The sequence below is a fragment of the Pseudomonas arcuscaelestis genome, assembly GCF_016881005.1.
In the GTDB taxonomy this organism is placed as follows: domain Bacteria; phylum Pseudomonadota; class Gammaproteobacteria; order Pseudomonadales; family Pseudomonadaceae; genus Aquipseudomonas; species Aquipseudomonas arcuscaelestis.
This window is the reverse complement of record NZ_JACOPV010000008.1, coordinates 217,455-274,340: the sequence shown is the minus strand read 5'-3', so window position 1 is coordinate 274,340 and position 56,886 is coordinate 217,455. Positions and strand designations below refer to the sequence as shown.

The following is a 56,886-nucleotide window of genomic DNA, read 5'->3' as shown; positions in this document are numbered from 1 at the left end:
ATGGACGCACTCCAGCAACAAGCGATGAACGATGCGATCCGCAGTCGTGCACGGCATGAACGTGTCCGTCTCCAACTGGCCCTCAAGCGCTGGCACGAGGGCGACTATGGCTGGTGTAACCAATGCGGCGAGTTGATCGCCTCGGGCCGTCTGGAGTTCGATCCGGCCACGCCGTTGTGTATCACCTGTGCCAGCCGCGCCGAGTCGGGTTGAAACCATCACGGCTCGTGGCGTCAGTCTGATTTAACGAGGCTTCTAATGTATTTGATGGCTAAAAACTGGCTGGGCCGAACACGGAAAGTAAGTGTTTGGATGTGGGCGCTTGTATGCCTTGTGTTGCTCACCGTATTCCAAGTACGTACTCATCACCTTGATGATCGTCTGTACTTTTGGATCAAGACCCACTGGCACACAGACGATTGGCAGGAGCGCTCTGTGTGGCTGCCTGGCTATCGGGTTGAGCTGGATGCTAAGGCGGTTCCCGGTGTGGACAACAACCTTTCGGGCCTGACCTTCGATCCTGACCTAAATCTGCTGTGGGCGGTTACCAATGGCCCGAACGAGCTGCTGGCCCTCAGTCGTGACGGTGACGTGGAGCGACGTTACAGCCTGGATGGCTTCCACGACGTGGAAGCGGTGTCCTATGCCGGCAACGGTCAACTGGTCATTGCCGAAGAGCGGCGGCAGAGCCTGGTTATCGTGGATATCCCCATCGACGAATACGGTAAGCTTTCTCCTGATCGACCATTGAGCCTAGACCAGTATTCAGCGCTAACCTTGGCGCTTGGCAAGGAGGACAACAAAGGCCTTGAAGGGCTCGCCTACGACCTAAAAGGTGATCGTTTGTTTGTGACCAAGGAGCGTGACCCCCGGCAATTACTGGAAGTGAGCGGCCTTCGTGCCAGCCTGGAAGGAGGCGTTTCCCTGCACGTCCGCGACATGTCCAACCTAGTAAAAGACAAGGTGTTTGCCACTGACTTGTCTTCGGTTGTATTCGATCAACAGAGCGGCCATCTGATCCTGCTCAGCGACGAGTCGAAACTGCTGATTGAAATGACCGACGAGGGCAAGGTGGTGAGTTTCCGCTCCTTGGCGAGGGGGTTTGCTGGTTTGCTGAAAGGTATACCCCAAGCCGAAGGCGTAACCATCGACGATGAAGGGTATTTGTACGTGGTCAGCGAGCCGAACTTGTTCTATCGCTTTACCCGCGAGACAGATTGACCAGTCAACAAGCTACAGTCAGGCGTGGCCGGGACGCTTGAACTGTTAGCGTACGATTTTTTCCGAATTCTGCGGGCTCCCCTACTGGAACCTACATCTGGATCCCGAATGGCAGCATTCCGGCGAATCTCACACCGGGCGTGACGAGCAACGCTGTGGTCAGCCATGCCCCCGCAGCCTATCCGCCGGTACACATGGGGACATGTCTCCCTCGAGCAAACTCAGCTGGCAAGTCCGCACGAGCTTCTCGACTCGGTGCTCACGTTAACGGACAACGACCAGGCGGCATTCCAGGATTCGGACGGCCTGATCTCATTTGTGTACCTATCCAGCTCATTCGTTGCCAATAATCCGGAGTTCAAGACTGGTCGTGCTGTGTGCGACAAAGTCTCCAACTTCTTCGCCACGCTTCGCATCAAGGTCTTCCAGTACCTGAAAGCCAACCCTGCAAAAGTGCTCCCGGGCGACAGCGTACCAACGTCGCAATGGTCGGCATCGGTGACACACTACATGCAGTTCATGCTGGCGCAGTCCGGCGGGCTCACCAACTACCGCGTCACGACCGAGACCTACTCCGTCACGCAGGTGATTACGGAATTCAGCACGGCGTTCCTGAAGCTCATCTTCGACGCGGTCATCGTGCCGGAAGCGGTAGTCGCAGATGTCACGGCCTTCATCCAGGGAGTTGGCTCCAGTCTGCGCGCAAGCTGGGACGATCGCTCGCGCAACTACGAGACCGCGATTCTTGCGCAGTGCCATGAAGCAGTGCCTACGGACAGCACCGGCGAAACAACGGTCTACTTCCCAAAGATCAAGTACTACTACTTGTCGGTTGATTCGTCTCAGCAGGCGTTCACCTCGCCGTGCACCTCAGTTGAGAAGATCACCTTCAACTTCAAGTATGAGTACTACGTCACGGGCTTGAAGGCTTCGATTCTGGACCCGACCTCAGCTGACTATGCCAGCTTCGTTGCTTTCCTCGACAAGGCACAAGGCATCTCTTACAAGCAGGCGAACAACAATCTCGACGCTGTACTGGCAGACACGTCGTCGCCGGGCACCTCACAGACGCCTGGCGCGCTGCTCGAGCTCGATGCTGGGCAGTTGCTTGGCGTCAACCTCGTCGAGTATCCGCGCACAGTCGACACACCTCCACGTTCTATCGAGACCCTGTTGAACACGCGCCGAGCAGTGTAGGGCTACGGCCGGCCCCTTTCTGTTGAGGGGAAATGGCCAGGATTCGCCCTGGTAAACCAACCAGGGTACTCCTGGTCTTTCCTGTCTCAAGGTCTGCATGGGGCTGTTACTAAGCCGAAACACCCCGGCACGGCGAACGCGGCGAAAGATCACGCCATCGGCCAAGACGTACGCAACTGGGCTGGTGTGCTGGGGCTCGCACACCCACTTCAACCTGCAGTCGCTGAAAAGCGGTGTGATCCATGGCCAGGCCTGACCTGCGGCATAGCCGACCACCCGGGTGCGCTGTGGATTTGAGCCGAGCTTGTCTGCAGATGAGAAATCGTTATCCTAACCATGACAATTATCCTGCATTCGATCTCCGTCAAAGGTTTGGAGCAATATTCCATGGCAGTACACATCTACGAGGAATCATTGGCCAAAACCAAGATCAGCCTCGAAGCAGTCACCAAGCTGCTACGCGGTATTCGGCAAACTGCGAAAATCGCTTACCTATCGGATAAACTATCGGTCGCAGTGAGAATCAACAGTGATGAACCAGTACGTTTAGACTTCATGAGTGAGACTGGCTCCCCGCCCAATTCCGAAAATGCACACACCAAACGACTCCGGCGTTTCGAGAGGATGACCGAAGGTCTCGGACTAACATTAGTCCCAGGACCAAAGTACTGGGAGTTTTACTCTCCAGATAGCCCTGGAGCCCCTGTTGCGCGCGTGTTGCCAGGTTTTGATCGGGGTGATGGTAGCTTTCGCTGGATCAAGGCCGGCCAAGATGTTGAGTTCCCACTCCTAAAAGTGAAGCCCACCGCGTTAGAACGTGAAGCTATTCATGCTAAATTCGGCGGCTCATGCGCCTTCTGCGGAGAGGAACTGGGCGAACACTGGGGCCTTTCAGAGCAATCTTTTGCTAAACAGGAGCACTTCATATCAGTTGACTACTTTCCAAGTTGCTCTGCTTGCATCCGAAGTCGTGGGCGCAAGACCCTAGAGGGTTGGCGCAGTGACCTTGCTAAACTTACTGAGAAGCTCAATACGCACCCGTATTTCGTTACAGCGAAATCCTTCGGTTTGATTCAAGCGACAAATAATCCTGTTGCGTTCTATTTTGAACGCGTCAACGCTAATCTGCTCTCTGAGTAATCTTGGGTGGTGCTAAGCGCAGTTAGGATAAATAGCACTGTTGCGTGCTTGAGCGGTAACCATCTTGCCTTTCGTAGCCATCCCCATGCCCTGGGCCTCGCAGCCCACATCGAGACCACCTATCAGTTGAAACCTCCGCCGAAACGCAGCGGAGGTGTGCAGGTCATTACCTCGCCTTGCCAGGCTTCTTTGCTGCAGGCTTTGTAGCGGCCTTAGCCTTGGACTTGAGAGCAGGAACCAGGTGCGCAATGGATTTTGGGATCGCAAACGGCACTAACGTCGCTTCGACTGCGTTCCCCTTACCACCGTCCTTATCGATCACCTCATTCATTGCCTTGTAAAGGGCTGCCCCTGCATCCTTGATAGTTTTAGGTTCTTTGCCCACGCACGCGCCCACAAAGACAATCAGAGCAGTCACAACACGAATCGTCTTCGCAACCTTCTTGGTGTTGTGCACGAAGGTTTTAACGTCCTCGCTCAGTCTATTGATAAGGTCGATATCACCTTCTGTTTCTGCCGCGATAATTGCAATCGCGTCGTTCTGAAGGTCGCGAAACTTAAACACCAGTTCGCCCTGCTTCTTTTTCAACTGGTTGCGGGTTACTTCATCTTTTTCTTCACGAATGGCAAGCTGCAGATCTGAAATCTGGTCGAGAACCGTTTCCTTAAGTGCATACTGTGCGGCAAGCAGCTTACGCACAGATGAGTTTTTATCAGCCATAGAGCACCTATTCTATCTTGAGGATTGACTCACGCAGGTCTTTAGCCTTTTCGGCGAAATCCACCACTTCCTTCAACTGATCTTCCTTGGAGAGCGTGGCAAATTCTTTTTCCAGCTTCTCGTTAGCCGCTATCAGTGCTTCCCCTGTTTTAGAAAATTTATCAACTATATCTTTAGAACTCTCTAATTCCTTTTTTGCCGTAGTCATTCTATCAAGCAGGAATCGTGCTGCGACCACATCAACAACACCTTGCCCTTCTTTCGGTATTGTAGTGGCAGCTATGTCGTCATTCACCGCCTCATAAGCTGAATTCATGAGCTTAAGTTCTTGTTCGTATATGCTTTCAACATAACCGATCATTCCATTTATATTGTCACTCACAGCATTTTTGTGTGTACGGATTATTTCAACAGTTTTATCTTTAACCCTGGCGCTAACATATGCCTCTGTAAGAAGCTTTACCAAGCTCTCTGTCGCGTTGAGCTTATCGGCATCGACTTTTGGTTTCCCTTCTTCGGTTTTAAGCTCAGATAGGACTGTCTTCATCTTTGAAAGGTCATCGTTCAGATATTGAGGAGTGACGCCTATTGTAAGCACTAGAGCCTGAGCATAACCGTTGATGATGGAGTTGCTGACTAACGCCGACTTATTGCTCTTGTCGTAGTCATTACACTTATCAGTCCATTCTGCTACGGAAGACTGACCGACGTACTCCCCCTAGTAATAGCAAAATAGGTCTGGCTCTGCTTGCACCAACTACTCGCCTGTGCAACCACCTTGGAGTAGCTATCAGTGAACGTACTTGATGCACCTTCGAAGTTCTTGATCGTTTTAACGTTGTATCCGCACGCAGTGAGTAGTGCGAATACGCAAAGCATGCCGAGTCTGAGAATAACTCTCATAGCTGGTCCACCATGTAAGAGCGCCATCTGCTGAACCCGAACCCTTAACCAGGTTCAGGAGTCGGGCCAAAGCGGGTACCACCTCCTCCCAGGCCTATAGGCGGCTGAAGGCAACTGGCCACCTAACGACAGCAAAGACCACAGTTTGTTGCAGTGCAAGGCGGTTCAGACAGGAGATGCTTCATCCATGAGTTCCAGCGAGGTTTAGCTTGGGCTAGGAGGAGGCTTGCATCGCTAATTTCGAGGTCATGCTTAGGTTTGTTGAACGCCTGATCACGGGGTTAAATGGGTGCCCCCATCTTTAACCCAGGAGCCTCAATTGATCAGGTACCTCAAGCAACTGTACTTTGCCTCCCGCGACCTCAGCGTCCCTACCCGCTTAATTTTGATCGGGATTTGCGCTATGCCTAGCCTGGCGCTTGCACCATTGATTTTCCGTCTTGCCAGGCTTGCTAGCGTAACTGGGGCCGAAGTGGACATGTACCTGTTAGCGAAAGGTTCAATCTCCCCAGAGAAATTGCCTGAACTGAACCGCCTGACTGAGGTGATGTTTACTCAGTCGGTTGAGGTGCAGCCTCTGGTACTTACCGTGATCGGTGCGGCCTACGTGGGGGCTTTCTGCATGGCATTCCTGGCATTACCCGGGATAATAGCTGCTGTTCAAAAAATCCTGCGCTTCCGCGCTTAACGCAACATCTGTACCGCGATGCCCCCTGAGCATGCCTCGCGGTTTCTCTCATCTCCCTAACAACAGCGCAATTCTGGACGCCTATCGCACACTCCACATCGGCTGGCAATGCGTCCGTTGCTAGGAGGATCCCGGCTGACGCTCTTAACCAGCGGGCTCGATCGGAGAGCATCTAGCAGCGTAGACAACAGATGAATCTGGTTTCTGCTCCTAGCCGCCCTCACCTTGTCATTCCTCGCGGGTACACCGCTCTTTCACCGGGACATCGTGAGCAACAAGAACAAGCAAATTCCGCCGTGGTGTTTTGGTTTGGTGAGTGCCTGATCTAAGAGTCTAATGGATGCCCCGTTATCAGTCCCGGAGCTTCTGTTGATCAAGTACTTCAAGCAACTGTACATCGCCTCCCGCGACCTAACCGTCCCGGTCCGTTCAACAATGGTCGCTATTTGCGCCCTTCCGGGCCTGGCTATGCTGCCGCTGGTTCTGCACATCGCTTCCCTTGGGCCTGCAGCAAAGGCCAAAGTGGATTTGTTCTTTTTTGCAAGGGCCTCGCTTCCACAAGAGCAGCAGCCTGAGCTGGTTCGCCTGGCTGAGGTGGTTTTCTCTAACGCGGATGGTCTAAAGCCTCTTTTCTACACCATCATCGGCACGTCCTTCGTTGGGGCCGCAGCCATGACCTTTCTGATCCTCCCTGGGACCATTGCCTCAGTCCAAAAATTATTGCGCACCCGAGCGTGATGGCCATAACTGAGCCACGGTGCCCGCTCGGGTTCATCGTGGCTCCTTATCGAGGCAGCCTGACGTAGATTACGCCGGCGGCCGCTTCACAAGTCGTTGGTAGGGGCGTCACAGATCAGTTGAGCTGAATGGTCACTCGCCAACCTTCACCTCGAGCCAGCGTACTCCCATGCTGCTCTGGCGAGGCGTGATTGCACGCCGTCCGGTATTTATTGCAGTGCCCACGGGCAGCTCGTAAACCCGGTGCCCTGTCGCTACCAGTTCACTTATACACTCATCCGGTGGTGCACCGATAAAGCAGAACTCCTCCCCCCAAAACTCACGAAGGAGAATGCGAGAAACCATTTCTTGGGTAGGCTGATCAGCCATAGCGATGTAGAGCACATCATCAGGCCATGGTATGTCGGAAGCGTCTGTAACCTGTATTGGCTTGAGCCGATCTTCTTTGTGCATCTCCAGTTCGCGGTGTACAGCCATTGCAGCAACCAGCAGGTTGTCCAATGAGGACAACGTATTGCTTTGCTCCAACTCCCCGGCTGGGGGATGAAAAAGGCCGTCAGTCACGCCCTGGTCCAGAGCTGCCTTCAACACTTCAATTGAGTACTTGTGGGTCATTGTAGTGTCCTGCCCGATCGCCGGGCGAAAGTTTCTTCAGGCGAAGCCGGGTGTCCAGAAGAGTCGACGGGCATGAACGCGTGATCGATTCGGCCTGGGCTGCGCATACCGGCTCCTTTTGCATCGAGTCTCTTGGTCGGGGTTGTCGATCTGCGCCGCAATACCCTTCCCGCTTTCGTATTCTGCTAAGTGGTCGGCCCAGCTGCGGAACACTCCTCGTCATAAACCACGATGCTTGACGCCTCAATCCCCGCGTGAACACAGGGTGTTACCTCTGCGCCTCCGTACCAATTCAAATCGATGCTTACGGGGACGATCCCTGCTATTGAGGCTTTCAGTCGCCCCGCTTCACAGGTCCAGGTAGTCAATGGATCTTCATCACACGGCATGGTGACGATCTCAACCGCGACGTCCAGATCGCTGTCCGGCTGGTGAGTGCCACGGACCCGGCTCCCGAAGAGGTAGACCTTCCGAACAAGTGGTTGGGATGCAGCCCATTTCGCGATGGCTGCTGCCATTTCCTCCAGATCCAAGGTGCTTTACTCCGTTCTGTGCCGCGGACGCATTGCGTTTGGCGTCCCTAGTCTTGACGATGCTCAGCCTGTGAGCTGGTTGTAGGTAGGGGTGCTGCAGCCTGGCAGCGAGCAGCAGCCAGCTTTCCGACCAGTGAACCGATACGAGCAAGCGCCTCGATTTTAGAGGTTTCCGGCGCATTCAGAAGCCCCTTCCTAACCTCTCCGATCAGAATACGAGCTGCTGCATGTTCCTGTTGAGCGGTGATCATATTGCGGTCCTCTGAGAATGTACCTTGCAACATAACGGCCCGCCCGCCGTCGACCACCTTGATGGCGCTCCCCAGCATGCTAAGGGGTTATCAGGTGCCTGTGAGGTATCGCATTCCGCAGTCGCCCTGCAGGCCGTAAACGCTGGCTGTCATGAAAGCTCAAAGCCTGCCTGGATGTACCGCGCCATGTAGAAGGCATGACTGTACACTGGCCACCTACCCCCTCTTTCCTGGTACCGAGCAAGATCAAGTTGATGGCCAAGCGAAATTCCGATCTGAATGACCTCTTAAACATGGCGTCAAAGCTACCCTGGTGGATCAGCTTAGCCATTGCACTTGCCTCCGGCCTGTATCTTCACTCCCTGGCGACCGTACCGGAACCGCAGGCTGCCAGCGCTCCACAACTCCGTGTCATTGCGCTCGATAGCCTGGTCTACATCACCTCGCTGTATGGGCAATTTGTGGTGCCCGGGATTTTTGTCGTCGGTGCAATCGCTTCTGTCTTCCGCAAACGTAAGCGCCGGCAGTTGGTTGAATCGATCACTACACCGGCTGGCTCTCTGCTTAGCATTAGCTGGCAGGAGTTTGAGTTACTCGTAGGGGAAGCCTTGAGACGCCGCGGCTATTCGGTTCAAGAAACCGGCCAGCAAGGCCCGGACGGCGGATTCGATCTGGTGGCACGAAAAGATAACGAGGACTACCTCGTTCAGTGCAAGCACTGGCGGGCGAATCGTGTGGGTGTGCCGGTGGTACGCGAGCTGTACGGCGCGATGGCTGCGGAAGGGGCGGTTGGTGGATACGTTGTCACCAGCGGGACTTTCACACGTGAAGCACAGGACTTTGCGTCTGGCCGCAACCTGAAGCTGGTTGACGGAGTTGGGCTCAAGAAGTGGATTGACGAGGCACAGAAGCCTTCTGCCCGCGCTCCCAAGGCCGAACCGAGCAAGCGTACTGAAAAGCCGGTGCTCAAGCCGCCCAATGCAACCGGTGAGCCAAAGAACCTTGCAAAAGCATCGACGCCCTTGGGGGACGTGGTGGCGAATGCCCCAAACTGCCCGTTTTGCAGCACGACAATGATGAAGCGCGTGGCACGATCGGGTGCCAACGCCGGGGGGCACTTCTGGGGCTGTGCCAGTTACCCTAAGTGCCGCGGGATTCGACCGATATTTCCCCCGATGAACGTGCAGTAAGGCCCGTCCTGCAGCTTGTAGTCTCGCCCTCCTGATCTGCTAGCGCCAGCTCGAGAGGGCTGGCATGCAGCAAGAGCATGATCCTCCCCTACACCCTCCCGCCCCACCTTCATTAGCTGACGATTCAGCTGGATTTGATGGCCACCTGAGGAACACCCCCGAAATCAAGTCCCGCACCGTCATACTTGACCCAGGAGCCACGCTGGATTTCGGGCGGATGCTTTGGATTGTTGAATGTGAACGCAAGGAGTCTAATGTAGGCACCAGGTAGCACTCCTACCTTCAGTTGGTGTTGCGCCATAGGCCGTTATCCTGATCAGCAAACATAGGGATCAGGCATCACAACACCTGTGCTCTAGTTTTGCTTCACCATCACCCCGCCCCGCGCGGGTTTTTCATTGCCAGGGCGCGGGCTTCGCGTTCGAGAAGTTAGAAGGGTTTCGAGGATGAAGAGAAAAACTGCTTATGAGCTGGGCGTATTCGGGTTCGGGATGGTTGCCGTAGGGCTGATGGCCCCGGTTCTTCTGGGTGATGAGTCGTTGAGCAAATGGCAATTTGGTGGGCTCTCCTTGGCTGTGTTTTTGGCCATCTTTTGTGCCTGCAAATCCTTTCCCGAGAAGGAAGAATCGTCGAGCGAACAGAGCTGAAAGGATATCTGGCCAGCGCGATTGCTGATGTCTTGAGGAAGGCCTGCAGTGGCCTGGTGCTGGATCTCACCAGGCATAGAGCGATTGTGGCACGCATGGTTGCCACGCTTGCCTAGTAGAGAGCCAACACTCTATAGCTGGTCCACAGGCGCCAATAGAAATGGCGCTAAATCCTCCTCATCGTACTCCCCGTCCTCAACAGCAGTAACCACGGCCCAGCCATTTTCGGTCTCCATGGCTACAACGCTCCAGTCGTATGGATCTCCGTAATCTGAGTCGAAGCCGGACAGCAGCAATGCAATCTGTTTACACAGCTCATCGTTGCGCTCCGCTAGCCCAGACGCCCCCAGCAATCCTGGTTTCACCTTTTTATTCAACCGAATGAATTCAGTCACATCTTTACAGTTGCGGCTAATGAGTAAATCGAGCCACCGTCTTTCTTTACCCAGGTATGCCTTGCCTATAGAGCAATAGAACTTGCCGCTGGTCTCAAGTAGCTGTGGCCGGGATGAAAGCACAAGAAACCCCTGACAACCCATGAGATCCCAATCACTTACATAGTTGCCTAAGCATGCATACTGGGCGACTGCAACGGTAGGATCTTCAAAAATCCCGTCATCGAATGATGGTGACGGTAGGCAATGAACAAAATAGACGGGCATGTCTGCCCCGCCTGTTTTCGGGTCTATGAGCACGTACGAGGGAGTTCCAATCAGGCTGTCCTCATCCAGCGCTGTAGCTTGCCAGCCTAGATACCGGAAAACCTCTCCCCAAGCATGGGTATCGATCTCACTGGTAAGCGGGAACAACATACTTGAGTGTTCGGGCGAGTTTGGAGCTGCGAAAAGTTCCTCGATGTCGAATTCCTCTGGCTCCTCATAAACGTGCTGGACGTCTTCTGGCCTGAATCCAGAAAAAGGACAATTTGCAGAGGGCGAGAGTAGGTGCACTATCGCCGCTGCCAGATCAGGATGGATCTCGTACTCACCAACCAGTATTCGAAAGTACCGCTCAAGGCGCATTAGAAGCTGCTCTTGACTGAGTGACTCATCGCACTCAGAGGGTGGAAGACTACCAATGGCGAAAACCATGATGTCCCAAGAGCCGAATCCGCAGAGTGATGCCAGGATTGAGGCGCACCTATCTGATTCGTATCCACAGGACTTTTCGCATACTGCTACCCACTCTTGGGCCCGGGCGACGTCCCTCAATACGAACGGTTCAGTAGACATGGTGTGCCTCGATCATGGTTTGATTCCTAATCATAGGCACTCAAGAAGTGGCATACCAAAGAAAATGGTGAACATCTATCGGATCCTGAGTAAACGATACCTATAGTGTTCACGGGCTGGTACTGGAAGTGGGCATGACATCAGACGAAGGTGGCCGCGCGCAGCCGGGATTGTTCAAACGGACATCTAGCGCCAGCAAATGTCCGCCTGGCTGTGGGATGGTCAGCGTCAACAGACCAGAACGTACAGTTGAGTATTCCCGCTAGCGGATTTGCGGATGACACCCAGGCTTGCAGGTACAATGCCCGCAACCGCAAGCCGGGATGTTTCGTCATCAGGGTTCAAAGACAAGGCGCATAACTACGAACACTCAGTCCCCCGCTGAGGGGCTCAATGCTCATCTCAAGAACGATGTCTGCGAAGACCTCACTCAACAGCCACCAGGTGTGGCCGAACCCAGTGTGAGGTTCACTCTGTCGCCAGATGATCCATGGCGCGCCGGGTACCGGGTGATCTCAGCCGGTGAGTTCGAGCAAATGAAGGGCATCTTGGTCGGCGCGCCCGAGGAGCCATCACCATCTAACGAATGCCCAGCCTGCGTCTGAAGCGCAGCGTGAAAAGCACCCGTTCTATCTCCCATGAGTCAGTGAGCGCCGACGCAATCTCGCTCCATAGCCGCACTTCTGGCCAGGTCGATTGCATCAGAAACCTGTTCGCTCAAAGGACCTTGGCCGTCAAAGTCCACCCCGATACCGTCCCCATCGTAGAGTTCGACCGCTCCCCCATGAAGTTCAACAACAATTTCAATTCGCCATGCACCAGGCAGTTCGCCTGCAGCACGCTCGACCTGGGAGTACAACTCAGCGTTCGTGCGTAGGACCTCATTCTCGGCGAGGAGTCGGTTGCGTTCGATCGTCAGGGAATGGATGTCCATACGGGCTCCTGCTACCTCTTTCGCGCTTTCGCTGGCCTCTCCCATAGCACGCTCTGCGATCCGCTGAAGGCGATCCGCCTTCGACAGGCCAATACCCCTTCCAAGCCATACCCCTGCACCGGCGGCCAGCAAGCTGGCCACTGCCACGCCCATAATTTCAATCATCACTACCCTCCTTGTTCATGGTGGCTTCAGTCCTCACCTTACTCACCACTTCACTGGCTAAAGCGAACGCTGGGTCACCTACGCTAGTCGCTCGCATGATATTAGTAATGCCCATCAGCCGGTCCGTGTTCTCGGCTTTGAGCTGATCACGTTCGGCCATCAGCACCCGGCACTACTCTGCCAGGCTTTCTGCATCATTAACTGCCGAGATTGCGACCGCGTTGTTGATATGCAGCAATGAGGCTTCAAGCCGCTTGTTCTCCTCGAGGAGCGTTTGAACACCAGCCGCAAGGGTGCGGTGATATTCGTCCACGCAAAACCGGTGGTCTGTAAACACGCGCTCAGCCAGCTCCACTAGTTCAGTTCTATCGATGGCCATGTCAGCAGATCTCCTTCGGAACCAGAACGGTTTCCCCGAGCTTGGCGTGGACGACCGCACGCATAGAAGCCACGAGTTGGTTCGCATGCTCGAAATACACGCTTGCCCCATCGGACTGGGCCCGACGAAGCACGCACTTGCCTTGCCAGTCCCACGCGCTTGGCCCAATGGTCAATTCCTCCGCCTCGCTCACTGGCCCACCTAGCGCCCAGTCTTCTTGTGGGTTGTACCGTGCCGTGCGGTCGGTCACCTCAAAGGTGTACTTCACGAACACCCGCCAAGGGTTGCCGTAGATGGGCGGCACAAGCTGAAGGTCAAGGCCTAGCGCCTTACCAACAGCCCAGCCCAAGGGTTCGCCGACCAACTCGGCTGTATTCAATTCGATCATGGTTTCATCTGCTGGGTGTTGCACATAACGACGGAGTAACCTTCCGAGCTATCGTCACCCTCCAGGGCAGATACTGGTCCAAGCATCACCAGCGCCTTGATTGCTTCCGGTCGATTGGCTTCAACGGCTTTGGACTCCGCGGCCTTCCAGATGTCGAGGCCGGTACCTGAGCTGCCGTTATTGGAATAGTGGCTGCAAGATTCAGCCTCATCCTTGGCCGCTTCCAGGTAGTCATGAGTGCGGCAATGTGGGCACAGGTATGAGCAGTCCGTAGGATCGAAGCCCTCTCCATCACCTGCGTACCAAAGGTAGCCTCCCTCCCTACAACGCCAATCACCATCTTCGTAGCCACAGTCACCGAGCCTGTCGACCATCTCTTTGTCGTTGGTCACAGCAAATACCTCATCCTTTAGCCTTGGGTTTCCCGCGGTGGCGCCACCAGAGCGGCGCCGTCAGTTGCCGCAGTTAGGAGGCGGCGCGTTTGAGGGAGTCAACGAGCTGGGTTGGAAGATTCTTGATCATCAGAGTGCCGGCCTCTTCGTCATACTCAATCTTCGAACCCAGCAAATGCGCTTCAAAGCTGATGGACATGCCCTCGGCCCGCCCGGTGAAGCGACGGAATTGGTTGAGGGTGCGTTTGTCAGCCGGGATTTCTGGCGACAGCCCGTAGTCCTTGTTACGAATATGGTCATAGAAAGCCTTCGGACGGTCCTCATCGATGAGGCCCGAGAGCTCTTCCAGACTCACTGCGTCCCCTTTCTTGGTCTGACTGACCGCATAGTCCACCAGGGTCTGCGTTTTCTCCCTGGCGGCCTCATCAGGAAGATCCTCGCCTTCCACGAAGTCGCTGAAAGCCTTGAGCAACGTGCGGGTCTCGCCAGGGCCATCAACACCCTCCATGCAGCCGACAAAGTCACGGAAGTACTCGGAAACCTTGCGGCCATTCTTGCCCTTGATGAACGAGATGTACTGCTTCGAGTTCTTGTTGTTCTGCCACTCGGAGATGCAGATGCGAGCAGCCAGATGCAACTGCCCGACATCAAGGTGTCGAGAGGGTGCGAGCTCGAGTTCATCGGTGACCGTCACCCCATCACTGTGGTGAAGCAGCGCAATCGTCAAATAGTCGGTCATGCCCTGGGTATAGTGCGCGAAGATCACGTGCCCACCGGTGGAAAGGTTGGTCTCCTCCATGAGCTTGACTAAGTGGCAGACCGCTACCTTGGAGAACTCGAGGAACGTCATATCCTCCTTGAGGTACTCGTTTAGCCATCGACTCAACGGATGCGCGCCGGATTCTGAATGAAACAGCCCCCAGGCCTTGCCCTGCTTCGCGTTGTAGGCGTCGTTTAAATCTCCGAGGAGGGTTTCAATGGCCTGCGACTCATGAAGCTCACTGCCTGCTTCGTGAAGCACAGCTGGGGAACCGTCGGGCTTTTTGTCGATGTGGTGAATAACGGCATGGCGGATGGGCATATCAAATCCTTTGCGAGTATGTCGGTGCGCGGGCAGCATGCCCGGGCAATACAAAGTCGGAGTGAATTAGAAATTAATCAGGCAGGAAGGCCCGGCGGACGGCGTTTGCGAAATCAACGAGCTCCGGTTGCTGAGCCCAGGCCGCTGCCAACGTTGCAACCGAGGGTTCGCCTTGCTGAGCAACCTGCAGTCCAGAGTTAACTGCAGCGGTGCGCTGGGCCGGAGTGAGGTCAAAACCCGTTGCTGCCTCGACCAGCTCAAGCAGATCACCCGATTCGTGGTTAAAGCCTGCAAACGGGTTCAATGCACACGAGCTATGGTCGCCGGTGAACTGCACAGTGGATCCCAGAGGCTGTGGTTCGTTATGCGCGTCAATCATACGGTCGCTACTCCTGGTTCTAATGGCCACTATGATAACGGCAGCTTCGGTACCGCCCAGCTAGAAACCCTTCACGGAATTCAGGTGCTACCCGGTACCTGGCCAAAGCGCTGACTCAGCGCCCGCCCATGTCGTTAGCACGTTGCCTGGCAAAGAAGGCCGCAATCACGAGCGCACCCGCAATCACGAACAGCACCATCGGTAGAGTCACACCGAACACTTGAGCCTGCGATACCAACTCGATGATGTTCAAGTACGGTACGTCAGGTGATGGCACCTGGGCCGCCAGATAGCTACCCGTGAAGGCGAACCAAATTGCCCCCATCAGTAAGGCGGGTTGAAAGAGGGTGCAGATTGTTGAGCCGATCATTCCCAGAACCACACCGAACAGGATGTACGGCGCAAAGAAGACGAGCATCGCAAGAACCAGCAGGTCGAATAAGACAGGCATTTGTAGTCCTCAGGTCAGGACGGCGCCGGCCGGGCCAACAGGCCCGGGTTCGGTCGCCGCGGATTGGTGACCTAAAGCAACATAACGGCGCCTAGCTGATTGACCAGTCAGACACGTGCGTCCGACCTCAGTCGCCGAGCGACCCAAGCATCTGCATCACACTCCGAGGCTTGGCACGAGGCAGTTCAGCGCCTACGTAGAGATAGCCATGATCGAATGCCACACGGCGGCGTTCTGCGTCATGTTTCATTACGGCCTCAATACGGGCGATCCGCTCTTGCTGGGCCTTCAGCGCGGCAGCATAGCCCTCGAGCCCTGCAGCAGCCTCGTGTACGGCATCGAGATCAGTAACGCCAGCCAGCCATTGCGACACCGCGATTTTGGATGGTGCAGACTTGAAGAAACGGAACGCCCCACCCTGCTTGAAGCCAGCCTGCAGCATGACCAGGCCCACCAGCACGTCAGAGAGGGGCAACGTCTCAACGTAGAAGTCCGCAAATGGCTCACCTTGGCAGTGCACGCTGATTGCCGCATTCAGGGCGAGTGGGCCGTAGTGAGCCAGGACCGGATAACGGAGGATTATGTGCGCCGACACGCTCCTCGCTCGCTTGCCCAACTCAGCGCTATCAGACCCCGGCGACAGTTCAGCAAGCAGATCACCAGCCATCACCTCTACGCCCTCTGCCGGCAGTTCAACTTTACAAACGGCGAGGAACTCCCCGGTCTCTGCTGTTTCCTGCAGCCGTTCGCGTGCTGCCTTCTCCTTTCTGGCGAGAATGCTTGAGGCACGATCCTGGAAATCCAGTGCCTTGGGTGGAAGAAACACCTTATTCTGCACATCACGGGCAAAGGCGAACGTATCGCGGTCATCGACTGGTGGGCCGGGACGGAAGTCTGGAAACAGCGAGGGCATGTCAATCTCTGAAAGCCAGGCCGTGGATTCAAAGTACGTGCTCGTGACGCTTTGGCTGGCTGTTGCTTTTACTGCTTTGCCATCCAAGCCCCAGACCACTTGCTTCGTCCCAAGGCCAGGCCGAAGCATGGTGTGTGAACCCGCGTACAGATTGGGGGTCAGCTCAAGGTCTTCGATCGGTACACGCACTTCCTTTTGGGGGTTTGAGATCGCATCGGGCCGGCGAGCACCGGCCTTCAATGTGTAAACCAACTCGTCACCCTTGGGTGACCGAAGCATGGAGGGTAGTTGGGAGGAGCCCCCTTGGACATAAGCCCCACGGACAACAAAGTCCAAACCTTCTGCCACTTCCTCTTCGGTTAGGAACAACCGCGGCAGGAACCCCCCATGCGCCTTGTGACGAATGGCACGACCGATGTAAAGCCCTGACTCAACGAAAAGCCAAACTACTTCATGATCAAGGGTGACCAGGCCGTCCTGGATGTGCTGCGATACAGGGATCCATGACTGTGGAATCAGAGACTCGCTAAGGAACTTGTCGACCGCCTCCTCACTGCCGGCAGGAAACTGCTCAAGCGGATCTACGATCGAACGCTCAAAGCGGGAGCTACGAATGGCATCGTAGACAGCAGTGAACGCCTCCCAGTGAAACGCTCGCCCATCTGGACGCACACAAAGATCAAAGCTCGGTGCGCCATGCTTGAAGAAGCGAGCCTGATCGTCGTGCCAGTTGTTGGTGGCTGGGCGCTGGGCGGAAGTAATGGCGTCCTGGTCCCCTTTCAGACCACGCGCTTTGAATCGTTCTTCACGCTGGCGCTCAACCGTGACTTGGTCAATGCTCAGGCCACGCAGGCGGGCCCGGCCGGCGCGCTGCCACGCCTCAAGAAATGGGATTTCTGTATGGCGTTGAAACCCGTAGGCAACCAGTAGTTGAACGTCTGCCCGGGTGATTGAGCCAACGGTCGGATACGGAACCCGACCGATGCTGGAGCGGACTTCATGCATGTCGTTGTACAAGCAAGCCTTGGCCACGACTTCACGAGCCAGGTCGGCATTTTTCGTCACGGCGATGTTAAGCCCGCGGCATAGGCGTCTTGCGATCCCCACGAACTCACGGATGTCATCGGATTGGAAAGGGAGGCGTTTCAACAAGGCAGGGGTACGGTTCATCACATAGTCCTAAGAAGTTACACAGGCGGAATGCCCATGCATACGGGTATGCGCGGTGACTCGTGGTTGCTGGCTAACCTGGTCGGTGCGCACTAAACCGATTCTTCTCGGTGTGACATTTTCCCAGAGGTATGCGGATGTAGCGTTTGAAACAAAGGTCTTGAGATCACACGTATCAAGCCACGCCAGCGGCCCTTTTCAAGACGGCAAAAGGATAGGACATCCCAAAGCAGCCTTGCAAGTGGAAATCGAAGAAGCTGGTAGGCATTCCCAAAATGGAAGGCTCGGAGCGTACCGAGCAGGTCTGACGCCTGCCAGCACCTGGCCCTATTCGCGCTGGGCCAGGTTTGGTTGAGAGCTAGCTGGGTCGATCGGTGGCCCGTTCAAGGGCTTCCTAGTGGTTCAGGAGACGTAGAAGGGGTCATTTACCATGGCAGTGTTTAGACTTCGCCCCGGACCCGCATGGGCATGGTTCGTTACGGCCGACCTTCCCACCGCTCTTAGCCAAAGGTGCATTGCGCGATCGTGAAGTCGCAGAAGCCTGCGGGCTGGCACCTAATGGGAGTTGAGGCCTTAGACAAGCCTCACGCATCAGAAATGCGCTACTGCCCTGGACGCCTTTGTGTCCGCCTCTACTCATCACATCCATCAGATACGCCAGTCGTTCCTCCCTGTCCAAAACAGGAACAAACTCATTGCTGAAGAGTGCCGACGTGAAAACATCGCCGCCATTAAGACCGGCATCCGGGCCTTTAGCGTTTATGTGTGATCTGATGCGCCCGACAACCTTCCTGCATGACTTCAGGCATTCTTCCAGGAGGTTATGGGGGTCGCCCTTGGTTACGATGATTGAGTAGCAGAGTTGTAGATGACTGGCCGCCCTCAGCAAATCGGAAAGAGCTTTGCTACGGAACTCGATGAGCTGGGCCGCGTACAGAGCACTCCGAGCGCGGAATTCCCGGTGCTGCATGGCTGCCTCATATTCCGCTTCAGCCTCTTCCGGCTGACGCCCAGGCACTAACCCGACTTCGATAAAGGTGGCTAAGTTGTAGATTGCGCCGGGGTGACCCTGAGCAGCGGCGTTTTGCAGATGCACTATGGCCTCTGCTCGATCTTTAGGAACTCCGGCCCCCTCCAGATACATGGTACACAGGTTGAACTGTGCTTGTGGGTTCCCTGCCCTAGCAGCCTCCAGTGTGTACTTGGCCGCAGTGACCGGATCGGCTTCTCCACCTGAACCAAGCGCGTGCATTGCGCCAAGCTGGGTCAAAGCCATTGGGTGGCCCTGCCTTGCCGCGTCCATGAAGACTTCGCGGGCGTACACCTTATCTCGCTCGAAAATGCCCAAGCCCTGTAGGCTGGAATTCCCGACATAGACGAGTGCATCGGCATGCTGTCCACGGGCAGCTCCGGCGATGTAACGCTGCCCTTCGTGCAGTTGATCATCGGTGACGTTGCGGTGCTGAGTGAGATAGTGTCCGTACTGGTACATTGCGTTCGGATGTTCGGCATCGGCAGCCTGCTTGTACCAAAACATCGCCTGATCGATATCCCCTCTCGCGAAGTGTGGGTACCCATCAGGACCTACGAACCCCTCTCCTTTTTCACGATCCGCACGTTCCTGAAAGTATGAGCCTGCCTGGTTCATCGCATCGATGTCGCGCGCCAGCATTGCCTGGACGCACATCTCCTTAAGCGCGCCGGACTCAACGGGTGCAACTTCGTAAATAGGAACATCCCTGCCGCTCTTTTCGTACAGATACTCAATCAGTGATCGAGCAGCAGTAAGTGCTTCACTAGCCAGCACGGGGAAGTCGAGGGTTACAAAATCATAGCTCTCCGGATGAACACCCTTATTTCCATTGAGCTGCAATACCTTCAGATGTCTGCGGACTCGGGGATTCAGCATCCCCTGGCGATCAAGGTTCTGAATCTTCTCCTCAAGCGTTTGACCTACCAGATCACGATCTAAAAATTTGCAGGCGGAAACCGCGAGCCCCCGAAGAAATGAGAGCGCGAGAATTGGCGTCTCGGAACTAAAGGTCTTCGCCTCCTTGTACAGCCGCCCAATTTCGGGGGCGACACCCATGGCAAGCTCAATATCGTCCATGTCATTCCTAATTCAGGCTGTTCAGTTGGAATTTCAACTGAGAGATCGTCGAGTTGCACCGGGCCCGAGCAGGCAATCGCCGTCAGACCCGCGTACACGATGTTTGATGATCCGGCGCTGAAAGTTTGCGCCTAGACTTCAGGGATGCCTTTGAGATGTAGCCGGCTGCTGGACCATGCGAATCCCCCGTCTTCCCGAAGCTGTCGCTTGTAGAGTACTTCCTGCCCGTCCGCGCCGGCGGCCTGGAATGTCTCAGACGCACTGGCCACGTAATCCCCTTGCCTCGGCCCGTCAATTACCGGCCATTTCCAGGCTTTCCTGCCAGCTTCGCTTACCTGCAGGGAGGGTGTGGTTTCGGGCATTGTCTGAAGCAGGAGCGCCTCGATTCTGCTCAGCATGTCGCTGAATACCTTCATCGTCGCCTGCACATCACTGACAGACAAATCGCTAGAGAGTCCTTCAATCTGGCGAGCGGTTGCTGACGCGGCAGCACGCTCAAACGCAACCCTCATAAACCGCTTTCGCTCTTCGGGTGTCCGATCCATCGCCTTGACATGGGCAACGGCTTCGGTGAGCCAGATCGCCAACTCTTGCTGTGCGGGTTGCATCATCGGCAAGGAAATTTTTAGGGAAGCAGTCAGGAACTGCTCGCTCTGCTCTTCCGTTCGACCAGGAGTACAAACTCCATTTACGTGGTGCAACACCATCAGTTGGAACCACGCCATCGCCATTTGACGGCGCTCGGCCTCGGTGAAAGTGAACGTGACTTTGTCGGTTGGATCGGTGCTATCCATGTTTAATCTCGCAGTTATGGCGTAGCGCCGTAAAATCGCGGCTATGCGACCAGAAGCCTTCCCGGTCGTCAAGGACAAGACGGTTTCGCCGGGCGTTTCAGGGAGCGGCGCTTGATGCGACCCGAGCGTCAACTTTGACCCACGCCAGCTCACTGCTTTCACTGTGGCCACAGAAATCACACTGGTAACCACCGTCATTAGGGTTCGAGTCACAGTCGTGGAAGACCATAGGCCTGAAATGGCACATGGGTACCGGGTCATTGCGGTGTGCCTCATGGGCCGCGGCCAGGTCTTTCATCGCCTGGGCGAATTTTTCCAGATCGGCATGGGGATTCAAGGCCGTACCCTCATCCAATTGCTCTCAATCGCCGGATGGCCGGGTGCTGCAAACTCAACAACCATTGGGTGAGACCTCTCGATGCTTTCTGAGCAGAATAACGCGGCCCAGCAATCCGGCAACACTGCTGGTTCCTGCTGTGCGGTCGCGCTGGTCTGAAATCCCTAAGTCAAATTTGACGGGGGTACCTCTTCACTATTTACTGTATATCAATACAGCACTTTGAAGTAAGCCATCTTGCTCGTAACACGCCTGCGCCAAATCACTGAATCAGAGCTTCCCGGTATCATCTGCGTCCTGTCAGGCCGTGCGTCCGGGGGGTTCCCAAGCCCCGCGGCCGACCACTACGAGCCTCCTATCTCCCTGGACGAGCTCGTTGAACTGAGGGCACCCCACGTGTGGTTGGCAGAAGCTGAGGGCGACAGCATGGCCCCCGCTGGAATACTCACTGGCACCAAGTTGATCATCGACCGGGCTCGTACCCCTCATGTTGGTAACGTAGTGGTCGCATACATAGACAACCAGCCAGTGGTTAAGCGTCTGGATAAGAGCCTTGAGGGAGGATGGGTTCTATCCTCCGACAACCCCAACTACCCGCCAATTGAAGGCCGTGAAAACATCGAGGTTTTCGGGGTGGTTACTTGGAGCTTAACCCCTCATGTACCATAATAAGCCGGTATATGCATTAATTGATTGCAATTCGTTTTACTGCTCGTGCGAAAGACTTTTCAGGCCTGAACTTAGAAAGACTCCTATAGTCACACTAAGCAATAACGACGGCTGCATAATTGCTCGAACTGATGAATCTAAGGCCTTAGGACTTAAAATGGGCGATCCGTATTTCAAGATAAAGGATTTTCTTAGAAAGCATGGGGTTGTAGCCTTTTCAAGCAACTATGCGCTTTATGGAGACATCAGCTCTAGAGTTCAACAAACAATTGAAAGCATGGTGCCTCGGGTAGAGGTTTATTCCATCGATAAGAGTAAGTTGTATAGTGCGGACGCCTAAGCTATTGAGTTCTATCTATGGACATTGTTAAGCGTCCCAGGGGCGTTGAATGGCGACGCTAGAGCGCATTCATTTCGTGCCCCATTACCTCGTGCGCAGAGAGAACGCCGTCGCATACTCCCCCAGTAGCAGCCGGCCATCCATTGAGGGCTTGCCCCAAATCTTTTGGGCAGACTATGCACCTTGGAGGGAGGCAAACCTGTGGGCAGTGGAGCGAGCAACGACTGGTGACGCTTCTCTTAAGACCGTTGCCAGTAACATGAATGGCCTTCTCAATTACGCTAAATTTCTTGAATCTCGTGATTTGCAGTGGTTCGAGTTTCCCGCTCGCAAAGCTGACCGCTGCCTGGTGCTATACCGAGGGGCGTTGATCAAGATGCGCGATGCCGGCCAGATCGGCCCATCCACGGCGTCTGAGTACATGCGCAATTGCATCATGTTCTATCGGTGGGTAAGGCATAGGGAGCTTCTTTCTCCACACGTCCAGCTGTGGCGGGAAAAACCCTACGTCGTTAAATACTTCGACCGGGTGGGGTTCGAGCGAACGATCAGCGGAACCACCACCGACCTCAGCATCCCGAACCGTAAGCGCCCAGGCCAAACGCTTGAAGATGGGCTGTTGCCAGTCTCGGAGACCGATCGCGATGCAATTCTGGATTTCGCCGCAGAGAACGCCACGCCCGAGCTCTACCTCATGTTGGCCCTTGGATTTTTTACCGGGATGCGGCTCGGCAGCATCTGTGATCTCAAGATTCAGTCTCTGGAGCGCGCCGCCCCCGACCCTTCCGCTGAAGGGCTTCTACGCCTTGCAGTTGGTCCAGGCGCAGCTCCGCCAGTGCACACGAAATTCGGTGTGACTGGCCAGGTCTGGATACCCGAAGCGTTGCGTGATGAATTGCTGGAATATGCCAAAGGCTGGCGGAGGATGGAACGAGAGGCGAAAGCCTCGCCCGAGAATCGTGATTTGCTGTTCTTGACCCGCTTTGGTAACGCCTATGGCAGGCGCGGCACCGATCAGTCATCTGCTGTGAATGTTGAGATGTCCGAGTTTCGAAAACGGGGCGTCAAAGCAGAACTACAGGTGCTCCGTAAATTCCGCTTCCATCAGTCGCGCTGCACCTTCGGTACCGAATTGGCACGTCTGGCGCTATCGGCTTGTGCCGATGTCGCTATTGTAATTGCGACGGTCAGCGACGCGTTGCTCCATGGGCCTAACTCTGAAGCCACCACCTTCAAATACATCCGATTCGTACAGGCACTGCCGATCAAACAAGCCCTCTCAAATAGCTTCATGGCGGCATTTAGCGGGATCGGCGCTGGGGCGCGGCACGATGGATAGTTCCGAATTCGACCTCACTTTCCCGATGCTTGAGTATGGGGCCACTGAAACGCCCTGGGACCTCCGGCCGCTGCTGTTTCGCGGAGGTGCAGCAGCAAAGGTGAAGCATGTGGGCCGCCAGATCGCGCAGGGCGAACTCGGCAGTCCCTTGCCGGAACGTTTCGAGCTGGTGACGCAGCTGCATGAGCACATGACTGACGACCTTGCTGGTGGCGGAAGTCGCTTCTCGGTGCAGAACAAGATCAGTGCATTGCGCCGATTCTTTGCCTGGATCGATTCAGAAAACGTGAATCTCAGTCTCGAGACGGCGGCCGACACGTTCATTCGTTGGACCGATCACTTGCTCCAGCGTCATCGAGTCGAACGCAATTTCAGCGATGGGTCCCTGTACGATCTCACCAGGCTCACGGCGACGATGCTGGACCGAGCATTGGACCGCCAAGCAAGCCTGAGCAAGAGCACACGTATTCGCAAGCCGCGCGGCAAAGGCAAGGTACATACGAGCAAAGCGGACAAGCAGAATCTGCAAAACACCTTCGCATTCGGACACCTTCTAGCTGACGTATGCGAGGCATTGACCTGGAGGGGGACAATGGCCCCCCTCCCAGTTTGTATTTCGTTACGCACCGGCCAAGTGCTGGAACTATGGTCGGGATTGCAGAGCCCCGAGAAAGTAGCGGCCCGCCGTACCAGGCCGCAAAACCAAGCGCAAATCGAAGCATCCCTGGCGGCGCGTGCCGCCCACGATGCAGATCGGACACTGCGGACCCGTTTCCCCATCGTCAATTTACGGATCGAGAGTGAATTGCTGATGTTCATCGCCCAGACCGGTCTGAACCTCCAGCAAGCACATACCCTGCGGGTTGAGCAGTTTCATTACACCAGCCACATAGACGGCTACCAGGTACGTACCTACAAAAATCGACGGGAAGGAGAAGTGCTATTCGAGATCTTTGCCAGTTATCGAGAGTGGTTCGAGCGCTATCTCGAATGGCGTTCCGAATGGTTTCCCAATGAGCCGGATGGTTTGCTCTTTCCGCTTATACGTAGCGGGGGACGAATCCTAGAAGAGGCGACGCAGTTCACGAACGTTACGCGCATCTGCCGCGAGCTTGGCATACCGATAGTGAGACCGCGAAAACTGCGCGGGACGCGCATCAACTGGTTGCTTCGGGAGTCCCAGAATCCCCAACAGGTTGCGGAGTTGGCCCAGCATACGGTGCAAACGCTGATACGCGTATATGCCGACCCCCATCCGCAGATCGCTATGGTGGAAATTACGCGCTTCCATCAGCAAACCGATCCGTCCCTTTCACCTCCTGCTCCTGGTAGATGTGTATCGGCCACACCTGAACCAGTGGGCACGATGCCGAAGAATGGTCCGCGACCCGACTGCATCAATGCTGCCGGTTGCCTGTTCTGTACCCAGCACCGGGATATCGAAAGTGAGGATCATGTGTGGTCTCTCGGTAGCTTGCGCCACCTCAAATCGCTTGAACTGGCACGCTACCGCCCATCCAGTTCGGGTAAGCACCTGACGACAGAGCATCCGGCCCTGCTGGTGATCGATCGGCTGACGGCCAAACTGCGCTTCTTCGAAGAAAGTAGCGAGGTCCGCAGGCTTTGGGTCGAAGAAGCCAGAGCGCGCATAAGTGAAGGTGACTACCACCCGGCCTGGGATGGCTTCATCCGATTGGCAGAACTGCGACAAAGATCAGCATGACGAAAAATATTCTTTCCGAACTTGGCCTCGGCATCGACTCGCCCCTAGCGATTCCTGATGCGCCGAACTACCGTCCGCCGTGCTGGCCACCGCAGCGTGATTGGCCGGTCATCATAGATGCCGCTGGCCAGGTGGTGAGCCGTTGGGGCGATGCCATTTGGCGGCTCGACCCATGGGCGGGAAAACGGCTCACTCTCAATTTCGGCGATGGCCCAGATAAGAAATATGTCGCCGCGATCGATCCTGCGAACGCCGATTTATTGCGGACCGTAATCGGCTGGTGGCTATACGGCCCCAATGGAGCCCGTGGATACCGAGGCCTGAAAACGCGCTTCGACCAGATGCGTCGGCTGTTCGTCTTGTGCACTCAAGAAGGCATTCTCGCATCCGAACTGAGTCATTTTCCGCGCGTTGCCGACCGTCTCCCGGAGGTGCTCCAGGCTTCCCGGTCCGGTGAGTTCTTGGCATTGCTGCACGAACTGTACGAGCGGCGGGATGCGCTGGGGTTCACCTTGTTGGATCGCGCAGGGTTGGCACGCCTCGCAGCGGCCATGCCCGACCACCAGAAGCTCCAGACCCCCTATATCCCGCCCCGCATTTGGCACTATCAAATCACACGCTTGCGCGAATGCCTGGATGACTTTTTGGCGCATCGAGGCCAAGTCGAGGAGTGCTTCCGCTTCTGTCTGGCTGCCTATCGGCACAACTCTGCCAGTCTCCAAGGACAACGCAGGCCACAATCGTTCTATCCGTTTCAGTGGCCGTCGGATGGATCAAACGGAAAGTGGACTGGGCGGCAGTACTACGGCCCATTCATCGACACCGCGCATCGGTTTGGCATGGTGGAACTATTTCGTCGCTGGCTGGGAGTGAGCGACGACGAAATTCGCATTCAAACTCTGAGTCGCTACCTCAACCTCGTGAGTCGATCTGGACTGTGCTATCTGCTGAACTTCAGCCTCATGCGAGTCGAAGAGGCTTGGAACCTGCGCGCCGATTGCTTGCACATAGAACGTGATCCGCAGTTTGGCGACATCCATGTATTGTGCGGACGAACGACCAAGACGATGTCGGATTCTGAGGCACTTTGGGTGACGTCCCCGTCAGCTCAGGTGGCAGTTGAAGCCATGCGTGTGGTCGCAGACCTCCGCGCAGAATGCGACTCTCCCCCCGGCGAGGCCTCGGTGCCGGATGATCCGGCCAAGCGCTATCTGCTTGATTATTGCCTTGAACCGTGGGGAACGAAGTTCACCAAGATCAACCGCACGATTCGGCCATCGATTCCGAGCTATGCCCATGTGCTTCAGTGGTTCGACAAGCTGTTCGACCGTGAGCAATTGCGCATTACGCCGGAAGATTTCGAATTGGCTCGGTTGGTGACGCCGACGCTGACCGACGAGTTTGCGGTCGGCAAAATCTGGCCGTTGGCCTGGCATCAACTCCGACGAACCGGCGCAGTGAATATGCAGGCATCCGGGCTGGTCAGCGACGCTTCATTGCAGTTTCAGCTAAAGCACGTCGCCAGAGCGATGAGTCTCTACTACGGGCAAAACCATTCCAGGGTACGGCTGGAAGAGAAGGCCCATACCTACTACGTCCGCACCATGTACGAAACTTTGGGTAGGCAGCTGCAACAGCTGACGAGCAACCGATTCGTCAGCCCCCACGGCGAGAAGCGAAAATCTGAGATTGTCCGCCTAATCTCAGCCTCTGATGCTAAGAAAGCGATCAATCTGGCTAAGAAGGGGACGGTCACTCATCGACCGATTTTGCTGGGCATCTGCACGAGCCGTACCCCCTGTCCCTATGGGGGCATCGACAATATCGCTCGCTGCGGAGGGGGCGACTCCCCCGGAGAAACCAAACCATGTGCGGACGTTCTCTATGACCCCGAGCAACTCGACGAAGTCGAAGTGTTGGAGGCGGTATTGGATGAGCGCCTGGCCGCTGCCGAGGTAGACAGTCCGCTAAGGACTTCGTTGGAAGCCCAGAAACGTAGTGTGGAGAATTATCGCCATGTCATCCGGCAAACATGAATCCGCTGACCCGGCTAAGCGAATGAGTGCCGGCGAGCAGTATCGCGCAGCGTTCGAGCGGCTGAAGAGCAACAAGCCCGAACGACTGCCGAAGGGGACGCCCGTAAGTCAGAACAACGTTGCCAAGGAGGCCGGCAGCGACCCCTCTGCACTGAAAAAAGCTCGTTTCCCCCTACTGATCGCTGAGATCCAAAAGTACGTGGAAGGACACGCTGAGCAACGTCCGCCATCAGTGCGCCAAGTCAGCTTATTAGCCCGCAGAAAAAATCGTGGACTTCGAGAACGGATCGAGGAAATCACGCAGCAGCGTGACCACCTAGCCAGCCTACTCAGTGAGGCCGACGCCACCATTCTTGAGCTGTACGACCGTATTGCGGACTTGGAGCGCCAACTGCCGGCCTCCAATGTGCTTCCTCTTGATCCGCGAGGCCACAAAAAACTTTGAAACGGAGAGCTCGCAATATTCGAAAGAAACACAGCCATGCCCGACCAGCCCGGCATGAAACGTCGGGCTAGCCGCCGAAGAGCTTCTTGCGTTGCGCGGTCCGCTCCCGGCGTAGATTCTCGTAGGCAGTTCGGCGTTTAGTCGCGTTTTTGATTAATTCCAGGACCTGGGCGATATCGCCGAGCAACTCCTCACGCGCGGGAAGCGGTAGTTGGCGCTCGCCTGGGGTGTCGTGGGCCTCGGTAGCTTCGCAGGCCCGCGCATACACTGCCAGCAACTGCTCCCACTCCTCTGCGGGGTGGCCAATGACAGCACCAAATGCTTCTACGCTCACCACATCGCTGAACGGCTGGACGGTATTGTTCAAAAAAACCTCGCGTATGGCGCGCTCGACAGTGCCTCGGAGGCTTGAGTATCCCGATGCGATTTGCCGCTCAAGCTCATCATCCGGGTCGCTGCCGACCGGAACGTTCAGCGCTTTCGCACGACTTTCGAGATCGGCCAGGCGGGCCTTGGTGTCCATCGTCGTCCACGTCAGCCCCTCGCTCACTAGTCCCGGCGACTCGTCCCAACCGATGGTCTTGTAGCTGGCCGAGCGATCAGCGCGCTGAAGCGCCATCGCGAGCTCGGTCAGGAACACCGCATCATGGGTGAACACCAGCACTTGGCGGGTCTCAGCCAGCGCTACCAAACGCCGAGCTATGGCCCGACGATATACGTGATCCAGCGACGTAGACGGATCGTCGAAAATAACGGTCGAAGTATGTGGCAGGGATTCGAGCTCGGCGAGGAACATAGCCATCCCCAACGCGCGCTGCTCGCCCTCTGACAGCACCTTGGAGGCTTTCGCCGTGATTTCCTGCAGGCGCAGCGTGACCTTGGTCACCCCCAGCTCTGTGCGCCCGCTCAGGTCGGGTTGCACCCGTCGCTTATAGCCCAGGGCTTTCAACTCAGCATTCATAGAAGCGGCCAGAGCCTCGGTCACATGCGTCGCCGCCAGGGACGTCAGTTTGCGTGACACTGCCGCTGGGTTGAGGGCGGCATGGCAGCGGCTCAATGTGGCATGGACCTGACTGTCCTGAACAAAGCGCTCCACCGCGCCAAGCTGGTTGGCGAGGCGTTGTCGGGCTTCTAGCTCTGCCAGTTCTTGGGTCAGCGCCAAGCGTAGAGCGGGATCGGCAGAGGTCCGCAGGGTATTGGCGTCGACTCGGAGCGAAGCAGCTTTGGCGGCGAAGAGACTATCGAGGTTTGCTTCGATAGGAAGCGGTTCTGACTCGGGGGACCAGTTTCCAGTTTGCAGGGCTTGGCTAACCCAAGTATGCCGGGCGGTCCAGACCGATGCCGCTGCGGTGATGGCAGCGTGTAGGTCGGGCAGTCGCTCCTCCACGTCAGCCCGTGTTGGCACATCCAGAACGTTTAGATCGACAGCCTGCACCTTCCCTAGAGCGTTCATGCGCGCAAGCGTGGCGGCTTGCGCATCCGCCGTGGCGCTGTCGGCGACAAATGCCGCGAAACGCCGCATGCGCTCCGAGGCATCCGTTGAATAAGGTTGCTGGCAGAGTACGCAGTAAGCGTCCGGTTCCAGGTGCGGGAAGGGATGTTCAGGGTATGCCGTCTGCTGAGAGAAAGCCTCAGCGGCTCGGTACATCGTTTGCCAGAGTTCAGCTCCTGTGCCTTCCAGCAGCGTGGCGGTGGGTGAGGACGTTACCGGCAACTCCATGGCGTTCAGTGTGTCTCGATCCTGAAGACGCGCTTGCGCCAGTTGCATGGCGAGATGCGCGGTTTTTTCCGTTGTAATCAGTTCCTTTGCCCGTGCTATGGCACGATCATTCACCCAGCGCTGGACTTCCTCGGCTCGACGCTGCGCCTGGTCCAAGCGTGTCGCCAAACGTTCCAAGGCCAGCGCCTGCGGCACAGGATCGCTTTCCAGTAATGTCCGCTTCAGAAACTCCAGTCGCCGGAGTTCATCGTCACCGACCGTCCCTAATCGAGCAAGCACGGCGCGGTCCGAGTCCCCACCTAATTTGGCGATGTAGCGGCCGACTTCGGTGTCACCCTTCAGCGGTTCGAATTGCCGGGTATCCAGAGCCAAGGCATTGCGTTCGGTCCCAATCCGTGCCTGTAAATCACGCTGAAGTAGGACCAGGCGCGTCAGATGAGTGAGTCCGTAGGGCTGAAATGCAGGGGTCCCTTCCGCGTCGATGTAGTCATTGGCACAGGCCGCGTCGTAGACCGAGACCGAACTCAAATGCAAATGGGCCGGCCCGTTCTGGACCCAACGTGCGGTTTCCGGAGTGCCATCCACCAAAATGGCGAAATCTGCTGATGGCAGTCTAGCTGGGGTTGCCGCCCCAAAAGCGTCGGGCAGGACCTCCACCCGATGCCGAGCGTTGCAGGCATTCTTGAAGACGCGGGCGTAGCCGGATTTGCCGGCGCCGTTATGACCAAAGAAAATGGTCATGCCCTCCGGTGCGAGGTCAAAGGCACGACCGGACGGGAAGCCGTTTACCTGGTCTAGCCCCGAGACACCCACCAACCGCACGGTTGCGCCACTTCCGGCGCCTGGTACGTCGTCCAGCGTGAATGGCCGTGCTCCCCCCGTGGTTGCGTCTTCCCGTTCTTGCTCGCGAACCATTCGCAGAATGGTCTCGATGTCATCTTGGGTTAGTTCGGCCCGGGCAAATATCCGGCGCAGTGCTTCCTGCTGCCAGGGTCTGAGTCCGCCGGCCCACCCAATAATCTCGTCCAACAATGGCATATCCGTCTCCTTTCCAGATCCGCCGATTAAAGGCCGCGCCCAGTTGGATGGCAAGTGGCCAGCGCCTTCGAGGTGCTTCGCCGTGTTCCGTTTGCCTGCCTTCCTGACCGCCACCCTAGTGGCTTGTCCGGTCGTGACGCTACACGGGCAGAATTTCTGCATGCTGGCCAGTATCAAGCCGCTCTAAAGTCCGCTACCGGAAAGCGCTGTTTAGCGGTGAGAGACGGGGAAAGTGCGGAAGCTACTACCGACGCAAGCGATGTGGTGAGCAGTCCTCAGGTATGTGCGAAATTGCACTCCTCTTGACCACCAATTTGGGTTGGCGTTGACCACGGATTGCGTTCAACTTGACCAGGGCGTGTCACTGTCACGACCGTCAGAGAACGGCCAAAAACGGACACCGCCAACCCGTTGGAAAAAAACTGAGCGTTGCTTTCCGTTAAGTTTGGTAGTTGCAAGCCCCGTTCAGGAAGAATTGCTCGATCAACGCCGCCATACCTGCGCGTGCGATACGGCCGCGGCGCTCGGCGTCTACCAGGCCGAAGATCAAGGAGGAGAAGATTTCGGTAAGCGCCGGGGCACCGATATCGATACGGAATACGCCCAGTTTTTGCCCGCGTAGAAAGAACTCGTCCAGCGTTTCTGAGTAAGGCAGCCATCGGCAGCCGCCTGCATCTAAATCAAACGTGTCCGGGCGCCACTGAAATGAGAGGAAAACCAACAACTCCCTGTGAGTCAAATGGCCTTCGATCAGGCGATGCAATGCGTCCAAGGGCGCCGACTCAAGATCGGCATCGGCAATGACCCGATAAATAACCACCGAACCATGATCCAGAAGCATCTCGATCAGGTTGTCGCGGGTGCCGCAAAACCTGTTTAGCGTCGCCTTGCTGACTCCCGCTGCCTGGGCTATTTCTTTGAACGTGGCTCGCGGGTGGTCAACGATGGCGATCGCCAGGGCCTTCAGCAATTTCTCATCGGCAGCAGTTAAATCCATCGGTCACTCTTTATCTATCGCAGGCAGATGCGGGTATTTTGCCTAGAACACTCATTTTTCTCAAAGAGGATACTAGCTTTGTTCACATCAAAATCAAATGAGTCAATATTGACTCATTTGATTTTGGTGTGCATTATGCGCGGCTTCGACTACGTACTGGCTTCGTGCTTGGGTGAGATATGAACAAATTTCGCGAGTGGATCACTTTTTCCGTGATCTCCTGTTTGGTCGCCGTGACCCTGGTTGGCTGCGACAAGCCCGAAGAGCAAGGGGAGGAGGCGCCGGCGCGTGAAGTCGATGTGCTCAGCGTGCAGACCGAGCCCTTCACCGTGGTTGCCGAGCTACCAGGACGCATCGAGCCGGTGCGTGTCGCCGAGGTGCGCGCGCGGGTGGCGGGGATCGTGCTCAAGCGCACCTTTGAGGAAGGGGCCGACGTGAAGGCCGGCGACGTGCTGTTCCAGATCGACCCTGCGCCGTTCAAAGCGGCCCTGTCGCGGGCGCAGGGTGAACTGGCCCGCGCCGAGGCGCAGTTGTTCCAGGCCCAGGCGATGGTTCGCCGATACGAGCCGCTGGTGAAGATCAACGCCGTCAGCCAGCAGGATTTCGACAACGCCAAGGCCGCTCTGCAGAGTGCCCAGGCCGACAAGCGATCGGCCCAGGCCAATGTCGAAACCGCCCGCCTGGACCTGGGCTATGCCGAGGTTCGCGCACCCATTGCCGGACGCATCGGCCGAGCCCAGGTCACCGAAGGGGCGCTGGTAGGCCAGGGTGAGGCGACTCTGCTAGCGCGTATCCAGCAACTTGATCCGGTGTACGCCGACTTCACCCAGCCGGCTGCCGACGCCCTGCGCCTGCGCGCGGCCATCGCCGAGGGCAAGGTTGCCGGCGCTAGCGACCAGCCGTTGTCGCTGCGCGTCGATGGTACCGATATCGAGAGCAAGGGCACGCTGCTGTTCACTGATATCTCGGTGGATCGCAGCACCGGGCAAATCGCCCTGCGAGGGCAGTTCGACAACCCCGAGGGCGTGTTGCTGCCGGGTATGTACGTGCGTGTGCGCACGCCGCAGGGGCTCAACCAGAACGCCATCCTGGTGCCGCAACGTGCCGTGCAGCGTTCGGCTGACGGCCAGGCCAGCGTGATGCTGCTGGGCGAGGGCGATACCGTCGAGGTGCGCCAGGTCACTACTGGCGCCATGCAAGGCTCGCGCTGGCAGATCAGCGAGGGCCTGCAGGCCGGCGACAAGGTGATCACCAGCTCGCTGGCGGCTATCCGTCCGGGCGCCAAGGTCATCCCACGCGAGCAAGGCGCCGCCGAAAAAGCTCCACAGTCCCAGGCCCAGTAAGCCGGAGAACCATTCATGCCCCTGTTTTTCATCCGACGCCCCAATTTTGCCTGGGTAGTCGCCCTGTTCATCTCGCTAGGTGGCCTGCTGGTCATTCCGTTCCTGCCGGTGGCACAGTACCCCAACGTGGCGCCGCCGCAGATTACCGTGACCGCCACCTATCCCGGCGCCTCGGCGCAGGTGCTGACCGACTCGGTGACCAGCGTCATCGAGGAAGAACTCAACGGCGCCAAGAACCTGCTGTACTTCGAGTCCACCAGCAACGCCAACGGCATAGCCGAGATCACCGTCACCTTCCAGCCGGGGACCGACCCCGAACTGGCCCAGGTCGACGTGCAGAACCGTCTGAAGAAGGCCGAGGCGCGCATGCCGCAGGCCGTGCTGACCCTCGGCATCCAGACCGAGCAGGCCACCGCCGGCTTCCTGCTGATCTATGCGCTGAGCTACACCGATGGCGACAAGGACTCCGATGTCACGGCGCTGGCCGACTACGCGGCGCGCAGTATCAACAACGAAATCCGCCGGGTACCCGGTGTCGGCAAACTGCAGTTCTTCGCCTCCGAGGCGGCCATGCGCGTGTGGATCGATCCGCAGAAGCTGGTTGGCTACGGCCTGTCCATTGATGACGTGAACAACGCCATCCGCGCGCAGAACGTGCAGGTGCCGGCCGGTGCCTTCGGCAGCACGCCGGGTTCCAGCGAGCAGGAGCTGACGGCGACCCTGGCGGTCAAGGGCACCCTGGACAACCCGCAGGAATTCGCCGCCATCGTGCTGCGTGCCAACCAGGACGGCTCGCGCCTGACCCTGGGCGACGTGGCACGCATCGAGGTCGGCAGCCAGGACTACAACTTCGGCTCGCGCCAGGACGGCAAGCCCGCCGTTGCCGCCGCCGTGCAGCTGTCGCCCGGTGCCAACGCGATCCAGACCGCCGAGGCGGTCAAGCAGCGTCTGACCGAGCTGTCGGCCAACTTCCCGGACAACGTCGAGTTCTCCGTGCCGTACGACACCTCGCGCTTCGTCGACGTGGCCATCGACAAGGTCATCATGACCCTCATCGAGGCCATGGTGCTGGTGTTCCTGGTGATGTTCCTGTTCCTGCAGAACGTGCGCTACACCCTGATCCCGTCCATCGTCGTGCCGGTGTGTCTGCTTGGTACCCTGACCTTCATGTACCTGCTGGGCTTCTCGGTGAACATGATGACCATGTTCGGCATGGTGCTGGCCATCGGCATCTTGGTGGACGACGCCATCGTGGTGGTGGAGAACGTCGAGCGGATCATGGCCGAGGAAGGCCTGGCGCCGGTGCCGGCGACCATCAAGGCGATGGGGCAGGTGTCCGGGGCGATCATCGGTATCACCCTGGTTCTGTCGGCGGTGTTCCTGCCGCTGGCCTTCATGGCGGGTTCGGTGGGGGTGATCTACCAGCAGTTCTCGCTGTCGCTGGCGGTGTCGATTCTGTTCTCGGGCTTTCTCGCGCTGACCTTCACCCCGGCGCTGTGCGCCACGCTGCTCAAGCCGATTCCTGTAGGCCATCACGAGAAGACTGGCTTCTTCGGCTGGTTCAACCGCAAGTTCACCAGCCTGACCAGCCGCTACACGAAGCTCAACGACAAGCTGGTGCCGCGAGCCGGGAGGGTGATGTTCATCTACCTGGGCGTGGTGGTGCTGATGGGCTTTCTCTACATGCGCCTGCCGGAATCCTTCGTGCCGGTGGAAGACCAGGGTTACATGATCGTCGACATCCAGCTGCCGCCCGGCGCCACCCGTGAGCGTACCTCGGCCGCTGGTGGAGAGCTGGAGTCATTTCTGATGGCCCGCGAGGCCGTGCAGACGACCTTCCTGGTGCTTGGCTTCAGCTTCTCCGGCATGGGCGAGAACGCGGCCATTGCCTTCCCGCTGCTCAAGGACTGGTCTGAGCGTGATTCTTCGCAGTCGCCGGAAGCCGAGTCGGTTGCGGTCAACGAGCACTTCGCCAACCTCGATGACGGCGCAATCATGTCGGTACCACCACCGCCGATTGAAGGCCTTGGTAACTCCGGTGGCTTCGCCCTGCGCCTGCAGGACCGCGCCGGTCTCGGCCGCGATGCCCTGTTGGCAGCGCGCGATGAAGTGCTGGGCAAGGTCAACGGCAATCCGAAGTTCCTCTACGCCATGATGGAAGGTCTGGCCGAGGCGCCGCAGCTGCGCCTGGTGATCGACCGTGAGCAGGCCCGCACGCTGGGTGTCAGCTTCGAAGCGATCAGCAGCGCGCTGTCCACTGCGTTCGGCTCGTCGGTGATCAACGACTTCGCCAACGCCGGCCGCCAGCAGCGCGTGGTGGTACAGGCCGAACAGGCCGAGCGCATGACGCCGGAAAGCGTCCTGCGCCTGCATGTGCCCAACGACAGCGGCAGCCTGGTACCGCTGAGTGCTTTCGTCACCACGAGCTGGGAGGAAGGCCCGGTGCAGGTCGCGCGTTACAACGGTTACCCGTCGATCCGCATTGCCGGTGACGCCGCGCCCGGCGTGAGCACTGGCGAGGCGATGCTCGAACTGGAGCGCATCGCTGCCGAGCTGCCCGAAGGTATCGGCTACGAGTGGACCGGGCTTTCGTATCAGGAGCGGGTCGCCAGCGGCCAGGCGACGATGCTGTTCGCGCTGGCCATCACCGTGGTGTTCCTGCTGCTGGTGGCGCTCTACGAGAGCTGGGCGATCCCGCTGACGGTGATGCTGATCGTGCCGGTCGGCGCACTCGGCGCGGTACTGGCGGTGACTGCCATCGGCCTGCCCAACGACGTGTACTTCAAGGTCGGCCTGATCACCGTGATCGGCCTGGCGGCGAAGAACGCCATTCTCATCGTCGAGTTCGCCAAGGACCTGTGGGAAGACGGCTACTCGCTGCGCGATGCCGCTGTCGAAGCCGCGCGCCTGCGTTTCCGCCCGATCATCATGACCTCCATGGCGTTCATGCTCGGCGTGGTGCCGCTGGCCATCGCCACTGGCGCCGGCGCTGCGAGCCAGCGCGCACTGGGCACCGGGGTGCTGGGCGGGATGCTCAGCGCGACCATGCTCGGGGTGATCTTCGTGCCGATCTTCTTCGTCTGGGTGCTGTCGCTGCTGCGCACCAAACCTCAGCAAACCGACAACCATCCCCTGCATAAAGCGGAGTAATGCGATGACCTCTCACTTCATGCTCCGTCGCGCTCTGCTGCCCCTGGCCATCGCCGCCCTGGCGGGGTGTTCGCTGGCCCCGACCTACGAGCGCCCGCAGGCACCGGTCGCGTCGCACTGGCAAGCCGCCGACGCGGAGGGCGCCCGTGCCCAGGCGCTGGACTGGCAGACCTTCATCGTCGATGCCGACTTGCGCCGCGCGGTGGATACGGCGCTGAGCAACAACCGCAGCCTGCGCCAGGCGCTGCTGGATATCGAAGCTGCGCGTGCCCAGTACCGCATCCAGCGTGCTGATCGCCTGCCTTCGATCAACGCCAATGCCAGCGGCAACCGCCAGCGCCTGCCTGCCGATCTGTCGCAGACCGGGCGCTCGGAAGTGACCAGCAACTATCAGGTCGGCCTCGGCCTCGCGGAGTACGAAGTCGACCTGTTCGGCCGCGTGCGCAACCTCTCCGAGGCCGCGCTGGAGACCTACCTGGCGACCGAGGAGGCGACCCGTGCCACGCAGATCAGCCTGGTTGCCGAGGTCATCCAGGCCTACCTGACCCGCGATGGTGCGCTACGCCGCATGGCCCTGGTCGAACAAACCCTGGACAGCCGCATGGCCTCGCTGGAGCTGGTCAGCCAGCGCCGTGCAGCGGGGGCCGCCACCGCCCTGGATTACCAGGAAGCGGTCGGCCTTGCCGAACAGGCTAGGGCCGAGCGCGAGAGCACCGAACGCCAGTTACGCCAGGCGGACAACGCCCTGGTCCTGTTGCTCGGCACGCCAGATGCCGCTCGCCTGCTGCCCGCGACGCCCCGCGACGACCTGATGGTGCTGCAGGACATCGCCCCCGGCACCAGCTCGGAACTGATCGAACGGCGCCCGGACATTCTCGCCAGCGAGCACCGCCTCAAGGCGCGCAATGCCGATATCGGTGCAGCTCGCGCCGCGTTCTTTCCCCGGATCAGCCTGACCGGTTCGGTGGGCAGCTCCAGTGCCGAGTTGTCCGGATTGTTCGATGGCGGCTCGCGGGCCTGGAGCTTTGCCCCGACGCTGTCGCTGCCGATCTTCGCCGGTGGCCGCAACCGCGCCAACCTGGACCTCGCCGAAGTGCGCCAGGACGCGGCGGTGGCCGACTACGAAGGCACCATCCAGACCGCCTTCCGCGAAGTGGCCGATGCCCTGGCCGCCACCGACACCCTGCGCCGCGAGGAGGCTGCCCGCCAGGCTCTGGCCGGTTCCAGCGAGGCTGCGATGGCCCTGGCTAAGGCGCGTTACGAGGGCGGCGTGGACGACTACCTGCGTTATCTTGACGCCCAGCGCAGCACCTTTAGCAACCAGACCACACTAATTCAAATCAGCACGGAACGGCAGATTGCGCTGGTTGACCTGTTCAGGTCTCTGGGCGGTGGCTGGGGCCAAACTGAACCGATGGCCGGGATCGGCGCTGAGTGAGCAAAGCCAGGAGTCCTGCATCCGAAGACCGGACTCTGGCTCCATCACCGGTGAGCTACTGGTCATCGACGGGGCAATCGTCTGATCGAGAATAAGACTGTCTGACGACTGGCAGGCCTATGGATTATTGGTGGCAGCAGCTAACGGCTCTATAAAGAGCTGCAAAAAATCACTGTAACGCATGATTGACTGACTGCTTCTGGCCGGTTTCTGCCTGTTGCGTCTCTGCTGCCCACTGGCCAAGTCGGATGCACGCGGTGGTCAGTACCAATGCAATTGACTGGTCAAATGGGTGCAATTGCGCAGGTATGGACTTCAAGCCCCAATTTCCTGGAAAAGAGGTTCTTTCTATGGACATCCGACATCAGAGATTGAGTAGCGGAATGTCTGAGCTGAAGTCATGTCCATGGCTGTTCTTCTTTCCTTTATATCGATGAATCATTCGCCGACTTGAGTGGATTGCCTGAACCACTTGGAAATTTTGCGCGTTCAATACAGTCCCGCGTACTCCAGTGGACGGGTATGCCGGTCGGTATTGGAATAGGCCACACTAAGACACTAGCAAAGGCCGCGCAGCATGCAAGTAAGTTATACCGAAAGCAAACTGGGGGTGTTGTAGATCTTCGCGCGGACCATGCGGTTAGGTGGCTGCTTGAGCGTATGCCTTGCAATGAGATATGGGGTGTTGGTCGAAGACTCACCGAGCACCTGAAGTCCGAGGGTGTCACGACTGCCTGGCACCTCGCCAGTCTCGACCCCAAGACCGTGCGCCAGCGATATGGAGTAGTGCTCGAGCGCACAGTGCGCGAGCTCCGAGGGGAGGCCTGTATAGAGCTACAGGAAGCCGAACCCGATCGGCAGGCGATATGCACCAGCCGTATGTTCGGTTCTCGGATAACCACCAAGCCCGCCATGCAGGAAGCCATTGCATCCTACATGCACAGGGCCACGCAGAAGTTGCGAAACCAGAAGTCGCTGACCTCCGTATTTCGACTGGGAATCCGCACGTCCCCTTTCGGGGATGAGCCCAGGTATTCGAACGCGACTACCGTTACCCCACCCTACCCCACAGACGACGTCCTGCTGCTAACCGGCCTTGCCAGCCAAGCCCTGGACAACATTTGGCGTGATGGCTTTCGGTACAGCAAAGCTGAAATCCTGCTCATGGACCTACGAAAGCGAGGCGAGTACACGGCGGACTTGTTTACCCCCACACAGTCGACCAGGTCAGACGAACTGATGCGCACGATCGACAAGATCAATGGGCGCTTTGGGCGAAATGCCCTTCGCTCCGGAAGGATGCCCATGGCTGCGGCCTGGGAGATGCGCCGGGAACTGATGAGCAACGCCTACACCACCTCCATCCACCAGCTGATGCGTATCTCTGCAAGCTGAGATTACCCGACCACAGCCTTCAATTTCCGCCCCTGTAAACCACCTCTTTGACTTGTTAACCTGGTCTGCTTAAAGTCCAACTACCTGGTTAACATGGCAGACGGAAATGTCGGACCTCCAAACCGAATTGAAGGATTACGTTGAGGCAACACTCGGCGCTAAAGCGCAGCTTAAGCCCGTGGCACTGAAAGTTCCTTTTCACATTCAGGATGCTTACAGGCCTATCGAGTTGGGGCTACAACTGGGGCCTGCAGGGCTGACCATGCTTTTGCTGCTTTCAACTGGAGACAAGTACCCCGGGATCGTTTCGTTGAACAAACACATTGCCCAGGTGCGCAAAGCTACCGATGCTGTGATCGTGTACGTCTGCAAATCGCTCTCAGCGCATGAGCGACGGAGCCTGATCACTCATCACATCAACTTCGTCCAGCCTGGCTACCAGATGTTTGTGCCAGAGATTGCCATCGAGTTGCGTGAAAAAGTTCGTCGGCGACGGCTAGATGATGAGGTTTCAGCTCTACTCCCGGCCGCGCAGGCGATGCTACTCAGCTGCCTCTACAATGGCTGGACCAGCGACACAGTTTTTCAGGCCAAAGCCATTATGGGCGGCCTCCAGTACAGCCGAGTGACACTCTCAAAGGTTGTAGATCAGTTGCTCGCCCTCAAGCTTCTGCAGCCTGCCAAAAGCCAGAAGTCCATCAACTTCTATGCCTTCGGTGCCCCGGCTGCGGGAGCGTTCAGGACTGTCAGCCCCTATATGCGCTCGCCTGTTAGACGGAAAGTGGCTATCGACTCGATACCTATCCTTGGCGATGGCGTGTTCCTAGCCGGTGAGACTGCGCTCGCCAAATACACGATGCTTGCTGAGCCTGACCAACCGATCTACGGGATGACCAAGAAGCGGTTTGATGAGTTGGTGGAACTTGGCGCGTTCAAAGTCACCGAGTCAGTTGACCACATCCAGGCCTGGGTAGAAATTTGGTCGTACTGCACATTGAAGGAGCACGCCAACATTGCAGATGAGGCATCGTTGCTGCTGGGTTTTGAAGGTCACCCGGACGACCGCATCCAGATTGCACTGGACCAACTCAAAGGTCAGGTTGAATGGCTCTCGACGACGGACTAGGCCTTTCAGAGCACAATTCAGTGATGGCGGTAGCCAGCGTGTTGATGAAGCCGTATCTAGCTCTCAATGGATGATGCTGGCGCAATAGCTACACTTCACTCAACAACCCCATAGTGTCCTTCGCATCAGGGTTATCTGTGACATTACGATCTGTTTGATGTATCGCCTCAGCCTGTGATGACAAGGCGAATGAGGAGGGTCGATGTAGGAGCGCTCTTGGATACCATCATCTAGGAGATACCTAGAATGGCCTCACGCCTGGCAAAGAGATCGTTGCTTCTCATAGTGGGATGCATCGTATCGTTAGTACCTGTACTTTACGTCAACAATGGTCTTGACCTATTTGCGTTTGGGCCGACGAAGAGCATGGGAGCCCCTCGAATCCAGGTTCACGTTGACGACTCCTGTGACTCGATCATCGACGTTGTGGCTTCAGTGGTTGTTACCCCTGAACAGCCCATGTTCACCATCCAGTCATTTCCATCTGACAATCCCACATGCCAGATCCCACCGCATGCACTGATCACCACCGAGAACCTAACTCTTCGGTTGGACGATGGCACAGTCGTCCCCAGAGGTTTTACGCTTAAGAAAGGCCCACGGACTGTCACCAGTGGGACGCTACAGAGATCCGCCGGGGAATCGTCATCTTTCACCGTCCAGCTTGCAGGAGACAGTTCAAAGCCCCATGGTAATTTCCGGTTCTCCGACGGCGCGCTAAACATAGGTTTTGGTGAAACCGCGGCGCAGGTTCAACTCGCCACCCGGAATCTGCAATGTACCGATACCGATACGGATCCTCGCCCCGGGGCCACCGGCGTCAAGTGCCTGATCCCCTTACGAGGAGCACTGCTATACGCTCCCTCCGCATATGACCTTTCCTCAGCGATGCCACCGGTCTACCAACTGTCGTCGGGGCCGAACTATGCGCGTACCAATGGCGGTGACCGCGACTCTTACCCCACAACACGTCTAGTGTGGTCTGGGCACAGCATGGCACCATCCAGCGCAATTCAAGGCGCCTTGACGGGATTTGAATTCCATCTCTTGGATCGAAACAACATGGCTCTGCGGCTGTTCGTTACGGTGGCCTTCTCAGCAGTATTCGGCGCACTCCTCCAAATGATCATGGACCTGCCGCTCATAAGGTCCGGTTCAAATGGCTGGCCAGGGCCAGGCACAAAGGATCCGTCAGGCCAACCTCCCGTTGCCGAGAAGCCAGCCGTTGACCTCAATACACCTCCAGCGGTCGGGGAAGATGGCCAGGGCCTACCGTCTGGCAAACCTGCTGCCGACACCAGCTCGCTGGAAAACACGTCGAAATCGGACATCAAAAATCAGTAAGCTTCGTCACTGCCTAGGTGAAGGAAACGCTTGGGCTGGTGGGCGGTTCCGCGCCCCAACCTAACCCGGGATTCCACATGCTTCGGACCGCGCAGATGCTAACTGCACAAGAGGTGAAAAGTGCCTAACTCTTCCTTCCTCCCCCAGACGATGCTGCTGAGCCTGAGTACAGCGCTGAATTTGCAAACCTGATCATCGCAGCTGAGTCAGAGGATGGACTGAGCTTGATCCCGATAATCTGATGGCTCTACTTGATGAAATGCTCAGGGAGGCAACATGCAGTCCTGGGTAGAGGAGTGAGCGGACTGCCGTGCCGCGGGAATTTTATGCGAAGGCACGACTGTTCTGCTCTGTGCCGCTCTCTGGTCCATGGTGTCCTGGCCCGCCCTCCCGAGCTGCCGAGGACCCAACAAGGCAAGCAAGATAATACGACCTTGAATTTCGTGATGGCGCTTTGGCTCTGTCATGCAATCAACATAGTGTAGATTCGCGCCCAAACCTCGGGAGTCAGAGGCTCACTGAGGAAATTGGAGTGTGGTGCTTCCAGGTGAAGCGCCACTGAACGTGGAAGGCGCACATCATGAGAGTCCCATTCAACAGGTCGCTTCTTGCGGCGGCGGTTGGCGCGCTTAGCGCGAATCTGGCCATCGCTGCAGACCGTACGTACGACATGTCCGACGGCGGACAACATTCGAGCTTTGAAAGCTACGACAACATCTACATCACGGGTGAGTACGGCAACTCATATGTGCCTGGGCCAAACGGTACCAGGTTCTTTGACTTCGACCATCTCACGCTCGCTGGCGCGTTTGTAAACAACGGCTGGGCGATCGAAGTAGGCAAGAACGATAGTTCTGCCCTCAGAATCAGTGATTCCAGGCTGGCCGGCGGCTACCAGAATCTCTCCGACGGTGCCTGGAGTGTAAGGGGTGCCGGCAGCTACGGAGCTCATTTCAACAACGTTGTCTTTGGTACTGCGGGAGCTAGCGGCGTCCCTGCATTTCTCGACAATGGCCGTACCTACAACAACTCCCAATCGGACAATAACGGCAAGCCAACAGGCGCACTTGGCATCTTTGGCTCAACGTTCAATGGGAACGTCGTCCTGAATGGTTTCTATGGCGCGGCAGGCGATCACGTTCGAGCAGTAGAAATCGGAGACTCGCTGGATAACCCTTCAATCCACTCAGAGATTTTCGGGAACCTGATAGTTGGTGACGATGCAGATCTGAGGGGGGGCTCATTTGTGCCTACTCTCTCGCTCACCAACGTCGTGATGAGATATGACTCCATTCAGGATTCATCAGCTGATTACGGTTATCTGAATCTTGGCGGCACGTATCGGGGTGCTGTGGGGTCGGCGCTGGCGCTAATAAAAGGGAGCCAGTTCAAGGGCCTGAACTTCACCGGGTCAATGCTCGGTGTTGGGCCGGATTCGATTGGAATTCTTCTCGACGGCAACACGCTTCTTGGAGACCACAGGTCGTCTATCAGCGGCATCATTTCAGCTGGCCAGGCTGCAATCAAGATTTCAAACGACACTACCAATGATTGGGTGTTTGACCTCAGCGGGCACCTCGTAAGCCAGGGGGACGCCTTTTTAGGATCGCTAGCGGCCGGCAATACCTACACCGGTACCCAAACCATCAATTGGAATGGTGGCTCGATCACTGGCAACGTGCGTGATGTCACAAAGGTTGATGTGTTCGGGGACGTGGTCCTAACGGCTGGCTATGAGATCGGATCCCCTTTAACCCTGTACTCAGGGTCGAACCTAACGATCGAATACGACCCGGGCCAAGGCGGGCAGACTGCCACGGTCACCGGCGGGTTTCACATGCTCACGGGGTCAACCTTGAGCATGAGGATTGGTGAAGAAACACTTGGCGGGGCACCAATTCTGAGTGTTCGTGGTGGTGTCGAGTTTGATACTGGAACGACTCTTCGACTCATTCCCTCAGCGGCGAACTTCCAGCCATACCGAAACACAATCTACACGCTGATTTCGTCCGATTATGCGACTGGGCTGCACAATCTCCAGCTGGTATCAGCATCGGCACTCTTCGACGTGATCGCGTCTTACTCGGCAGACGGGAACACACTGTATGGAACCGCACCAGGAAAGTTCGGTGATGGGAACCTTCGGCATGATCTGGGTAAAGGGTCATGGTCGTTTGACGGCCGGCAATTCCGAAATGGCCGCGACGCCATTCAATCACTTCTGACCTTCGGGGAACAGAAAAATGGCGCGCCGGGCAGCGCCGTTTTCATTAATCGGGCTGAGATTGCTGGGGCTGTCTCCAACGAAGGCATTTTCTCTTCAGCCGTAGAGGGTACTTTCGCGGAACTTTCCAGCTCGACTATCGGCTCCGTTCACAACAGCGGACAGATCACATTGAACGCTGAAAGCACCGGGTACAGCCTGTATGAGTCCTGGATCGAGGGCGACTTTACTAACACAGGCTCAATCTCAGCGGGGACGGGTCTTTGGGCGTCACGAAGCGGTTTCCTCGGCGACATCCGAAATTCGGGAACAATCAATGCTATCGGTGCTGAATCGTCAGGAATCAGGCTTGACGATGATACTTCCTGGCGAGCGATCAGAAACGACGGATCGATCACTGCAGTCGGGACCGGCTCGGCGGGCATTCTTGTTGACGGTGCAGGTGTCGGCCTCCCATATGACTTTGACGAGAATGGGGACCCGATTCATCCTACCGGTTACGACCAGGCCAATACCGGGATCTTCAACACCGGGAGCATCCATGCCCAGGGGACTGGGATTGAAATCCGCTCGCTGGATGGTTACAGCATGCCACTGGTCATTCACCAGGCCGCCGGTGAAATCAGCGGCGGCACAGCAGCGATCAACGCAAACGGTTTGGCCAGCCTGAAATGGACTGGTGGTGAGATCTCAGGCGATATCTTGGGCCTGCAGGGAGTGGCCGTAGATGGAGATGCAGTGTTCTCTGGGACGAACATTGAATCCCCAACGCTGGATCTGGATAGTGGAAGCCTCACTGTTACCGGCGCAACTTTGCAAGGCGACCTCAACGCTGCATCGGGCAGTCTGCTGAAGATGTACCTGTCTGACATGACGGATCCGCTTACTCCCATCCTTGATGTCACAGGAAAAGCCACATTCGCTACCAACACGGGAATCCAGCTCCTCGCAACACCAGGAGCATTCAGCCCAACTACTTCCAATAGATATACGCTGCTCCGCGCGGGCCAACTCATTGGCGGTGAAAATGTTGCGGTGACCAGTGCATCAGCACTGCTCGAGGTATCCAGGTACGGTGCGATTGGAAATCAGATCCAGGCTGACGTGAACGGGGTGAAACCGGCTGACCCCGGGGACGGCGGCACCACCCCACCGACCGAGCCAGGCGACGGCAGCACTACCCCACCGACTGAGCCAGGCGACGGCGGCACTACCCCACCGACTGAGCCAGGCGACGGCGGCACTACCCCACCGACTGAGCCAGGCGACGGCGGCACCACCCCGCCGACTGAACCGGGCGACGGCGGCACTACCCCACCGACTGAGCCAGGCGACGGCGGCACCACCCCGCCGACTGAATCGGGCGACGGCGGCACTACCCCACCGACCGAGCCAGGCGACGGCGAGATCTCTATCGGACTTAAGCCTGACGACAAGATCCGTGATGAACTCACGGCCGCCGGTGGGTCACCCAACGACGCGAATGCACTCATCCCTTTGGCGAAAGATGTGCTTTCCAAGCTTGAAGAAGACGACCCCGTATTCGAGGCCCTCGCGAATGCCGGCACAGCGGAAGAGCTCGTGACCATCTCGAAGCAACTCACCCCCGAGGTTGCCGGTGCTACGCGGACCGCAGCGATCGACCAGCAGTTGCTCGTGAATGACGCGCTCAACGGACGTTCGGTAGCTCTACGCGCTGGCTTATCCTCCGGTGAGGAGATAGCCACAACAGGTGTTTGGTTCCAGGCGCTGCATACAGAGTCGACTCAGGACAGTAGAGGCTCACTGGAAGGCTACAGTGCGCGTAGCAATGGGTTTGTGCTGGGTGCCGATGGCAAGATCCGTGAGGACCTAACCATTGGCGTCGCCTTCAGCACGTTGAGCACCGATGTTGGTGTTGATGGTGGGAACTCCATTGATATCTCTGGGCAGGCACTCACCATCTACGGCACCGGCGAGTTCGGCAACTGGTTCGTTGATGGCTCGGTAATGGCTGGCGTGAACAAGAACGAGTCCAAGCGTTACATTGTCGGGACCTTGGCAAAGGCCGACTACGACAGCCAGCTATTCGGGATCAGCACACTCGCAGGCTACAAATGGAAGCCCTCGGATCTGCTGGTGATTGAGCCGCGGGCTGGCCTTCGTTACTCGAGCCTGCATATCGACAAGATCGACGAGAAGGGTTCATCCGCCAGCCTGGCGGTGGGCGATCAACGATATGAGCGTGCTGAGCTCGGTGCCGGCGTGAGAATTGCCACAACCCTAAAGGTTGGCAAAGGAACGTTCGAACCCGAGTTGAAAGTGATGGGCTGGCACGATTTCATCGGGGACGTCACACAGACCACTTCAACCTATGTTGCTGGCGATGTCCCGTTCACGACTACAGGCGCATCGGTGAAACGAAACACCCTATCGACCGGGCTGGGCGTGAACTACAAGCGCGGTCAGTGGGAGATCGGTCTCAACTATGAGCGTAACGCCAGGACGGACTATGAGTCTGATACGGTCGGAGCCAAACTGAGGTACAACTTCTGACATCAGAGAAAGAAGCCCGCGCATAGCGGGCTTTTATTTGCCTGTCATTTCAAGTAGTCACTCTCCAAAAGACGCTTCCCGAGCTGCTTCGCGCAAGCCCGGATGCGCTCAGGGCTCTCTTCTGGGTAACACTCCTCACCGCCCTCAGCAACATTTCAAGGGATACAAAGCGGCCGCTTCGCGCGAGCCGGAACAGGTCGGCCACAATTTCGATGTCAGAAATGGCTGTCTCCTGCTCTGTAACCTGGTGCGGGGATACCCAGGTGTTTCCTGTATGGTTAATCATTCAAGATGCCAAAATCTTCGGTGCTGAATTGCACTCTACATGAAAATACGGCCTGGACGGTTTAAGCGCAGCCATGGAATCCTTCGTGCTCGCAGTCCACCATTACCAGCAGAGCCATCCCTTCATGCTTATGCCCCTACTGACCAGCCTTCTGCCGTCACTCACCGTTCAAAATACAAAAGTCCATCTCGCACAGCACAATGGGATTGAGCATCCAATGGACGTGTACCTTGCTGGCGATTTCGACGATTGGCAGTCGTGGCAATCTCGAAGGAATTTCGAATGCGAGTACGTGATAGGTCTGGTCGAACTACCCGGAACCAAAAAATGGTTACTGGCCGGCGTTTACGATTCACTCAAAGTCAGGGAATCCAATGGTAGTAAAGAGAATCGCGACTTCGTCTACGACTACCGGCGTGTACCTGAATTTGCCGAGCTTGAAGGCCGTTTGATCCTCGACTACACGAAGCCGCGAGGAAACTATCTCTGGCTGGGAACGTGCCTGAAAAGCATGGTTGTCTCCTCGATGCTAGAAAAGCCTATGACGGTCGGTAGATTCCCAGGTTTCAAGGAAGTAGACATCTCTCATCGCGAATTGAGCATTATTGTCAGTCAAGGCTTGGAGTCATGGCAGACAGCGCTTTCCAGCGTAGCAGCTGTGTACCTAATATCTGACCGTGCTGCCGGCGAGCATCAGCTATACGTCGGCTCTGCGACCGGGACAGGCGGCTTATGGGGCCGCTGGGTTAACTACTCCAACAACGGGCACGGTGGTAATACCCGCATACGAGATCTGCACACCAGGCGTGGCAAAGATTTCGCAGAAGGTTTCAGGTTCAGCATCCTAGAAATTGCAGACAAGCACACTGGGAAGGACGAAATGCTACAAAAGGAGGCCCATTGGAAGCGCCGCCTTCTGACCCGCGACAGCGGACTAAACGGAAATTGAAATTATTGGAGATCTGCTCTGAAAGCAGGCGACCCCTAAACTGAGATGTCGGCCAAAAGCTAACGGTCATAGGCGGGCAAGTCCGCACTTACCCAGCTTTGGTATGGCATCCGTCACGATATTGGCTGAGAGCAGCCTTGAGCTCCCGGCGTATGTGTTGCCGCAAATGATCAGGGGCAACAACCTCGATGCCGGCCGTATTGCTGTGCAGGAACAAACGTAACCCTTGAGTGAAGACCTAGCCCCTTCTTGGTTGGATCTTCATCCGCTTGCCCCGGTTGATCCTCATGAATTCCTAAGATCGGATAGGACCGTGCTTGCTGCATACCCGCAATGATTGACGCAGTGTTCGTAGCAGTCTGGCCAGCGACGGCAGCTCCTTCTGCGACCACCCACAGCGCCAGACACCGCATGGTGCTATTCATGGTGAAAAACGACGCCCTGTTTTGGCGTGTCAAACATCCTGCCCCCAAGTACCCTTGTCACGTAAATAGAGGACAAGCCAACAGAGCAAGTATGGCGTCTGTTGGTTCCACCCTGCACTGCCGCTGTTACTTGCCAGGACGTATTACATGACACATCAAATTGACTTCGCGGACGTCGATTCCTTCGCTGATAATCCTGAACCACGGGTTCCCCTTTTGCTTCTCCTGGATGTTTCGCAGAGTATGACCGGTGCTCCCCTTGAAGCTCTCAATGACGGGCTCGTTCAGTTCAAGGATGAGTTAGCCGCAGACTCCCTTGCAATGCAGCGTGTCGAAGTGGGCATCGTTACCTTCGGCCCGGTCGAGGTTCACACTCCCTTCATCACGGCTGGTTCGTTCATGCCTCCGGTACTGCACGCACGAGGCGACACCCCGATGGGCGAGGCAATTTGCACCGGCCTGGATATGCTTGAGGCTCGCAAAGAGGCCTACAGAATCAACGGGGTACCTAGAATGCGCCCATGGGTCTTCCTCATTTCTGACGGCGGGCCAACTGACGCATGGAAACAAGCCGCTGCGCTTGTACATGAAGGTGAGCACTCCAAAAAATTCGCATTCTTCGCGGTTGGTATTGAAGGGGCCAACATGGAAGTCATGGCTCAGATCAGCGTACGCAGCCCTCTTAAGCTCCAGGGACTGAAGTTCCGAGAGCTGTTCCAGTGGCTCTCTGCGTCAATGAAGTCCGTCTCGAATTCAACTCCTGGTACCGAGGTTGCACTCATCGCTCCTACTGGCTGGGCCAGTGTGTGATGTCGTGGGAATGCGCCAGCGCTGCGGCAATCGGGACAGCGCACGTAGAGCGTGACGGAGTTTGCCAAGATCGCTGCTCCTCTCGAGTCTTTGACCAATCTGGCACTAAATGGGTAGCGGTCTTTGTCGCCGACGGCGCCGGCAGCGCTCAACACAGTGAATTGGGCGCGGAGCTGGCTATCAACACCGCGAATGAATCGATTGCACAGCTCATGCATCTCGCCGAGTTCTCACTCGATGAAAGCCTGGCGGTACAGATCATTAGCGACATTCGCCAAGCGATCGCCTTCGCAGCAGAAGGGAGTGGGCTGCCTACCCGCTCCTTCGCTTGTACCTTTCTGGGAGCCATTTGCTCAGCGGCTGGCACCATTGTTTTCCAGATTGGTGACGGCGGGATTGTCCTGGACGCCGGGCACGGCCTTGAGCTTGCCCTTGAGCCCAAGAATGGTGAATACGCCAACATGACCCATTTTTGCACAGACGCTGACGCCCTCAAGAATCTCCAGTGCCGCATTTACCCGGCGGGTGTGAAAGCAGTAGCAGCGTTCTCAGATGGCTTGCAACGGCTCGCACTTGATATGGCCAGAGGTGAACCACACGTCCCCTTCTTCGAACCAATCTTCCGCAAGGTTGCAGGCCTTAACGAAGTAACTCGGCCACAGATCAGCGGCGCCCTTGAAAGCTTCCTGGGGAGCACCAGGGTCAATGAGCGCACTGATGACGACAAGTCCCTAGCCATTGCCGTCCTGAGGGCCTGAGATGTCGCGTAGGCTTTATACGGCCGACGGGCGGCCTGTCGACCTAGTGGAGGAACTGGGTAAGGGTGGTGAAGGCTCGGTGTTCACGCTGAAAGGAAGCCGGGACAGCGTAGCCAAGATCTACCACGCTCCAATTGATCGCGAGAAGCAGATCAAGCTCACACACATGACCGGTGCCCACGATGCACAGTTGCTGAAGTATGCGGCCTGGCCGCTAGCTACTCTTCACGAGCGCGCCGGTGGTACGGTTATTGGCTTCACAATGGAGAAGGTCGGCGGCATGAAGCCGATTCAATCTCTGTACAGTCCGGCGCAGCGCAAACAAGAGTTCCCACAACGTGGTTGGGATTTCCTCTTGGTCGCCGCCCGGAACACTGCCGCGGCCTTCACTGTGCTTCATGAGAGAGGCTTCGTTGTCGGCGATGTGAACCATGGAAACCTTTACCTTGGCCAGAAGGCCACAGTGAAGCTCATTGACACTGACAGCTACCAGTTGCATGACGGGAACTCGCTTCACCTGTGTGAGGTAGGAGTAAGCACCTACACTCCGCCTGAGTTGCAAGGTGCGAGCTTCCGAGGGGTAACGCGCACGCCCAATCATGACAACTTCGGCCTGAGTCTATTGATCTGGCACCTCCTAATGGGAGGGCGACACCCTTTCGCCGGCGTACCGCAACAGGAAGGGGTTGGCGAGACGATCGAGGAAAACATCACTGCCTGCAGATTTGCCTATAGCAATTCGGATCGACAACGCCTGCTACTGCCTCCCCCGAACTCACTGCCGATAACGACCCTCCCCCCCTCTGTCGTCGCCATGTTCGAACAAGCGTTCACCAAATCTGGCGTTAGTGCTGGCCGACCAACCGCCCAGCAATGGCTCGAAGAGCTGGACGAGATGCGTACAGCACTTCGACCTTGTGTGCAGTCGAAAATGCATACCTACCCTGCTCATCTCAATGCGTGCCCTTGGTGTGAATTGGAACGCAAGGGTGTGGTCTATTTTGTAAACGCACCAGTTTACTCCCCGGGAGCTGATGCTGGCGGTGCGCAAGTCAGGGTAGAAGACATCTGGGCAGCTATCTGCAAAGTGCCGGCCATGTCCGAGCTCAGGATACCGCCAGCCAGCCAGCCCAACCCCGAGCCAGAACCGCTCCCGTTGGGTGTATACAGCACAACCGCGAAACGGTACCTGGGCCTGGGTATAACCGCAGTGACTCTTGCCATTTGGGCAGTGTTTGGCGGTATTTCGTTGCTGTACTTCACCTTGATTGGGTTAACTTGGATCGGCCTCGTACTGTTCGGTGCCAACGCAAAGCTGGAAGAACAGAAGCGACGGGAAGAAGCGCGGGAGCTTGCCCGACGCAATTATGAGGCTGCCGTTACGTTGCTTCGGCGTGAGGATGGTGGCGAGCAGACCGCAGCCAAACGAGAGCTGCTCCATCGCCTCAAGCTGGAGCTAGACGGTTTAGCAACCAGAGAACAAAAAGAGTTCGCGAAATTAAGAAGTAACGCTGAAAAGCGACAGCGAACAGCCTTCCTAGAGCGCTATTACATCGAGAAAGCTTTCCTACCCGCCCTTGGGCCCGCAAAGCGTGCTGCGCTCCAATCCTTCGGTATCGAGACTGCCGCAGAAGTTGATGCGGGCCGAATCCGGCAGGTGAAAGGCTTTGGCGAAAGCCTCACACGCGTACTGGTCGAATGGCGAGCTGGTCATGAGCGTAATTTCAGGTTCAATCCGGCCACGGCAATAACCCCTGCAGATAGCTCAGCTGTAAAGCGGGCTATTCAGACAAGAGCTACTGAGATTCAGGCACTTATGCAGCAGGGCCTGAAGGACCTGCAACAGGGTGCTGTATTGCGCGACAAAGCTTTGCGGCGGCACGGCCAGGCCGTACAGATTGCTGCAAACAAATTGGCGCAGGCGGAAGCTGACTGGAAGGCGCTACTCTGAAACAGGCGAGCGCACCAGATACAAAGGCCCAATACCTGGGCCTGCAATCAAACGGTCAACCGAGCACGCTGGATACCCTAGTTTGTACGACCCTCGACACTGTCCAGGATTCGCTTAACCGGCGCATAACTCCTCCTGTGAATTGGTGTAACACCAAGTCGACCAAGGGCCTCGAGATGAACGGCGGACGGGTAACCTTTGTGACCAGCAAACCCATACCCTGGGTACAGTGCCTCCGCCTCTACCATTTCGCGGTCGCGAATCACCTTTGCAAGGATACTTGCAGCTGAGATTTCCGAAATCAGGCCGTCACCTTTGATGATCGCTTCCGCTCGCATAGGGAGGACAGGACAACGGTTTCCATCGATTAGCGCCAGCGTCGGGACAATGGCCAGCCCTTCTACGGCACGCTGCATTGCTAGCAACGTTGCATTCAGGATATTGACTTCATCGATTTCTTGTACCGAAGCGCGACCGATCGACCATGCCAATACTTTCTCGCAGATCTCATCGAAAAGCAGCTCCCGCTTCTTGTCGCTCAGTTTTTTGGAATCGTTCAACCCGGCAATAGGACGGGCAGGATCCAGGATTACTGCAGCTGTAACCACATCACCGCAGAGCGGACCACGCCCCACCTCATCTACTCCTGCAACGATCTCGCCAGCAGCATACTCATATCCAATCTGAGACATCCGCGTTCCTCATTTAAAAGTTGAAACCTAGTCTTCCCACTCAAGTACGACTACAAACTCGATTGGGTCGTCGCTCATCAGCGATTGGTAGAGGGCCTCGGAAGCCTCTTGGGAGATCAGTGACCTCACACGCCGAACTTGAGCTTTCCGGCCTGCCTGATACGGCCGGGTCACAACATCTGCGTCAAGGAGACCATGCAACAGCTCACGGTGCTCTGGCAGTAACACGGCACCAACCAGCGCCACCTCGGACTTCATGCGCTCAATGCCCTCAGGAGGCTCGCAGGCCAGGTCCTCGAGGTTCTCACACTGCTTGATGTATTCGCGAGTGATCCAGTGAGAAACGGATGGGAATTCCAGGGTGGCGTCCTCCTGGTCGTGCATTACCTTGGCAATACCTTCATCGCCATCTTCGAAGACGACAAAACAATAGGCGTCGCCACCTCCAGACTGCCCAAACGGAAGCAGCGTGTACTCGGCCCCGCGCTGTTTGTTCCGCCCCAGCCAGTCTTCGAGCATGCGTTCAGAGTCGCCGGCATCTATGAACGCGAAGTCGTAGATGGTCGCAAGCGGTACTGCACTCGCTTCTCGGTTAGATTCTGCGCTGAGCGCAATCAGTCGCCCCAAGTCATTGGGTATTGAGATGCCGATCTCATGAGCAATGTCTTCGAAATCATCGAGCATACCGGTCCCCTTGCTGAACATTCATGATCCGCATAGGGTACTGAGATATGTGGGAACGCCAAGCCAAAATAGCCACATGAAATCCTAGCGGGCGGACAATTGCCCGGGAGGTTGGCTTAGGGTTCCTTGAGTGCAGGCGAGAATCGTGGCGATTTCGTTATGTCGGTTTTTGGGTGCCGGCCCACCTGCCCGTGCGTCGTTCAGAGGCACAATACTTCCGCATGCGAAAACTTTTTGGCGCTTATCCGTCCCTGAGTGAAGGGGATTTCGCCCCCCGGTTTCGAGGTGCGTAACAACTTCATCTCGGTAAAATGGGCATCTAACACACTTCCAAACCCTCAGGTCATGTGCGCCGGCTGAGCGCGGTAGGAGTTGAGGGCATCACCGTAGAAGGCTCCGTTATGAAGTTACCTCATTGGGCAGCGCTGTTCGCTGCACTTACTTGCTTTGCGTCCCCTGCAGGAGCTGGCGAGGTGCCCGGGAATCGCCCTCTCCAGGCAAAGCCAACCACCATTGATTACCAAGCCTGTGACGGCCTTTCTGAAGGTGAGCAGGCTGAGTACTCAATGGCTGGTGGTCGTATGTTCATTGGCACTTGCCAGGTAGTAGACGGTCGCCTGGCGGCGGTACCAGTCAATGACGCTGAGAAGGGTGAACCTTTGATAGAAAGCAAACCGCAACCGCGCGACTAGCCAAACAAAAATGCCGCCCGTAAGAGGGCGGCACGCATAGACGTTACGCATTCAGCATAACGCCTTACCTCGATCCCCCTAGCTCCAAGACACCATCTCTCCAAGGAACCACCTTGGCAGTGATTCGGCTATCGGACCTCAACCCTGGGGATTCCTCGTAAGGAAAGGCTTGGCTAGTACACGGCGCTTCTATCATGCGTGATTCGATAAGTGGAATGCTGGCTACGTGGCCTTGTTCGTCAGAAGATTTTTCGATGGCTGCAAGCCGCTGCTTGACCAGAAAGCATGTCTCAGTGTCAGTATTTGAGTGCATCAGGAAGCTTCTCGACATAGCTTTCTGAGCATCATCTGCACTGGCGGTAGTTGGGGCAGTCACTACGAGCACCGTTAATACTGCCGAAATAGCACCATTCATTTTCAACATCATTGCTTCCTTAGGTTTGTCGCCGGCAGCTGACTTCAACGCTCACAGGTATCGGCGAGCTCAGACGTTGATACGTCACCTAGTCCGCATGTACTGGACCAGGCGTTATCACGCTCAAGGACCGTCAAAGCCGTCAATCTTGAGATGTTCTGCCACGCTGCGTGCTTATCATCGGCGGTTCTGGCACTCATCAGAGCATCCATCTCGGCCTCAGAGTAAATGTACCATTCGCCGTCGACGCTCTCAGCCTTGGAGTAGTAGTTCCCGGTCCCACGGCCGTACGCGGGTGTTTCACGCAAAACCACAGGCATTTCAGTGATGGTGAGCTGCACGCTAATGGTCATGCTGGACTGTTTAGTCACGCCATAGACGTCACATTCGCGCTCTGCTGATGCAATAGCGCTGCTCAACGCAGTGAGGTAGCCGCGATGGTCGACATAGGTACCACCCTCCCTGACCACCCTCCCTCCGTGCTTGAAAACGACGGAAGCTGATGCTTCTCGCAGCCAGCAGATCGATTGTCTAAATCGAATCCACTGGCGCGGCCCCATCCCTGACAGACTTCCAAGCCTGGCAAGCTCCATCGCTTCTCGACGGACAACCGGCAAGTTGCTGTAGAACGGCTCATGCCTCATCTGCTAGACCGCCATGGCCCGGCGATGCTGGCCAATTTTCTCGAAGCGTGCCTGAGAGTCGGTGGTTCGTAATGCTGTAGGGCGCTCCAGCAGGCGCCGCAAGCCAATTGGCTCACCAGTGTCGTCGCACCAGCCGTAGCTGTCGTCGGCAATTCGCTCCAGGGCTGCTTTGATTGCCAGGGCCTCCTCCCGCTCCCCTTTGATGAGACGCATCATTAGCGTGCGGTTTTCTTCGATGGTACCGGCGTCGGATGAATCAGCAACCCGCTCGGTAACCGAGATCGAGCGTTCATGTTCGACAATGCGTGCACAAAGCTCGCGCTGCTTGTCCAGGAGTAGCCCTTTAAAGAATTGTCGCTGGTGTACGTCCATGTAGTTTTCGTCGGGCTGTGCCAGCAACGTCGATGCATCCAGAACCATGTGATCACTCCAAGTCTTACGAATACAGGAATGAACTGAGGGTAACGGCCGCGGACTAGAATGCAATCCGAAACACATCAACGAAATTCTGCCCTTGTTGCCGTGAGACACCTCGTTATGTTTGCTGGGGTCACTACTGGAGAATCCTATGACCTTTAGCAAACACTCTGCGGGCACCGACCACTTCAACGCAACGTATGGTGCGGCTGCTGCAAGTATTCTGGATCACCTCAACTTCCTGTATCGCCGGCGCAGCTGTGTCGAAGTGTTTGGGTGGGATACCGCCACTCACGAAAACGGGCTGGTTATTTTGTTGCCGACCAGCAGCGTGGAGAAAGACCAGGCTGCCCTCAACACAGTAGATCCTGCAGGAGCATTCGCTGTTGCTGCTGCACGCACCTACGAGGCGTTTTCTGCTGAATACGACATGGACGATGAGGAGCAAGCAAAGCTCCCGAATGAGTTACTGCAAGCAGCCCAAACCGCTCAGCTGTTGGCAGTGGCGACCTAATCTGCTTACCTATACTGAAATGGGAGGGATTATGGCATCTGACCTGAAACACTCATCCGGCGAAGTACAAGTCGGCCCCTACCGCTATACCCACAATCGGTTCCTACTGGTGCTGGCGCTGTGTGCCTTGTTAATGCACATCGTATCCGGCATGGTCGGGATTCCCGCAGAGCCTGGGATGAGCTTGATTGGCAGGCTCGCAACACCTCAGATGGTTTGGGCACTGCTGTTACTGCCGGTGTGTGGACTCGGAGGGTTCTTTTTGAACCGATCGGGGCATCGCGACACTGCACTGTCGTGTGCACTCATTGCCAGCGGATTTCTTCTTGGGGCCGGTGTTTACACCTATGCGATCGGGTGAATTTGGACCCCCTATTTTGGATTCGCCTAGACCCCACGCGTAGTTATACTCGTGGCTTACTTAGTCGAACCCAATGCAGGAGAGTCATTTTGAACAAAGGCGAATTCGTAGCATCTGTTGCTGAAAAAGCTGGCATGAGCAAGGCCGACGCCCAGCGTGCTGTCGACGCAGTTCTGGACACCATCACCCAAACTTTGCGCCAAGGCGACGCTGTGTCTCTGGTCGGCTTCGGTAATTTCTCCATCAAAGCAACTGCAGAGCGGCAGGGGCGCAACCCTTCGACCGGACAAGCGATCACCATCGCCGCTTCGAAGAAACCAGTCTTCACCCCCGGCAAGACCCTCAAGGATGCTGTTGCGTAAAGCCCGGCTCTCGCGACCATAAAGCCTCGAAGATTCGAGGCTTTTTCATTTGGGTGAAACCTCTTCCCCTCCGCGCCTCGTTCCGCGCGATTTGGTTACGCGAGATGCATGTCAGTCCGGCGGCGATATCCGACTGTGATCTGGCTAATCAGATGCCCTTCCCCATGTCGAGTTGCATGCTCGAGCGCCAGTATTAAGGGATCGATTTTGTCGGCAGGAAGGTGGTCATCAGCCAATTTAAGGTATCGCAGAATGGCAAGGAAGTGCGTTGAACACACCGGCACCATGAACTCATCGACTGCCCACCCGCGGTAAAAGACAATCAGCGATCCTTTCTCATGAAATGTGAGGCCGTAACGGTCTTCGTCACCGGCATCCAGCGATCCCTCGGCCATTGCATAGCCGAATCTGCTTCCCATCACCCCAATAAAGGCTTTGATCAGCTTGAGTACCGACGCTGTCTGTTTTGACGCAGCGCTCTGATGTTGTGGCATTTGTGCCTCCTCAAATTGAGGCTCCAATGTCTCCTGATCTCAGCTGTGCCACGACCCCGCTCAACGTAAATGACATGTCGACAGCTCACTGCAGGCAGCGAGGCCGATAGTGCGGCTGCACAAAAGATCTAAGTACCAGGCCTGCCGATCGCATCCAGAAATCTCCAGGAAATTGGGCTACAAATTCCCAGTCAGAGTAGGCGCGATGAAGTGTCACTTGGGTCAGCGGGAGATGACTTTCTAGGTTTATTTTTTTGAAAGGCCGAAAATGGGGCTGTCCATAGCCACTATTGAATTAAGACCCCGAGGCCTTCAATGCAACCAATCCATACGAACGAAGCTAAATCCCTGATTTCTGAGTCGTACCCCGTCATTTACGGAACACTCGTGCGCGGGACCCTTCGCAAATTTCTCCACGACGGATCAAGCACGGTATTCGCGTGCAAGTCCATCCGCCAGCGAAAAACCGCCTCAACGCTATTCACAAGCGGTGTAGATTCCGCAGTCCGCAAGATCCAAGTACTCATCGACCGATATGCCGGCTTACCAGTCGAAGGGCTATTCGATGATTACGAACCAGTGCCTGCCCATCCGGAAGGCATGATTTATTGGGACGACCTGCTGCGGGCAGTCACGTTAGTGGCCCTGTTCGATCACCTGGTCGCCCTCACCTATAAATATCCAAGCCATCTCGACGAGTCGCCAGCAAAAATCCGCAAGGCAGCCCTGATTGTCACTATGCGCCCATTGTGCAGAGTCAAGCGCGCTTCGCGGATCGTCAACAGCGGCCGGGCTTTTGAACAGGGATGAACATGGCAAGTGTGACCGATGCAGTCGATGGGCTGCTGAGAGAGCAGGCAATCCTGAGCTCGATTCAGTATCGCGACCCATCCGGCCCCTGGGGGATTGGTACCTTTCGACGTGAAGACGGAACCACCTTCACAGCTACTGGTAGCTTCGGGCAACCGATCCTGTATGAGGAATTCATCCTCTACGGAAAG

Annotated in this window: 53 protein-coding genes and 4 pseudogenes (2 of these 57 running past the window's edge); 31 read left to right on the top strand and 26 right to left on the bottom strand. The window is 56.8% G+C overall.

Annotated features, from left to right (window positions below; all coding sequences use genetic code 11):
• The 4 genes from H8F21_RS14900 to H8F21_RS14885 all read left to right on the top strand — a co-directional run.
• Positions 1–213: the 3' portion of a TraR/DksA family transcriptional regulator gene (locus H8F21_RS14900; RefSeq protein ID WP_003090764.1), read on the top strand. The gene continues 147 nt to the left of window position 1, outside the view; only the last 213 of its 360 coding nucleotides appear in the window; its start codon lies off the left edge, out of view; it ends in the stop codon at positions 211–213.
• A gap of 45 nt (positions 214–258) precedes the next feature.
• Positions 259–1,221 (top strand): SdiA-regulated domain-containing protein, encoded by a 963-nt coding sequence (locus tag H8F21_RS14895; RefSeq protein ID WP_010794530.1) that lies wholly within the window; start codon positions 259–261, stop codon positions 1,219–1,221.
• A 165-nt stretch (positions 1,222–1,386) separates the two neighbouring features.
• On the top strand, positions 1,387–2,418 hold the full coding sequence (locus H8F21_RS14890; protein ID WP_203584771.1) for a hypothetical protein: 1,032 nt from the start codon (positions 1,387–1,389) through the stop codon (positions 2,416–2,418).
• A gap of 387 nt (positions 2,419–2,805) precedes the next feature.
• Positions 2,806–3,558: a hypothetical protein gene (locus H8F21_RS14885; protein ID WP_203584770.1), complete on the top strand. Its 753-nt coding sequence runs from the start codon at positions 2,806–2,808 to the stop codon at positions 3,556–3,558.
• 166 nt (positions 3,559–3,724) lie between these two features.
• On the opposite strand, the gene H8F21_RS14880 is transcribed toward H8F21_RS14885, so the two are convergent.
• Entirely contained in the window at positions 3,725–4,279 is a 555-nt protein-coding gene (locus H8F21_RS14880) for a hypothetical protein (protein WP_203584769.1), read from the bottom strand.
• Between the two features lie 7 nt (positions 4,280–4,286).
• Positions 4,287–4,826 carry a hypothetical protein gene (locus tag H8F21_RS14875; protein WP_203584768.1) on the bottom strand — a complete coding sequence of 180 codons (540 nt, stop codon included), beginning with the start codon at positions 4,824–4,826 and terminating at the stop codon, positions 4,287–4,289.
• Between the two features lie 675 nt (positions 4,827–5,501).
• On the opposite strand from H8F21_RS14875, the gene H8F21_RS14870 reads away from it, so the two are divergent.
• Positions 5,502–5,870, top strand: a complete 369-nt coding sequence (locus tag H8F21_RS14870; RefSeq protein ID WP_203584767.1) for a hypothetical protein — start codon at positions 5,502–5,504, stop codon at positions 5,868–5,870.
• A gap of 369 nt (positions 5,871–6,239) precedes the next feature.
• Entirely contained in the window at positions 6,240–6,608 is a 369-nt protein-coding gene (locus H8F21_RS14865; protein ID WP_203584766.1) for a hypothetical protein, read from the top strand.
• A gap of 132 nt (positions 6,609–6,740) precedes the next feature.
• Here the strand turns inward: H8F21_RS14865 and H8F21_RS14860 are convergent, their stop codons facing one another.
• From H8F21_RS14860 to H8F21_RS14850, 3 genes are all read right to left on the bottom strand, one after another.
• Positions 6,741–7,223 (bottom strand): hypothetical protein, encoded by a 483-nt coding sequence (locus H8F21_RS14860; RefSeq protein WP_203584765.1) that lies wholly within the window; start codon positions 7,221–7,223, stop codon positions 6,741–6,743.
• A gap of 185 nt (positions 7,224–7,408) precedes the next feature.
• Positions 7,409–7,741 carry a nucleotidyltransferase family protein gene (locus H8F21_RS30030; protein ID WP_413243040.1) on the bottom strand — a complete coding sequence of 111 codons (333 nt, stop codon included), beginning with the start codon at positions 7,739–7,741 and terminating at the stop codon, positions 7,409–7,411.
• Positions 7,742–7,803: 62 nt separating this feature from the next.
• The gene (locus H8F21_RS14850) at positions 7,804–8,007 is read right to left on the bottom strand and encodes a hypothetical protein (RefSeq protein ID WP_203584763.1); all 204 of its coding nucleotides are present in this window, start codon (positions 8,005–8,007) and stop codon (positions 7,804–7,806) included.
• A gap of 254 nt (positions 8,008–8,261) precedes the next feature.
• Here H8F21_RS14850 and H8F21_RS14845 point away from each other — a divergent pair, with 254 nt between their 5' ends.
• Both H8F21_RS14845 and H8F21_RS14840 read left to right on the top strand, forming a co-directional pair.
• Entirely contained in the window at positions 8,262–9,197 is a 936-nt protein-coding gene (locus tag H8F21_RS14845; protein ID WP_203584762.1) for a restriction endonuclease, read from the top strand.
• 446 nt (positions 9,198–9,643) lie between these two features.
• Positions 9,644–9,844 (top strand): hypothetical protein, encoded by a 201-nt coding sequence (locus H8F21_RS14840; RefSeq protein ID WP_203584761.1) that lies wholly within the window; start codon positions 9,644–9,646, stop codon positions 9,842–9,844.
• Between the two features lie 131 nt (positions 9,845–9,975).
• Here the strand turns inward: H8F21_RS14840 and H8F21_RS14835 are convergent, their stop codons facing one another.
• The 13 genes and pseudogenes from H8F21_RS14835 to H8F21_RS14780 all read right to left on the bottom strand — a co-directional run bounded on the left by H8F21_RS14835 (position 9,976) and on the right by H8F21_RS14780 (position 20,587).
• On the bottom strand, positions 9,976–11,076 hold the full coding sequence (locus H8F21_RS14835; RefSeq protein WP_203584760.1) for a hypothetical protein: 1,101 nt from the start codon (positions 11,074–11,076) through the stop codon (positions 9,976–9,978).
• Positions 11,077–11,719: 643 nt separating this feature from the next.
• Positions 11,720–12,175, bottom strand: a complete 456-nt coding sequence (locus H8F21_RS14830; protein ID WP_203584759.1) for a hypothetical protein — start codon at positions 12,173–12,175, stop codon at positions 11,720–11,722.
• Positions 12,176–12,347: 172 nt separating this feature from the next.
• On the bottom strand, positions 12,348–12,554 hold the full coding sequence (locus tag H8F21_RS14825; RefSeq protein WP_203584758.1) for a hypothetical protein: 207 nt from the start codon (positions 12,552–12,554) through the stop codon (positions 12,348–12,350).
• Position 12,555: 1 nt separating this feature from the next.
• Positions 12,556–12,942, bottom strand: a complete 387-nt coding sequence (locus H8F21_RS14820) for a phage protein NinX family protein (protein WP_203584757.1) — start codon at positions 12,940–12,942, stop codon at positions 12,556–12,558.
• Positions 12,939–13,334: a hypothetical protein gene (locus H8F21_RS14815; protein ID WP_203584756.1), complete on the bottom strand. Its 396-nt coding sequence runs from the start codon at positions 13,332–13,334 to the stop codon at positions 12,939–12,941. Before H8F21_RS14815 ends, H8F21_RS14820 begins: the two co-directional genes overlap by 4 nt.
• A gap of 73 nt (positions 13,335–13,407) precedes the next feature.
• Complete coding sequence (gene yejK, locus H8F21_RS14810) at positions 13,408–14,415, bottom strand: nucleoid-associated protein YejK (RefSeq protein ID WP_203584755.1); 1,008 nt, start codon at positions 14,413–14,415, stop codon at positions 13,408–13,410.
• Positions 14,416–14,488: 73 nt separating this feature from the next.
• On the bottom strand, positions 14,489–14,794 hold the full coding sequence (locus tag H8F21_RS14805; protein WP_203584754.1) for a hypothetical protein: 306 nt from the start codon (positions 14,792–14,794) through the stop codon (positions 14,489–14,491).
• A 115-nt stretch (positions 14,795–14,909) separates the two neighbouring features.
• Complete coding sequence (locus tag H8F21_RS14800) at positions 14,910–15,245, bottom strand: hypothetical protein (protein WP_203584753.1); 336 nt, start codon at positions 15,243–15,245, stop codon at positions 14,910–14,912.
• Positions 15,246–15,372: 127 nt separating this feature from the next.
• Positions 15,373–17,328, bottom strand: a complete 1,956-nt coding sequence (locus H8F21_RS14795) for a hypothetical protein (protein WP_203584752.1) — start codon at positions 17,326–17,328, stop codon at positions 15,373–15,375.
• Positions 17,329–17,749: 421 nt separating this feature from the next.
• Positions 17,750–17,884, bottom strand: a pseudogene (locus H8F21_RS30025) (SEC-C metal-binding domain-containing protein); the annotation flags it as partial.
• Between the two features lie 519 nt (positions 17,885–18,403).
• Positions 18,404–18,604: pseudogene (locus H8F21_RS30020) on the bottom strand (tetratricopeptide repeat protein); the annotation flags it as partial.
• 965 nt (positions 18,605–19,569) lie between these two features.
• Positions 19,570–20,232 carry a hypothetical protein gene (locus tag H8F21_RS14785; protein ID WP_203584751.1) on the bottom strand — a complete coding sequence of 221 codons (663 nt, stop codon included), beginning with the start codon at positions 20,230–20,232 and terminating at the stop codon, positions 19,570–19,572.
• A gap of 97 nt (positions 20,233–20,329) precedes the next feature.
• Positions 20,330–20,587, bottom strand: a complete 258-nt coding sequence (locus H8F21_RS14780) for a hypothetical protein (RefSeq protein ID WP_203584750.1) — start codon at positions 20,585–20,587, stop codon at positions 20,330–20,332.
• Positions 20,588–20,806: 219 nt separating this feature from the next.
• On the opposite strand from H8F21_RS14780, the gene H8F21_RS14775 reads away from it, so the two are divergent.
• The 6 genes and pseudogenes from H8F21_RS14775 to H8F21_RS14750 all read left to right on the top strand — a co-directional run bounded on the left by H8F21_RS14775 (position 20,807) and on the right by H8F21_RS14750 (position 27,121).
• A complete protein-coding gene (locus H8F21_RS14775; RefSeq protein ID WP_203584749.1) occupies positions 20,807–21,238 on the top strand; it encodes a LexA family protein in 432 nt (143 codons plus the stop codon).
• A pseudogene (locus H8F21_RS14770) lies at positions 21,228–21,554 on the top strand (Y-family DNA polymerase); the annotation flags it as partial. The gene H8F21_RS14775 and the pseudogene H8F21_RS14770, both read left to right, overlap by 11 nt.
• A gap of 73 nt (positions 21,555–21,627) precedes the next feature.
• Positions 21,628–22,917 (top strand): site-specific integrase, encoded by a 1,290-nt coding sequence (locus tag H8F21_RS14765; RefSeq protein WP_034039555.1) that lies wholly within the window; start codon positions 21,628–21,630, stop codon positions 22,915–22,917.
• The gene (locus H8F21_RS14760; RefSeq protein WP_034039553.1) at positions 22,910–24,640 is read left to right on the top strand and encodes a site-specific integrase; all 1,731 of its coding nucleotides are present in this window, start codon (positions 22,910–22,912) and stop codon (positions 24,638–24,640) included. Before H8F21_RS14765 ends, H8F21_RS14760 begins: the two co-directional genes overlap by 8 nt.
• A complete protein-coding gene (locus H8F21_RS29615; RefSeq protein ID WP_155684878.1) occupies positions 24,637–26,676 on the top strand; it encodes a hypothetical protein in 2,040 nt (679 codons plus the stop codon). The genes H8F21_RS14760 and H8F21_RS29615 overlap by 4 nt, the downstream gene beginning before the upstream one ends.
• Entirely contained in the window at positions 26,657–27,121 is a 465-nt protein-coding gene (locus H8F21_RS14750) for a hypothetical protein (RefSeq protein ID WP_023443007.1), read from the top strand. The genes H8F21_RS29615 and H8F21_RS14750 overlap by 20 nt, the downstream gene beginning before the upstream one ends.
• Positions 27,122–27,188: 67 nt before the next feature.
• Here H8F21_RS14750 and H8F21_RS14745 read toward each other — a convergent pair whose 3' ends face one another.
• Both H8F21_RS14745 and H8F21_RS14740 read right to left on the bottom strand, forming a co-directional pair.
• Positions 27,189–29,879 carry an AAA family ATPase gene (locus H8F21_RS14745; RefSeq protein WP_058131653.1) on the bottom strand — a complete coding sequence of 897 codons (2,691 nt, stop codon included), beginning with the start codon at positions 29,877–29,879 and terminating at the stop codon, positions 27,189–27,191.
• Between the two features lie 439 nt (positions 29,880–30,318).
• A complete protein-coding gene (locus H8F21_RS14740; RefSeq protein WP_003152690.1) occupies positions 30,319–30,876 on the bottom strand; it encodes a TetR/AcrR family transcriptional regulator in 558 nt (185 codons plus the stop codon).
• A 179-nt stretch (positions 30,877–31,055) separates the two neighbouring features.
• Here H8F21_RS14740 and H8F21_RS14735 point away from each other — a divergent pair, with 179 nt between their 5' ends.
• From H8F21_RS14735 to H8F21_RS14685, 12 genes and pseudogenes are all read left to right on the top strand, one after another.
• On the top strand, positions 31,056–32,219 hold the full coding sequence (locus H8F21_RS14735; RefSeq protein ID WP_034039546.1) for a multidrug efflux RND transporter periplasmic adaptor subunit TMexC3: 1,164 nt from the start codon (positions 31,056–31,058) through the stop codon (positions 32,217–32,219).
• Between the two features lie 15 nt (positions 32,220–32,234).
• Positions 32,235–35,369 carry a multidrug efflux RND transporter permease subunit TMexD3 gene (locus H8F21_RS14730; protein ID WP_034065037.1) on the top strand — a complete coding sequence of 1,045 codons (3,135 nt, stop codon included), beginning with the start codon at positions 32,235–32,237 and terminating at the stop codon, positions 35,367–35,369.
• Between the two features lie 4 nt (positions 35,370–35,373).
• Positions 35,374–36,807, top strand: coding sequence for a multidrug efflux transporter outer membrane subunit TOprJ1 (locus H8F21_RS14725; protein ID WP_003152694.1), 1,434 nt, complete (start codon positions 35,374–35,376; stop codon positions 36,805–36,807).
• Positions 36,808–37,236: 429 nt separating this feature from the next.
• Positions 37,237–37,371 (top strand): annotated as a pseudogene (locus tag H8F21_RS29775) (Y-family DNA polymerase); the annotation flags it as partial.
• A gap of 96 nt (positions 37,372–37,467) precedes the next feature.
• Positions 37,468–38,202 carry a DUF4113 domain-containing protein gene (locus H8F21_RS14720; RefSeq protein WP_236043040.1) on the top strand — a complete coding sequence of 245 codons (735 nt, stop codon included), beginning with the start codon at positions 37,468–37,470 and terminating at the stop codon, positions 38,200–38,202.
• A gap of 106 nt (positions 38,203–38,308) precedes the next feature.
• Complete coding sequence (locus tag H8F21_RS14715) at positions 38,309–39,328, top strand: hypothetical protein (protein ID WP_203584747.1); 1,020 nt, start codon at positions 38,309–38,311, stop codon at positions 39,326–39,328.
• A gap of 993 nt (positions 39,329–40,321) precedes the next feature.
• Positions 40,322–40,672: a hypothetical protein gene (locus H8F21_RS14710; RefSeq protein ID WP_203584746.1), complete on the top strand. Its 351-nt coding sequence runs from the start codon at positions 40,322–40,324 to the stop codon at positions 40,670–40,672.
• A gap of 580 nt (positions 40,673–41,252) precedes the next feature.
• A complete protein-coding gene (locus tag H8F21_RS14705) occupies positions 41,253–45,431 on the top strand; it encodes an autotransporter domain-containing protein (protein WP_203584745.1) in 4,179 nt (1,392 codons plus the stop codon).
• 359 nt (positions 45,432–45,790) lie between these two features.
• On the top strand, positions 45,791–46,666 hold the full coding sequence (locus H8F21_RS14700; protein WP_236043029.1) for a GIY-YIG nuclease family protein: 876 nt from the start codon (positions 45,791–45,793) through the stop codon (positions 46,664–46,666).
• A gap of 572 nt (positions 46,667–47,238) precedes the next feature.
• Complete coding sequence (locus H8F21_RS14695; RefSeq protein ID WP_203584744.1) at positions 47,239–47,901, top strand: vWA domain-containing protein; 663 nt, start codon at positions 47,239–47,241, stop codon at positions 47,899–47,901.
• The gene (locus tag H8F21_RS14690; protein WP_203584743.1) at positions 47,901–48,659 is read left to right on the top strand and encodes a PP2C family serine/threonine-protein phosphatase; all 759 of its coding nucleotides are present in this window, start codon (positions 47,901–47,903) and stop codon (positions 48,657–48,659) included. The genes H8F21_RS14695 and H8F21_RS14690 overlap by 1 nt, the downstream gene beginning before the upstream one ends.
• Before the next feature lie 79 nt (positions 48,660–48,738).
• Positions 48,739–50,610 (top strand): hypothetical protein, encoded by a 1,872-nt coding sequence (locus H8F21_RS14685; protein ID WP_203584742.1) that lies wholly within the window; start codon positions 48,739–48,741, stop codon positions 50,608–50,610.
• Positions 50,611–50,687: 77 nt separating this feature from the next.
• Here H8F21_RS14685 and rnhB read toward each other — a convergent pair whose 3' ends face one another.
• The 5 genes from rnhB to H8F21_RS14660 form a co-directional block, all read right to left on the bottom strand.
• Positions 50,688–51,302 carry a ribonuclease HII gene (gene rnhB, locus H8F21_RS14680; protein WP_203584741.1) on the bottom strand — a complete coding sequence of 205 codons (615 nt, stop codon included), beginning with the start codon at positions 51,300–51,302 and terminating at the stop codon, positions 50,688–50,690.
• A gap of 27 nt (positions 51,303–51,329) precedes the next feature.
• Positions 51,330–52,007 carry an SMI1/KNR4 family protein gene (locus tag H8F21_RS14675; RefSeq protein ID WP_203584740.1) on the bottom strand — a complete coding sequence of 226 codons (678 nt, stop codon included), beginning with the start codon at positions 52,005–52,007 and terminating at the stop codon, positions 51,330–51,332.
• Positions 52,008–52,549: 542 nt separating this feature from the next.
• Positions 52,550–52,729 carry a hypothetical protein gene (locus H8F21_RS14670; protein ID WP_203584739.1) on the bottom strand — a complete coding sequence of 60 codons (180 nt, stop codon included), beginning with the start codon at positions 52,727–52,729 and terminating at the stop codon, positions 52,550–52,552.
• Positions 52,730–53,137: 408 nt separating this feature from the next.
• On the bottom strand, positions 53,138–53,737 hold the full coding sequence (locus tag H8F21_RS14665) for a hypothetical protein (protein WP_203584738.1): 600 nt from the start codon (positions 53,735–53,737) through the stop codon (positions 53,138–53,140).
• Between the two features lie 3 nt (positions 53,738–53,740).
• On the bottom strand, positions 53,741–54,157 hold the full coding sequence (locus tag H8F21_RS14660; protein ID WP_203584737.1) for a TraR/DksA family transcriptional regulator: 417 nt from the start codon (positions 54,155–54,157) through the stop codon (positions 53,741–53,743).
• A 148-nt stretch (positions 54,158–54,305) separates the two neighbouring features.
• On the opposite strand from H8F21_RS14660, the gene H8F21_RS14655 reads away from it, so the two are divergent.
• The 3 genes from H8F21_RS14655 to H8F21_RS14645 all read left to right on the top strand — a co-directional run bounded on the left by H8F21_RS14655 (position 54,306) and on the right by H8F21_RS14645 (position 55,391).
• The gene (locus H8F21_RS14655; RefSeq protein ID WP_203584736.1) at positions 54,306–54,668 is read left to right on the top strand and encodes a hypothetical protein; all 363 of its coding nucleotides are present in this window, start codon (positions 54,306–54,308) and stop codon (positions 54,666–54,668) included.
• 31 nt (positions 54,669–54,699) lie between these two features.
• A complete protein-coding gene (locus H8F21_RS14650) occupies positions 54,700–55,029 on the top strand; it encodes a hypothetical protein (RefSeq protein ID WP_203584735.1) in 330 nt (109 codons plus the stop codon).
• 89 nt (positions 55,030–55,118) lie between these two features.
• Positions 55,119–55,391 carry an HU family DNA-binding protein gene (locus H8F21_RS14645; RefSeq protein ID WP_203584734.1) on the top strand — a complete coding sequence of 91 codons (273 nt, stop codon included), beginning with the start codon at positions 55,119–55,121 and terminating at the stop codon, positions 55,389–55,391.
• A 95-nt stretch (positions 55,392–55,486) separates the two neighbouring features.
• Here the strand turns inward: H8F21_RS14645 and H8F21_RS14640 are convergent, their stop codons facing one another.
• Positions 55,487–55,885 (bottom strand): hypothetical protein, encoded by a 399-nt coding sequence (locus H8F21_RS14640; RefSeq protein ID WP_203584733.1) that lies wholly within the window; start codon positions 55,883–55,885, stop codon positions 55,487–55,489.
• 315 nt (positions 55,886–56,200) lie between these two features.
• Between H8F21_RS14640 and H8F21_RS14635 the strand changes: the two genes are divergently transcribed.
• Both H8F21_RS14635 and H8F21_RS14630 read left to right on the top strand, forming a co-directional pair.
• Positions 56,201–56,695 carry a hypothetical protein gene (locus H8F21_RS14635; protein WP_203584732.1) on the top strand — a complete coding sequence of 165 codons (495 nt, stop codon included), beginning with the start codon at positions 56,201–56,203 and terminating at the stop codon, positions 56,693–56,695.
• A gap of 2 nt (positions 56,696–56,697) precedes the next feature.
• Positions 56,698–56,886, top strand: the beginning of a protein-coding gene (locus H8F21_RS14630) for a helix-hairpin-helix domain-containing protein (RefSeq protein WP_236043028.1). The gene runs 2,022 nt beyond the window's last position; 189 of the gene's 2,211 nt are visible here — the first part of the coding sequence; its start codon is at positions 56,698–56,700; its stop codon lies beyond the right edge, outside the window.

What these genes read in the sequence shown, in the direction of transcription:
- H8F21_RS14640 (WP_203584733.1), bottom strand. Translation starts at nt 55,885, where the DNA reads ATGCCACAACATCAGAGCGCTGCGTCAAAACAGACAGCGTCGGTACTC.
- H8F21_RS14635 (WP_203584732.1), top strand. Translation starts at nt 56,201, where the DNA reads ATGCAACCAATCCATACGAACGAAGCTAAATCCCTGATTTCTGAGTCG.
- H8F21_RS14820 (WP_203584757.1), bottom strand. Translation starts at nt 12,942, where the DNA reads ATGATCGAATTGAATACAGCCGAGTTGGTCGGCGAACCCTTGGGCTGG.
- H8F21_RS14750 (WP_023443007.1), top strand. Translation starts at nt 26,657, where the DNA reads ATGTCATCCGGCAAACATGAATCCGCTGACCCGGCTAAGCGAATGAGT.
- H8F21_RS14695 (WP_203584744.1), top strand. Translation starts at nt 47,239, where the DNA reads ATGACACATCAAATTGACTTCGCGGACGTCGATTCCTTCGCTGATAAT.
- H8F21_RS14740 (WP_003152690.1), bottom strand. Translation starts at nt 30,876, where the DNA reads ATGGATTTAACTGCTGCCGATGAGAAATTGCTGAAGGCCCTGGCGATC.
- H8F21_RS14665 (WP_203584738.1), bottom strand. Translation starts at nt 53,737, where the DNA reads ATGAGGCATGAGCCGTTCTACAGCAACTTGCCGGTTGTCCGTCGAGAA.
- H8F21_RS14705 (WP_203584745.1), top strand. Translation starts at nt 41,253, where the DNA reads ATGAGAGTCCCATTCAACAGGTCGCTTCTTGCGGCGGCGGTTGGCGCG.
- H8F21_RS14700 (WP_236043029.1), top strand. Translation starts at nt 45,791, where the DNA reads ATGGAATCCTTCGTGCTCGCAGTCCACCATTACCAGCAGAGCCATCCC.
- H8F21_RS14725 (WP_003152694.1), top strand. Translation starts at nt 35,374, where the DNA reads ATGACCTCTCACTTCATGCTCCGTCGCGCTCTGCTGCCCCTGGCCATC.
- H8F21_RS14650 (WP_203584735.1), top strand. Translation starts at nt 54,700, where the DNA reads ATGGCATCTGACCTGAAACACTCATCCGGCGAAGTACAAGTCGGCCCC.
- H8F21_RS14795 (WP_203584752.1), bottom strand. Translation starts at nt 17,328, where the DNA reads ATGAACCGTACCCCTGCCTTGTTGAAACGCCTCCCTTTCCAATCCGAT.
- H8F21_RS14730 (WP_034065037.1), top strand. Translation starts at nt 32,235, where the DNA reads ATGCCCCTGTTTTTCATCCGACGCCCCAATTTTGCCTGGGTAGTCGCC.
- H8F21_RS14880 (WP_203584769.1), bottom strand. Translation starts at nt 4,279, where the DNA reads ATGGCTGATAAAAACTCATCTGTGCGTAAGCTGCTTGCCGCACAGTAT.
- H8F21_RS30030 (WP_413243040.1), bottom strand. Translation starts at nt 7,741, where the DNA reads ATGGCAGCAGCCATCGCGAAATGGGCTGCATCCCAACCACTTGTTCGG.
- H8F21_RS14845 (WP_203584762.1), top strand. Translation starts at nt 8,262, where the DNA reads ATGGCCAAGCGAAATTCCGATCTGAATGACCTCTTAAACATGGCGTCA.
- H8F21_RS14765 (WP_034039555.1), top strand. Translation starts at nt 21,628, where the DNA reads ATGGCGACGCTAGAGCGCATTCATTTCGTGCCCCATTACCTCGTGCGC.
- H8F21_RS29615 (WP_155684878.1), top strand. Translation starts at nt 24,637, where the DNA reads ATGACGAAAAATATTCTTTCCGAACTTGGCCTCGGCATCGACTCGCCC.
- H8F21_RS14670 (WP_203584739.1), bottom strand. Translation starts at nt 52,729, where the DNA reads ATGCGTAACGTCTATGCGTGCCGCCCTCTTACGGGCGGCATTTTTGTT.
- H8F21_RS14825 (WP_203584758.1), bottom strand. Translation starts at nt 12,554, where the DNA reads ATGGCCATCGATAGAACTGAACTAGTGGAGCTGGCTGAGCGCGTGTTT.
- H8F21_RS14835 (WP_203584760.1), bottom strand. Translation starts at nt 11,076, where the DNA reads ATGTCTACTGAACCGTTCGTATTGAGGGACGTCGCCCGGGCCCAAGAG.
- H8F21_RS14655 (WP_203584736.1), top strand. Translation starts at nt 54,306, where the DNA reads ATGACCTTTAGCAAACACTCTGCGGGCACCGACCACTTCAACGCAACG.
- H8F21_RS14675 (WP_203584740.1), bottom strand. Translation starts at nt 52,007, where the DNA reads ATGTTCAGCAAGGGGACCGGTATGCTCGATGATTTCGAAGACATTGCT.
- H8F21_RS14840 (WP_203584761.1), top strand. Translation starts at nt 9,644, where the DNA reads ATGAAGAGAAAAACTGCTTATGAGCTGGGCGTATTCGGGTTCGGGATG.
- H8F21_RS14710 (WP_203584746.1), top strand. Translation starts at nt 40,322, where the DNA reads ATGGCACCATCCAGCGCAATTCAAGGCGCCTTGACGGGATTTGAATTC.
- H8F21_RS14850 (WP_203584763.1), bottom strand. Translation starts at nt 8,007, where the DNA reads ATGATCACCGCTCAACAGGAACATGCAGCAGCTCGTATTCTGATCGGA.
- H8F21_RS14875 (WP_203584768.1), bottom strand. Translation starts at nt 4,826, where the DNA reads ATGAAGACAGTCCTATCTGAGCTTAAAACCGAAGAAGGGAAACCAAAA.
- H8F21_RS14720 (WP_236043040.1), top strand. Translation starts at nt 37,468, where the DNA reads ATGCCTTGCAATGAGATATGGGGTGTTGGTCGAAGACTCACCGAGCAC.
- H8F21_RS14885 (WP_203584770.1), top strand. Translation starts at nt 2,806, where the DNA reads ATGGCAGTACACATCTACGAGGAATCATTGGCCAAAACCAAGATCAGC.
- rnhB (WP_203584741.1), bottom strand. Translation starts at nt 51,302, where the DNA reads ATGTCTCAGATTGGATATGAGTATGCTGCTGGCGAGATCGTTGCAGGA.
- H8F21_RS14890 (WP_203584771.1), top strand. Translation starts at nt 1,387, where the DNA reads ATGCCCCCGCAGCCTATCCGCCGGTACACATGGGGACATGTCTCCCTC.
- H8F21_RS14660 (WP_203584737.1), bottom strand. Translation starts at nt 54,157, where the DNA reads ATGGTTCTGGATGCATCGACGTTGCTGGCACAGCCCGACGAAAACTAC.
- H8F21_RS14690 (WP_203584743.1), top strand. Translation starts at nt 47,901, where the DNA reads ATGTCGTGGGAATGCGCCAGCGCTGCGGCAATCGGGACAGCGCACGTA.
- yejK (WP_203584755.1), bottom strand. Translation starts at nt 14,415, where the DNA reads ATGCCCATCCGCCATGCCGTTATTCACCACATCGACAAAAAGCCCGAC.
- H8F21_RS14800 (WP_203584753.1), bottom strand. Translation starts at nt 15,245, where the DNA reads ATGCCTGTCTTATTCGACCTGCTGGTTCTTGCGATGCTCGTCTTCTTT.
- H8F21_RS14860 (WP_203584765.1), bottom strand. Translation starts at nt 7,223, where the DNA reads ATGACCCACAAGTACTCAATTGAAGTGTTGAAGGCAGCTCTGGACCAG.
- H8F21_RS14785 (WP_203584751.1), bottom strand. Translation starts at nt 20,232, where the DNA reads ATGGATAGCACCGATCCAACCGACAAAGTCACGTTCACTTTCACCGAG.
- H8F21_RS14715 (WP_203584747.1), top strand. Translation starts at nt 38,309, where the DNA reads ATGTCGGACCTCCAAACCGAATTGAAGGATTACGTTGAGGCAACACTC.
- H8F21_RS14830 (WP_203584759.1), bottom strand. Translation starts at nt 12,175, where the DNA reads ATGATTGAAATTATGGGCGTGGCAGTGGCCAGCTTGCTGGCCGCCGGT.
- H8F21_RS14895 (WP_010794530.1), top strand. Translation starts at nt 259, where the DNA reads ATGTATTTGATGGCTAAAAACTGGCTGGGCCGAACACGGAAAGTAAGT.
- H8F21_RS14760 (WP_034039553.1), top strand. Translation starts at nt 22,910, where the DNA reads ATGGATAGTTCCGAATTCGACCTCACTTTCCCGATGCTTGAGTATGGG.
- H8F21_RS14735 (WP_034039546.1), top strand. Translation starts at nt 31,056, where the DNA reads ATGAACAAATTTCGCGAGTGGATCACTTTTTCCGTGATCTCCTGTTTG.
- H8F21_RS14745 (WP_058131653.1), bottom strand. Translation starts at nt 29,879, where the DNA reads ATGCCATTGTTGGACGAGATTATTGGGTGGGCCGGCGGACTCAGACCC.
- H8F21_RS14805 (WP_203584754.1), bottom strand. Translation starts at nt 14,794, where the DNA reads ATGATTGACGCGCATAACGAACCACAGCCTCTGGGATCCACTGTGCAG.